General features: G+C 73.1%; 53 protein-coding genes and 1 pseudogene (1 of these 54 cut by a window edge). 15 read left to right on the top strand and 39 right to left on the bottom strand.

Going from position 1 to position 56398, the window contains the following annotated elements; translation table 11 throughout:
- Positions 1–218: 218 nt before the first annotated feature.
- The 3 genes from ACXN5W_RS11395 to ACXN5W_RS11405 are packed head-to-tail and all read right to left on the bottom strand — an operon-like array spanning position 219 to position 1893.
- Positions 219–566 carry a DUF6510 family protein gene (locus ACXN5W_RS11395; RefSeq protein WP_473158181.1) on the bottom strand — a complete coding sequence of 116 codons (348 nt, stop codon included), beginning with the start codon at positions 564–566 and terminating at the stop codon, positions 219–221.
- 2 nt (positions 567–568) lie between these two features.
- A complete protein-coding gene (locus ACXN5W_RS11400) occupies positions 569–1333 on the bottom strand; it encodes a ferredoxin reductase (RefSeq protein WP_473158182.1) in 765 nt (254 codons plus the stop codon).
- Entirely contained in the window at positions 1303–1893 is a 591-nt protein-coding gene (locus ACXN5W_RS11405; protein ID WP_473158268.1) for a sulfite oxidase-like oxidoreductase, read from the bottom strand. The genes ACXN5W_RS11400 and ACXN5W_RS11405 overlap by 31 nt, the downstream gene beginning before the upstream one ends.
- A 111-nt stretch (positions 1894–2004) precedes the next feature.
- On the opposite strand from ACXN5W_RS11405, the gene ACXN5W_RS11410 reads away from it, so the two are divergent.
- Complete coding sequence (locus ACXN5W_RS11410) at positions 2005–2997, top strand: SCO6745 family protein (RefSeq protein WP_473158183.1); 993 nt, start codon at positions 2005–2007, stop codon at positions 2995–2997.
- A gap of 265 nt (positions 2998–3262) precedes the next feature.
- Here the strand turns inward: ACXN5W_RS11410 and ACXN5W_RS11415 are convergent, their stop codons facing one another.
- Positions 3263–4261, bottom strand: coding sequence for a TerC family protein (locus ACXN5W_RS11415; protein ID WP_473158269.1), 999 nt, complete (start codon positions 4259–4261; stop codon positions 3263–3265).
- A 346-nt stretch (positions 4262–4607) separates the two neighbouring features.
- Between ACXN5W_RS11415 and ACXN5W_RS11420 the strand changes: the two genes are divergently transcribed.
- Positions 4608–5777, top strand: coding sequence for a CaiB/BaiF CoA transferase family protein (locus tag ACXN5W_RS11420; RefSeq protein WP_473158184.1), 1170 nt, complete (start codon positions 4608–4610; stop codon positions 5775–5777).
- A 155-nt stretch (positions 5778–5932) separates the two neighbouring features.
- On the opposite strand, the gene ACXN5W_RS11425 is transcribed toward ACXN5W_RS11420, so the two are convergent.
- Positions 5933–6334, bottom strand: coding sequence for a DUF2267 domain-containing protein (locus ACXN5W_RS11425; RefSeq protein ID WP_473158185.1), 402 nt, complete (start codon positions 6332–6334; stop codon positions 5933–5935).
- A gap of 156 nt (positions 6335–6490) precedes the next feature.
- Between ACXN5W_RS11425 and ACXN5W_RS11430 the strand changes: the two genes are divergently transcribed.
- Positions 6491–6760, top strand: coding sequence for a DUF2795 domain-containing protein (locus tag ACXN5W_RS11430; RefSeq protein WP_473158186.1), 270 nt, complete (start codon positions 6491–6493; stop codon positions 6758–6760).
- A gap of 9 nt (positions 6761–6769) precedes the next feature.
- Positions 6770–7462 (top strand): DUF1345 domain-containing protein, encoded by a 693-nt coding sequence (locus tag ACXN5W_RS11435; protein ID WP_473158187.1) that lies wholly within the window; start codon positions 6770–6772, stop codon positions 7460–7462.
- 261 nt (positions 7463–7723) lie between these two features.
- Here the strand turns inward: ACXN5W_RS11435 and lpdA are convergent, their stop codons facing one another.
- From lpdA to ACXN5W_RS11460, 5 genes are all read right to left on the bottom strand, one after another.
- The gene (lpdA, locus tag ACXN5W_RS11440; protein WP_473158188.1) at positions 7724–9124 is read right to left on the bottom strand and encodes a dihydrolipoyl dehydrogenase; all 1401 of its coding nucleotides are present in this window, start codon (positions 9122–9124) and stop codon (positions 7724–7726) included.
- Positions 9125–9242: 118 nt separating this feature from the next.
- Positions 9243–9923 (bottom strand): hypothetical protein, encoded by a 681-nt coding sequence (locus tag ACXN5W_RS11445; RefSeq protein WP_473158189.1) that lies wholly within the window; start codon positions 9921–9923, stop codon positions 9243–9245.
- A 142-nt stretch (positions 9924–10065) separates the two neighbouring features.
- Positions 10066–11040 (bottom strand): pirin family protein, encoded by a 975-nt coding sequence (locus ACXN5W_RS11450; RefSeq protein ID WP_473158190.1) that lies wholly within the window; start codon positions 11038–11040, stop codon positions 10066–10068.
- 140 nt (positions 11041–11180) lie between these two features.
- Entirely contained in the window at positions 11181–12455 is a 1275-nt protein-coding gene (locus ACXN5W_RS11455) for a low temperature requirement protein A (RefSeq protein WP_473158191.1), read from the bottom strand.
- Between the two features lie 147 nt (positions 12456–12602).
- Entirely contained in the window at positions 12603–13295 is a 693-nt protein-coding gene (locus ACXN5W_RS11460; protein WP_473158192.1) for a TetR/AcrR family transcriptional regulator C-terminal domain-containing protein, read from the bottom strand.
- A gap of 54 nt (positions 13296–13349) precedes the next feature.
- On the opposite strand from ACXN5W_RS11460, the gene ACXN5W_RS11465 reads away from it, so the two are divergent.
- On the top strand, positions 13350–14468 hold the full coding sequence (locus ACXN5W_RS11465; protein WP_473158193.1) for an FAD-dependent oxidoreductase: 1119 nt from the start codon (positions 13350–13352) through the stop codon (positions 14466–14468).
- A gap of 78 nt (positions 14469–14546) precedes the next feature.
- Here ACXN5W_RS11465 and ACXN5W_RS11470 read toward each other — a convergent pair whose 3' ends face one another.
- Positions 14547–15206, bottom strand: a complete 660-nt coding sequence (locus ACXN5W_RS11470) for a hypothetical protein (protein ID WP_473158194.1) — start codon at positions 15204–15206, stop codon at positions 14547–14549.
- 491 nt (positions 15207–15697) lie between these two features.
- On the opposite strand from ACXN5W_RS11470, the gene ACXN5W_RS11475 reads away from it, so the two are divergent.
- From ACXN5W_RS11475 to ACXN5W_RS11485, 3 genes are all read left to right on the top strand, one after another.
- Positions 15698–16498 carry a L,D-transpeptidase family protein gene (locus tag ACXN5W_RS11475; RefSeq protein ID WP_473158195.1) on the top strand — a complete coding sequence of 267 codons (801 nt, stop codon included), beginning with the start codon at positions 15698–15700 and terminating at the stop codon, positions 16496–16498.
- A gap of 101 nt (positions 16499–16599) precedes the next feature.
- On the top strand, positions 16600–17109 hold the full coding sequence (locus ACXN5W_RS11480) for a GNAT family N-acetyltransferase (RefSeq protein WP_473158196.1): 510 nt from the start codon (positions 16600–16602) through the stop codon (positions 17107–17109).
- 243 nt (positions 17110–17352) lie between these two features.
- Positions 17353–19146, top strand: coding sequence for a bifunctional metallophosphatase/5'-nucleotidase (locus ACXN5W_RS11485; protein ID WP_473158197.1), 1794 nt, complete (start codon positions 17353–17355; stop codon positions 19144–19146).
- Positions 19147–19279: 133 nt separating this feature from the next.
- Here ACXN5W_RS11485 and ACXN5W_RS11490 read toward each other — a convergent pair whose 3' ends face one another.
- From ACXN5W_RS11490 to ACXN5W_RS11510, 5 genes are all read right to left on the bottom strand, one after another.
- Entirely contained in the window at positions 19280–19627 is a 348-nt protein-coding gene (locus ACXN5W_RS11490) for a hypothetical protein (protein WP_473158198.1), read from the bottom strand.
- Positions 19628–19916: 289 nt separating this feature from the next.
- Entirely contained in the window at positions 19917–20660 is a 744-nt protein-coding gene (locus ACXN5W_RS11495; RefSeq protein WP_473158199.1) for a hypothetical protein, read from the bottom strand.
- Between the two features lie 14 nt (positions 20661–20674).
- Entirely contained in the window at positions 20675–22474 is a 1800-nt protein-coding gene (locus tag ACXN5W_RS11500; RefSeq protein WP_473158200.1) for a DUF4012 domain-containing protein, read from the bottom strand.
- A 129-nt stretch (positions 22475–22603) separates the two neighbouring features.
- Entirely contained in the window at positions 22604–23833 is a 1230-nt protein-coding gene (locus ACXN5W_RS11505; protein ID WP_473158201.1) for a glycosyltransferase family 4 protein, read from the bottom strand.
- The gene (locus ACXN5W_RS11510; protein ID WP_473158202.1) at positions 23830–25374 is read right to left on the bottom strand and encodes a tyrosine-protein kinase domain-containing protein; all 1545 of its coding nucleotides are present in this window, start codon (positions 25372–25374) and stop codon (positions 23830–23832) included. Before ACXN5W_RS11510 ends, ACXN5W_RS11505 begins: the two co-directional genes overlap by 4 nt.
- 492 nt (positions 25375–25866) lie before the next feature.
- Here ACXN5W_RS11510 and nhaA point away from each other — a divergent pair, with 492 nt between their 5' ends.
- On the top strand, positions 25867–27204 hold the full coding sequence (gene nhaA / locus ACXN5W_RS11515) for a Na+/H+ antiporter NhaA (RefSeq protein WP_473158203.1): 1338 nt from the start codon (positions 25867–25869) through the stop codon (positions 27202–27204).
- A 141-nt stretch (positions 27205–27345) separates the two neighbouring features.
- Here nhaA and ACXN5W_RS11520 read toward each other — a convergent pair whose 3' ends face one another.
- From ACXN5W_RS11520 to egtA, 6 genes are all read right to left on the bottom strand, one after another.
- Positions 27346–27543, bottom strand: coding sequence for a hypothetical protein (locus tag ACXN5W_RS11520; RefSeq protein ID WP_473158204.1), 198 nt, complete (start codon positions 27541–27543; stop codon positions 27346–27348).
- Positions 27544–27731: 188 nt separating this feature from the next.
- Entirely contained in the window at positions 27732–28319 is a 588-nt protein-coding gene (locus ACXN5W_RS11525; RefSeq protein ID WP_473158205.1) for a TMEM165/GDT1 family protein, read from the bottom strand.
- Positions 28320–28646: 327 nt separating this feature from the next.
- The gene (gene egtD / locus ACXN5W_RS11530) at positions 28647–29612 is read right to left on the bottom strand and encodes an L-histidine N(alpha)-methyltransferase (RefSeq protein WP_473158206.1); all 966 of its coding nucleotides are present in this window, start codon (positions 29610–29612) and stop codon (positions 28647–28649) included.
- Positions 29609–30361, bottom strand: a complete 753-nt coding sequence (gene egtC / locus ACXN5W_RS11535) for an ergothioneine biosynthesis protein EgtC (protein WP_473158207.1) — start codon at positions 30359–30361, stop codon at positions 29609–29611. Before egtC ends, egtD begins: the two co-directional genes overlap by 4 nt.
- On the bottom strand, positions 30361–31698 hold the full coding sequence (egtB, locus tag ACXN5W_RS11540) for an ergothioneine biosynthesis protein EgtB (protein ID WP_473158208.1): 1338 nt from the start codon (positions 31696–31698) through the stop codon (positions 30361–30363). Before egtB ends, egtC begins: the two co-directional genes overlap by 1 nt.
- Positions 31695–32927, bottom strand: a complete 1233-nt coding sequence (egtA, locus tag ACXN5W_RS11545; RefSeq protein ID WP_473158209.1) for an ergothioneine biosynthesis glutamate--cysteine ligase EgtA — start codon at positions 32925–32927, stop codon at positions 31695–31697. Before egtA ends, egtB begins: the two co-directional genes overlap by 4 nt.
- 230 nt (positions 32928–33157) lie before the next feature.
- On the opposite strand from egtA, the gene ACXN5W_RS11550 reads away from it, so the two are divergent.
- The 3 genes from ACXN5W_RS11550 (at position 33158) to ACXN5W_RS11560 (ending at position 36820) form a co-directional block, all read left to right on the top strand.
- Positions 33158–34558: a serine/threonine-protein kinase gene (locus ACXN5W_RS11550; protein ID WP_473158210.1), complete on the top strand. Its 1401-nt coding sequence runs from the start codon at positions 33158–33160 to the stop codon at positions 34556–34558.
- 134 nt (positions 34559–34692) lie between these two features.
- Positions 34693–35955 (top strand): nucleotide sugar dehydrogenase, encoded by a 1263-nt coding sequence (locus tag ACXN5W_RS11555; protein WP_473158211.1) that lies wholly within the window; start codon positions 34693–34695, stop codon positions 35953–35955.
- 136 nt (positions 35956–36091) lie between these two features.
- Positions 36092–36820 (top strand): zf-HC2 domain-containing protein, encoded by a 729-nt coding sequence (locus tag ACXN5W_RS11560; protein WP_473158212.1) that lies wholly within the window; start codon positions 36092–36094, stop codon positions 36818–36820.
- A 37-nt stretch (positions 36821–36857) separates the two neighbouring features.
- On the opposite strand, the gene ACXN5W_RS11565 is transcribed toward ACXN5W_RS11560, so the two are convergent.
- The 4 genes from ACXN5W_RS11565 to ACXN5W_RS11580 form a co-directional block, all read right to left on the bottom strand.
- Positions 36858–37619: an ABC transporter permease gene (locus ACXN5W_RS11565; protein WP_473158213.1), complete on the bottom strand. Its 762-nt coding sequence runs from the start codon at positions 37617–37619 to the stop codon at positions 36858–36860.
- Between the two features lie 9 nt (positions 37620–37628).
- Complete coding sequence (locus ACXN5W_RS11570; protein WP_473158214.1) at positions 37629–38441, bottom strand: ABC transporter ATP-binding protein; 813 nt, start codon at positions 38439–38441, stop codon at positions 37629–37631.
- A complete protein-coding gene (locus ACXN5W_RS11575; RefSeq protein WP_473158215.1) occupies positions 38438–39301 on the bottom strand; it encodes a DUF4097 family beta strand repeat-containing protein in 864 nt (287 codons plus the stop codon). Before ACXN5W_RS11575 ends, ACXN5W_RS11570 begins: the two co-directional genes overlap by 4 nt.
- A gap of 184 nt (positions 39302–39485) precedes the next feature.
- Complete coding sequence (locus ACXN5W_RS11580; RefSeq protein WP_473158216.1) at positions 39486–39992, bottom strand: toxin-antitoxin system HicB family antitoxin; 507 nt, start codon at positions 39990–39992, stop codon at positions 39486–39488.
- Between the two features lie 224 nt (positions 39993–40216).
- On the opposite strand from ACXN5W_RS11580, the gene ACXN5W_RS11585 reads away from it, so the two are divergent.
- The gene (locus ACXN5W_RS11585; RefSeq protein ID WP_473158217.1) at positions 40217–40423 is read left to right on the top strand and encodes a hypothetical protein; all 207 of its coding nucleotides are present in this window, start codon (positions 40217–40219) and stop codon (positions 40421–40423) included.
- 64 nt (positions 40424–40487) lie between these two features.
- The gene (gene paaI, locus ACXN5W_RS11590) at positions 40488–40928 is read left to right on the top strand and encodes a hydroxyphenylacetyl-CoA thioesterase PaaI (RefSeq protein ID WP_473158218.1); all 441 of its coding nucleotides are present in this window, start codon (positions 40488–40490) and stop codon (positions 40926–40928) included.
- 10 nt (positions 40929–40938) lie between these two features.
- Here paaI and ACXN5W_RS11595 read toward each other — a convergent pair whose 3' ends face one another.
- The 3 genes from ACXN5W_RS11595 to paaK form a co-directional block, all read right to left on the bottom strand.
- The gene (locus ACXN5W_RS11595) at positions 40939–42531 is read right to left on the bottom strand and encodes an asparagine synthetase B family protein (protein WP_473158219.1); all 1593 of its coding nucleotides are present in this window, start codon (positions 42529–42531) and stop codon (positions 40939–40941) included.
- 3 nt (positions 42532–42534) lie between these two features.
- A complete protein-coding gene (locus ACXN5W_RS11600; RefSeq protein ID WP_473158270.1) occupies positions 42535–43494 on the bottom strand; it encodes a DUF5715 family protein in 960 nt (319 codons plus the stop codon).
- Positions 43495–43665: 171 nt separating this feature from the next.
- A complete protein-coding gene (gene paaK / locus ACXN5W_RS11605; RefSeq protein ID WP_473158220.1) occupies positions 43666–44976 on the bottom strand; it encodes a phenylacetate--CoA ligase PaaK in 1311 nt (436 codons plus the stop codon).
- Positions 44977–45179: 203 nt separating this feature from the next.
- Here paaK and ACXN5W_RS11610 point away from each other — a divergent pair, with 203 nt between their 5' ends.
- Entirely contained in the window at positions 45180–46025 is an 846-nt protein-coding gene (locus ACXN5W_RS11610; protein ID WP_473158221.1) for an SDR family NAD(P)-dependent oxidoreductase, read from the top strand.
- 108 nt (positions 46026–46133) lie between these two features.
- Here ACXN5W_RS11610 and hpnH read toward each other — a convergent pair whose 3' ends face one another.
- The 10 genes and pseudogenes from hpnH to ACXN5W_RS11660 form a co-directional block, all read right to left on the bottom strand.
- The gene (hpnH, locus tag ACXN5W_RS11615) at positions 46134–47135 is read right to left on the bottom strand and encodes an adenosyl-hopene transferase HpnH (RefSeq protein ID WP_473158271.1); all 1002 of its coding nucleotides are present in this window, start codon (positions 47133–47135) and stop codon (positions 46134–46136) included.
- Between the two features lie 193 nt (positions 47136–47328).
- On the bottom strand, positions 47329–48282 hold the full coding sequence (gene ispH / locus ACXN5W_RS11620; RefSeq protein WP_473158272.1) for a 4-hydroxy-3-methylbut-2-enyl diphosphate reductase: 954 nt from the start codon (positions 48280–48282) through the stop codon (positions 47329–47331).
- Positions 48283–48423: 141 nt separating this feature from the next.
- Positions 48424–48834: pseudogene (locus tag ACXN5W_RS11625) on the bottom strand (phosphorylase family protein); the annotation flags it as partial.
- Complete coding sequence (gene shc, locus ACXN5W_RS11630) at positions 48827–51028, bottom strand: squalene--hopene cyclase (protein WP_473158222.1); 2202 nt, start codon at positions 51026–51028, stop codon at positions 48827–48829. The pseudogene ACXN5W_RS11625 and the gene shc, both read right to left, overlap by 8 nt.
- A gap of 158 nt (positions 51029–51186) precedes the next feature.
- Positions 51187–52212 carry a polyprenyl synthetase family protein gene (locus tag ACXN5W_RS11635; RefSeq protein WP_473158223.1) on the bottom strand — a complete coding sequence of 342 codons (1026 nt, stop codon included), beginning with the start codon at positions 52210–52212 and terminating at the stop codon, positions 51187–51189.
- The gene (hpnE, locus tag ACXN5W_RS11640) at positions 52209–53558 is read right to left on the bottom strand and encodes a hydroxysqualene dehydroxylase HpnE (protein ID WP_473158224.1); all 1350 of its coding nucleotides are present in this window, start codon (positions 53556–53558) and stop codon (positions 52209–52211) included. The genes ACXN5W_RS11635 and hpnE overlap by 4 nt, the downstream gene beginning before the upstream one ends.
- 31 nt (positions 53559–53589) lie before the next feature.
- Complete coding sequence (gene hpnD, locus ACXN5W_RS11645; RefSeq protein ID WP_473158225.1) at positions 53590–54474, bottom strand: presqualene diphosphate synthase HpnD; 885 nt, start codon at positions 54472–54474, stop codon at positions 53590–53592.
- Positions 54471–55403: a squalene synthase HpnC gene (gene hpnC / locus ACXN5W_RS11650; RefSeq protein ID WP_473158226.1), complete on the bottom strand. Its 933-nt coding sequence runs from the start codon at positions 55401–55403 to the stop codon at positions 54471–54473. The genes hpnD and hpnC overlap by 4 nt, the downstream gene beginning before the upstream one ends.
- A 140-nt stretch (positions 55404–55543) precedes the next feature.
- Positions 55544–56386: a DMT family transporter gene (locus ACXN5W_RS11655; RefSeq protein WP_473158227.1), complete on the bottom strand. Its 843-nt coding sequence runs from the start codon at positions 56384–56386 to the stop codon at positions 55544–55546.
- A gap of 6 nt (positions 56387–56392) precedes the next feature.
- Positions 56393–56398, bottom strand: the final stretch of a protein-coding gene (locus ACXN5W_RS11660) for an MGDG synthase family glycosyltransferase (RefSeq protein WP_473158228.1). The gene runs 1401 nt beyond the window's last position; 6 of the gene's 1407 nt are visible here — the last part of the coding sequence; the start codon falls outside the window, past its right edge; the stop codon is at positions 56393–56395.

Genomic DNA, 56398 nt, shown 5'->3' on the forward strand with positions numbered 1-56398 from the left:
GCGACCCGGCGGGAACTGTGGGTTGGGTGGGGGGGTGGGTGGGTTTTCCGCCCGCGAAACCCCCCCCCAACACCGTGCCTGGTCACTCACCTGACGAACGGAGTAGTTCCCCCAGCCACGGACCCGGGCCGGGACCGGCTGACGAACGGCGTACGTGCCCCAGCCACCGGCCGGGACCGGCTTCGGGCAGCACCGAGCGGCGAGAGCCGGGCGATCAGTCAGCCGTCGATCGGGTCGGAAAGTTCGGTCAGCACCGGTTCGCGGGTGCGCCGATCGGCCTCCACCGGGCCGAGTTCGTCCGCCGGCAGCGGCACCCGCAGGTACGTCGCGCCGCGCAGGTCCAGCCACGCGCTGTCCGGGGCGCGGACCAGCCGCAACACGACGGCGGTGCAACCCGAGCACCGGGCCACCAGGCCGGGCGCGTGCGCGTACACCCGCAGGTCGGCCAGCGGACCGGTGAGGCCGCAGTTCGCGCACCGCCCGGTGGCCGTCGACACCTCGACGGCGAACACCTCCCGGAGCGGACCGGCCAGCATGTTGCCGTCCAGGTACTCGCCGTCGTGCATCTTCAACCTCCCGTGGGTCCGAACCGCTCGGTCCGGACCCGGCGGGGTTCGTGGCCGAGCGAGACGAGGATGTCGGCGACCGTCTCGACGAACCCGGTCGGACCGCAGACGTAACAGGCCGGCTCGAACGACGGCGGCCAGCCGTTGGAGTTGATGTCGGCCACCGAGATCCGGCGGGCCGGTCCCGGCCGGTTCGCCGGAGCCTCCCGGGTGAAGACCTGGAACACGTCCAACCCGGCGTCATCCCGGGCCCGGCGGCGCAGCTCGGCCGCGTAGAGGACGTCCCGCTCGGTGCGTACCGAGTAGATCAACCGGAACGGCACCCGACTGCCGGCCTCGCGCCGGGCCCGGACCATGGCCATCAGCGGCACGATCCCGGATCCACCGCCCACCAGCAGCACGGGCGCCGGATCGTCGGGCCGCCACACGAACCAGCCACCCACCGGGCCCCGGATCTCCACCGGGTCGCCGGGGGCCAGGACGTCCAGCAGGTACGACGAGACCTCGCCGTCCGGCACCCGCTGCACGGTCAGTTCGATCCGGCCCGCCTCGGCGGGCCCGGCCAGCGAGTAGGAGCGCTCGGCGCGGTAACCGTCCGGGGCGGTGAGCCGGACATCGACATGCTGGCCGGGCAGATGACCCGGCCAGTCCGGCACGTCCAGCACCAGCGTGGCGGCGGTCTCGGTCTCGGGCCGCCGTTCCACCAGATGGGTGACCCGCCAGCCCAGCCGGCCGGTCAGTCGCCCTGGTACCGCTGCTCGCGCCACGGATCACCGTACTCGTGGTAGCCGGCGGTCTCCCAGAAGCCGGGCTCGTCAGCCACCGTGAGCCGGATGCCGCGCAGCCACTTGGCGGACTTCCAGAAGTACAGGTGCGGGACCAGCAGCCGGGCCGGCCCGCCGTGCTCCGGGGCGAGGTCCTCGTCCTCGAACCGGTACGCCACCCACGCCTGCCCGCCACGCAGGTCGTCCAGCGGCAGGTTCGTGGTGTAGCCGCCGTACGAGTGCGCGACCATGAAGTCGGCGGCCGTGTCGACGCCGTCGAGCAGGGTGTCCAGCGACACCCCGGTCCACCGGGTGCCGAGCTTGGACCAGCGGGTGACACAGTGGATGTCCAGCGTCGGCGTCTCGGCCGGCAGGGCCAGGAACTCCGACCAGGTCCACGCGTACTCCGTGCCGGTCTCGGTGGTGACCGTGAACTCCCACTCGTCGGGGTGGATCCGCGGGGTCGGTCCAGCGGACAGCACGGGGAAGTCGTCCACCAGGTACTGGCCGGGTGGAAGGTCCGGACGCCCACCCCGGCGCCGACCGGTGAAACCGGGAGACACTATGCCCACCCGCTAGTCGTACCACCTCCAGGGTAAGGAAGGGCCCCTTGTTATCGCTTTCTGATGTAGCGGGGCCCCTTTTTAACCCGTTGGGAGGGTGACGTGACGGCGATGGCGAGGCGGATGTGGCGGTTGTTCGAACCGGTGCACGCGGTGACCTACTTCGCGCCGCGGGCGCGGGCCGAGTACGAGGCGGCGGGCCTGCGCGGGTTCTGGCGCGGCTATTTCGCGGGCCGGGCCGCGCCGCTCGGTCCGGTCGGTCCCGGGCCGGTTGAGGCGATCTTCTTCGGTTTCGCACCCGGCATGGTGGCCCGGGCCGTGCCGGACGTCTGGCAGCGGCTGGCGCCGTCGGGCGTGCTGGCGGCCCGGCTCGACGGCGCCCGGCGCGCGCTGGCGGCACTCATCGACGCCCCGAACCCGACCGAGGCCGTCCCTGGCCCAGCCAAGGCAATACCGGACCCGACCGAGGTCGCCCCGGACCCGACCGAGGTCGCCCCGGACCCGACCGAGGTCGCCCCGGACCCGACCGAGGTCGCCCCGGACCCGACCGAGGTCGCCCCGGACCCGGCCGAGGTCGCCCCGGGCCTGACCGAGGTCGCCGCGCAACTGCGGGCGGTGGCCGAGCGGATCGACCGGCCGGGCCGGCCGTTGGGCGCGGCCAACGCGGATCTGCCCTGGCCGGAGGATCCGCTGGGCACGATCTGGCAGGCCGCCACCGTGCTGCGGGAACATCGGGGGGACGGGCATGTCGCCGCCCTGCTGACCCACGGACTCGACGGGGCCGAGTCACTGGTCTGGCGATCGTCCCTGGACGGTGACCGCCGGGCGCTGCAACCGGTCCGCGGCTGGACCGACGAGGAGTGGGACCTGGCCCGGGACCGGCTGACCGAGCGGGGTTGGCTCGACGCCGAGGGTCGGGCCACCGCCGCCGCGACCGCCGCGCGGGACGAGATCGAAGCGGTCACCGACGCGCTCGCCGAGGGCCCGTGGCGGGTGCTCGGCCCGGACCGCACGGAACGGCTCGCAGAACTGTTGACGCCGCTGTCGGCCGCCGCCGCGACGCTGCTGCCGTACCCGAATCCGATCGGGCTCGCGCCCCGCTGATGCGGACCCGCCGCGCGCACGACGAACCCCGGCGGCCGTGCGCGGCGGGCCCCGACGCCTCCCCCCGAGGCGGGCCCGGGCCGCTGGTCGAACGGCCCTCAGCGCCGCCGGGCCCAGGCGACAGACGCCGGGCCCAGGCCGCACGCACGGGGCCCGCTCAACGCACGGGGCCCGCTCAACGCACGGGGCCCGCTCAGCCCATGGGGACCGCTCAACGCACGGGGCCCGCTCAGCCCATGGGGACTGTTCAACGTACGGGGGCCGTTCAACGCGGGGCGGGCTCCGCGCGGTCGGTACGGGTGGCCCGCAGGCTGGTCACGGTCACCACCGCGAGGATGCCGACGATCACGCCGAGCGAGGCCAGGGTCGGGATCTGCGGTACGCCCGGCCACACCCCGTGCGCCCAGTGCAGCCCGAGCTTCACCCCGATGAAGGCGAGGATGACCGCCAGGCCGTAACTGAGGTGTACGAGCCGGCTGAGCGCGGCGTGCAGCACGAAGTACAGCGCGCGCAGGCCGAGCAGGGCGAAGGCGTTGGTGGCGAAGACCAGGTACGGGTCCTCGGTGATGCCGTACACCGCCGGTATCGAGTCCACCGCGAACACCACGTCGGTGCCGAGCACCGCGACCACCACGAGCGCCAGCGGGGTGAGCGCGCGCCGGCCGGCGATCCGGGTGGTCAGAGCGGGACCGTGGTACTCGTCGGTCACCGGCATGAGCCGGCGCAGCAGCCGGACCGAGCGCATCCTGGCGATGTCCACCTGCTGGTCGTGGCCGCGTACCGCGTCCCGGAGCAGTTTCCCGGCGGTGGCGATGAGGATCGCGGCGAACAGCAGGAACGCCCAGTCGAGGGTCTCCAACGCCGCCGCGCCGACCGCGATGAAGACGCCCCGCAGCACCAGGGCACCGGCGATGCCGTACAACAGGACCCGCTGGGCCAGCACCGCCGGCACGGCGAACGCGGCCAGCAGCAGCATGAAGACGAACAGGTTGTCCACCGAGAGGGACTTCTCGACCAGGTAGCCGGTCAGGTACTCCAGCCCGCGCTCCGAGTCGTACCGCTGCCAGACGTACACCGCGAAGGCCAGCGGCAGGGCTATGTAGAAGGCCGACCAGCCGAGCGCCTCCCGCAGCGACACCTCGTGCGGGCGGCGGGTGACCAGGAAGTCGAGCACCAGCAGCGCCAGCACGCCGGCGATGGTCACGGCCCACAGCGTGGGGGTGCCCACGGAACTCAGGGCGACGGCGGGGAACTGCGCGGTCATCCGGATGGCCTCCTCGAACACGCTGACATGTCCGAGGTCTCCTTCACCCAGCACCGTGGGCAACCACCCGAGGCGGCCGGGACGCCGTACTGACCGGGATGGTTCGTGGGAAGTACTCCCCTCGCTGGGTAAGGTTAGGCGAGCCTTGGTCGACTGGGCAAGGAACCACGGCTGTGAGTTCCCTGGCCGGCCGGGTCGCCGGTCCCGGCACCGCCGGTGCTGACCTGTCTCCCGCCGCCGCCGGTGCTGACCTGTCTCCCGGCGCCGCCGGTGCTGACCTGTCTCCCGGCGCCGCCGGTGTTGACCTGTCTCCCGGCACCGCCGGTGCTGACCTATCGTGATGCCGGTGACCGAGGAGATCCCGCCGGCCGGGCCGCTGTCCGGCGTCCGGGTGGTCGAGCTGGCCGGGATCGGTCCCGGCCCGTTCGCCGCCATGCTGCTCGCCGACATGGGCGCCGACGTGGTCCGGGTGGATCGGACCACGGAGGTACGACCGGAGCTGTTCGGAACCCCGCACCCCGACCTGCTGCTGCGGGGCCGCCGGTCGGTGGGGCTGGACCTGAAGAACGCGGCCGGCCGGGACCTCGTACTGGATCTCGTGGCCCGCTCGGACGTGCTGCTGGAGGGGTTCCGGCCGGGCGTCACCGAGCGGCTGGGCCTCGGGCCGGCGGACTGTCACGGGGTCAACCCCCGACTGGTGTACGGCCGGATGACCGGATGGGGACAGGACGGCCCGTACGCCCAGCACGCCGGACACGACATCGACTACCTGGCGCTGACCGGTGCCCTGCACGGCATCGGTCGGGCCGGTGAGCCGCCCGTACCCCCGATGAACCTGCTGGGCGACTTCGGTGGTGGGGCGATGATGCTGGCCTTCGGGGTGGTCTGTGCCCTGTACGCCGTCCGGTCCGGCGCCCCCGGTCAGGTGGTCGACGCCGCGATCGTCGACGGGGTGAGCCTGCTGTCCACCCAGATCCACGCGCTGCGCGGGATGGGGCTGTGGCGGGACGGGCGCGGGGTGAACCTGCTCGACGGCGGGGCGCCGTTCTACACCACCTACGAGTGTGCCGACGGCCGTTACCTGGCGGTCGGGGCGCTGGAGCCGCGCTTCTACGCCGAGCTGGTCGAACGCGCCGGCTTCGAGCCGCCGTCGGGCGAGGGACGGGACCGCACCGACCCCGCGCAGTGGCCGGCCGGCCGGCGGCACTGGGCCGAGCTGTTCCGCGCGCGTACCCGGGACGAGTGGATGGCGTTGCTGGGCGACGGCGACGCCTGCGTGGCGCCCGTGCTCGACTGGGACGAGGCGCCCCGGCATCCGCACCTGGCCGCCCGGGGCACGTTCATCGCCCCGGGCGGGGTGACCCAACCGGCACCGGCGCCCCGGCTCAGCCACACCCCGGGCGCCGTGCGGCGGCCGCCCGGGCAGCCCGGCGAGCACACCGACGAGGTGCTCGGGGAGCTGGGCCTGTCCCCCGACCGGATCGCCACCCTGCGCGACTCGGGCGCGGTCGCCTGAGCCGACCACACGCCGCCGACCACACACCACCGCCCACACGCCACCGACCACACACCGCCGCCCGCCGACGGCAGCGGTGGCGGCGCGGTGGGTGGTGAGTGGTGGGTTAACAAGGGGCCCCTGCTCTACAAAATGCGATAAGAGGGGGCCCTTCCTTACAGGCGGGGGCGGGTGGTCGGGGCGGGGGCCGGCTCGATCATCGCCTGGTAGTCGTCCGGCAGCCGGGCCACCAGCTCGTCGAACTCGTCGCCGGTGACGGCCTCGTGCAGGGTCTCGAACAGCGCCCGTACGGCGTCCCGGGCCGCCGGTTCGGTCACGCCGGCCCGCTCGGCGACCCGTCGGGCGAACTCGGCCGCGTCGAACAGCTCGGCGTCCTCGTCCGGCGGGCGGAGCAGGCCCTGCAACGGCAGCGGTAACTGGGCGGCCAGGTCCAGTGCCTCCCCCGCGGTCAGCCGGTCGTTGAGGGTTTCCAGGGTGGCCCGGCTCAGTTCGACGGCCCGGTCGCCCGGCACCCTGGCCCGGCGGGCCACGAGATCCACGAAGGTGTCGTAGTTCATGGCGGCGACTACCCGCCGCTCCCGTCGGCTAACAGGCGTGACCGGCCCACCGGCGGGTATGCGGCGGCGCCGGCCCGGCGAGCCGGGTATGCGGCGACGGCCGGACCGGCGACCTCCGGGACCGGCGGCGGACAACGGCGTGAGGAGGGCGGCGGCATGGTGACCGACGAGCAGGTGATGCGGTACCTCTCGGCCTTGGACTACCCGGCCGAGAAGGCGGAGATCCTCCGGGAGGCCGAGCGGGAAGGCGCCCCGTACGAGGTGCTGCGGGCGCTGCGCGCTCTCCCGCCGGTGGACTACGGCAACACCAACGAGGTGGTCCGGTCGGCCCGCACGGACGTGGCGCCCGAGGTGGGCCCGGCCGATCGGGCCGCCAAGGCCCGCGACCGGCACCAGCGGGTGGCCCGGAACCTGCGTTCGATCTGACGGCGGCCGGTGCGACGGCGCGTCGAGGATCATCCGAGGTCGGCCGGCGGGAAGCTGCGTCCACTGCGGGACCGGCCGGCGCACGCGCCCGTCCAACTCGCCGGGATGGCTCTGACCGGGGTGTGTGCCGGCGTGCTGTTCGGCCGGTACAACTCGGTCCCGTTGGCCCCCCTGGTGGGCTGGGACGTGGCGGCGCTGGCCTATCTGGCCTGGGTGTGGACCCGGATCTGGCCGATGGACGCCAGCCGCACCTCCCGGCTGGCCGTACGGGAGGATCCGGGACGCGGTGCGCGTGAGGTGCTGCTGCTGTCCGCGTGCCTGACCAGTCTGCTCGCCGTGACGTTCGTGCTGACCGGGGCCCGGGGCCAGCCCGCCGCCGGGGAGCAGTTGCACGTCGGGCTCGGGGTGGCCAGCGTGCTGGTCTCCTGGGCGATGGTGCACACCATCTTCACCGCCCGCTACGCCCGGTTGTACTACACCGGTCTCGACGGTGGGATCAACTTCAACCAGGCCGCCCCGCCACGCTACTCGGACTTCGCCTATGTGGCGTTCACCATCGGAGTCACGTTCCAGGTGTCCGACACCAACCTGACCAGCGGGGAGATCCGCCGGACCGTGTTGTGGCACGCGCTGCTGTCGTACCTGTTCGGGGCCGTGATCATCGCGGTCACCATCAACCTGCTGGCCGGTCTGGTCCGCTGAACGTGCCCGCCGGCAGAGCGGTGCAGGCCAGCCGAGCGGGCCGTGCCACGCGGCGGGAGGCCGGACGGGGTGCCCGGGCACGGCAGGCGTGTCCGGGACACCGCGTCCGGCCGCACCCCGGCGACCCCGGGCGCCCGAACCGGGCGCACCCGCCGGATGGCGGCCACCGACCCGGCGCGGGCCGGCACTGCTACCGGGACCATCGTACGAAGGCTTTTCATCCGATGGGCCCGGAACGCGAGAAAAATGGCGAAGCGGTGATCACATGTTGATCATGTGGCCGGCCAGGCCGTGCAGCGCCTCCTTCACCGCCTCGCCGAGCGTCGGGTGGGCGTGGACGTTGCGGGCCAACTCGTGCACGGTGAGGTCCCACTGCTGGGCCAGGGTGAGTTCGGGCAGCAGTTCGGTGACGTCGGGACCGATCAGGTGGCCGCCGAGCAGCTCGCCGTACCGGGCGTCGCTGACCAGCTTGACGAAACCACCGGGGTCGGCGAGCCCGTGCGCCTTGCCGTTCGCGCTGAACGGGAACTTCGCCACCCGTACGTCGAAGCCCCGCTCCCGGGCCTGTGCCTCGGTGAGCCCGAAGCTGGCGATCTGCGGCTGGCAGTACGTGGCCCGCGGGATCATCGTGAAGTCGAGTTCCATCGTCTCGGCCCCGGCGATGGTTTCGGCCGCGATGACACCCATCGCCTCGGCCGCGTGCGCGAGCATCAGCTTGGCGGTCACGTCCCCGATCGCGTACAGGTGCGGGACACTGGTCCGGCCCCGGCCGTCGACGTCGATGGCACCCCGCTCGGTCAGCCGGACGCCGGTGTTCTCCAGGCCGTAGCCGGTGACCCGGGGTTGGAAGCCGATCGCCTGCAGGACCTTGTCGGCGGTCAGCACCTGCCGGTTGCCGTCCCGACTCACCGTCACCCGGACCTGGTCGCCCGAGTCGTCGATGTCCTCCACCCGGGTCGAGGTGAGCACCGTGACGCCGAGTTTGCGGTACCGGCGGGCCAGCTCCTTCGACACCTCCTCGTCCTCGGTCGGCACCATCCGGTCGAGGAACTCCACGATGGTGACCTCGACGCCGTAGCTGCGCAGCACGTACGCGAACTCGACCCCGATGGCCCCGGCGCCGGCGATGACGACGCTGGCCGGCAGTTCGTCGGCGAGGATCTGCTCCTCGTACGTGACCACCCGCGGCGACAGCGCGGTGCCGGGCAGCAGCCGGGTGCTGGCACCGGCGGCGATGATGCAGTGGTCGAAGGTGACCGTCGAGGTGCTCCCGTCGGCACCGGCGACCGAGAGGGTGTGCGGGTCGACGAACGTGCCCCGCCCGTCGTACTGGGTGATCCGGTTCTTGCGCATCAGGTAGTGGACGCCCTTGACCCGGCCGTCGGCGACGACCCGGCTACGCCGGTGGGCCGCCCGGTAGTCGAAACTGACCCGCCCGTCCACCTGGATGCCGAAGGTCTCGGCCTCGCTGGTGAACAGGTGGACGAGTTCGGCGTTGCGCAGCAGCGCCTTGGACGGGATGCACCCGACGTTCAGGCACACCCCACCCCAGTAGCGCTCCTCAACCACCGCGACGGACAGGCCGAGTTGGGCGGCGCGGACGGCGGCCGTGTAGCCGCCCGGTCCCGCGCCGAGGACGACGACGTCATGGTGTTGCGTCATACCGACGAGCCTAGGCCGCGCTGGATCATGGAGCGTTTCCGGTCCCCACAGCCGTGGGCCACCCGTGTCCGTCGTGGGCCGGCCACCCGCACCGGCGGCGCAGCGACGCCCTGGCGGATCAGCCGAGAGCGCCGGACCGCAGTGTGCCGTAGGAGTTCTCCGCGTCCGCCCGCGCCAGGGCCCCGACCAGCCAGGCGAACCGTTCCGACTCCCGGCCGCCGATCAGCCCGGCCAGTTCCCGGGCGGAGCGACCCAGGCCCAGCTTGCGGGCGGCGGCCAGGGCGCGGCGGTCGGCCACCGGACCGGTCTCCGGCCACAGCGCCTGCGCCTCCCGCAGGAACAGGTCGACCACCACCTCGTCCACGCCGGGCAGGCCGGTGAGCAGGGCACGTTCCCGGTCCGGCCGGTAGCGGGCGGCGACCCGCAGCCGGCGCAGGTCGCCACGGTAGCGGTCCAGCAGGGCCCTGGCCAGGTCGCCGAGCACGGTGGCCAGCCCGGTCGCGTCACCGCCGCGCCATCCGCACTCGCGCAGCAGCGCGGCCCGGTCCTCGGCCAGTGACCGGGCCAGCCGGGCCGCCGAGTCCCAGCCCCGGTCCCGCAGGGCGCGGGCGGTCACCGTGGCCCGGCCCACGTCGCCGGTCCGGCGTAGCAGCACGGCGAGGTACAGCACCTGGAACAGGCTGCCGGGGTTGTTGGTGACCCGCAGCCCGTACGCCTCCGCGAAGCCTCGCCCGGTGGCCAGGAGCCGCCGGACCATCCGCTTCTTCCGTTCGGTTTCCGAGTCGACGGTACTGGTCATGCGGCCCGCGTACCCGTCCTGCGGGTCGGCACGCTACCCGGCCGGAGGCGTCTGGCCGGTCCGCCGCAGCGCTCTGGTCGGTCCGGCCGCAGCGCTCTGGTCGGTCCGGCCGCAGGTGTCTGGCCGGTCCGGCCGTGGCCGGCTATTCGGTCCGGCCGTGCCGGTCGCGGGCCTTGAGTCGGGTGGTCGGCATCTCCGGGGCGGGCAGTGGCGGGGCGGGGTCGTCGGCCACCACGCCGAACCGGCGGCCGGCGGCCCAGTCGGCGCGGGCCTCGACGATCTCCTCGTGCGAGCGACCCACAAAGTTCCACCACATCACCAGCGGATCGTCGAACGGCTCCCCGCCGAGCACGACCAGCCGGGTCGGCTCCGCGGCGGTCAGCGCCAGGTCGGCCCGACCGGTACCCAGGTACAGCAGCGTTCCCGGGGTCAGCTGCGCGCCGGCCACCTCGACCCGGCCGGACAGCAGCAGCACGCCGTGTTCGTACGACGGGCGCAGCGGGAGTCGGGTGGTGCCACCGGCCGGCAGCGCCACCTGGGCGCCGACCAGTGGGGAGTGGACGGCGGCCGGCGACCGTTCGCCCTCGATCCCGCCCACCAGCACGGTGACCTCGGCAGCGCCGATCCGCAGCACGGGCATCGCCGGGTGGTGGGCGAAGCCCGGTGCGCCGTGCCGGGCCCCCTCCGGCAGCGCGATCCACAGTTGCAGGCCGTGCATGACCGGCGGATGCTCCGGCGGTGACTGTTCCGAGTGCGCGATGCCGCGCCCGGAGGTCATCAGGTTGAGCTCCCCCGGCCGGACCGACCGGGCGTTGCCCAGGCTGTCCCGGTGCAGGATCTCCCCCTCCACCAGCCAGGTCACGGTCTGCAGCCCGGTGTGCGGGTGCGGCGGTACCCGCATGCCGGGGCGCCCGGCCACGTCGTCGGGCCCGAAATGGTCGACGAAGCACCACGCGCCGATCATCCGGCGCTGCCGGTGCGGCAGCAGCCGCCGCACCGTGGTGTACCGGCCCAGCGGCACGTCGTGGCCCGGCAGCAGCACGCTGGCCGGCTCACCGGACGGCAGCGCCGTCCCGGCCGGCTGGATCTCGGCGGGCATCGGCTCGACAACGCTCATCCGACGACTCTACGGCGCCCGCCACCAGTCCGGCCCGGCTACGACCGGTCGTCCCCGGCCGGTCCGATCCGGCTACGACCGGTCGTCCCCGGCCGGTCCGATCCGGCTACGACCGGTCGTCCCCGGCCGGTCCGGTCCGGCTACGACCGGTCGTCCCCGGCCGGTCCGGTCCGGTTCGGGTCCGGCCCAGCGGACGGTTCCGGCCGGTCGGGCCGTCTGATCGCCCGGGGCGGCCGGCCGGTCCGCGTCGGCGGGTGGGGCACGCTGGGATTCCGCCGCCAACCCAGCACGTCACCGACGGCGACGCCGGCGAGGATCACCGTCATCGTCGTGCCGACCGCGATCGGTGGCAGCACCAGCATGGCCGGCGCCGTGACCACCAGCACGCCCAGCCCGGCCAACCGGGAGAACGAGATCCGGCTGAACACCGTGTACTCGAGGCCGGCGCGGCCGATCAGGAACAGCACCGGACCGGCGACGATCGCGGCGGTCCACGACGGCCGAGGGTCGGACAGCGGCGTACCGATCATCAGCCGGGCGGCGACGGCCACCGCGACCGACGCCGCCACCATCAGCAGATGGCTGTACGCGGTCGAGCGTCCCAGGTGGGTCGGGTCCTCGGCCACGGCGAGGGACTCGGTCATCAGCTCGCCGGCGCGGTAGATGTAGATCCGCCAGAGCAGGCCGGTGATGACGAACGAGATCGTCAGGGCCGCCACGCTGTCCAACCCGAAGGGCCGGGCGCCGAAGGTGGAGCCGGCCACCAGGATGTCGCCGCCGAGCGCGATGATGATGATCTGGCGGTACCGCTCCGAGGTGTGCTCGGCGGCCAACCACCACTCGGAGGTGCGGGAGCGACCCAGGCCCGGGGTCGGGTAGTCCAGCCGGGCCGCCGCGTAGTCGATCGTCACGGCCAACGCCCACAGCGCCAGCCGGCACCGGCCGCCGTACGCCGCGCCGAGCAGCCACGGCACGGCCGAGACCAGGAACCAGAACAGCGTACGCAGGCTCCGGCGCCGCAGCGTCGGCTCCGGTACGGCGAGAACCAGGTACGCCGCCCGGCCGACCTGGGCGGTCACGTAGGCGCCCGCGAACATCCAGCCACGGGTGCCGAAGGCTCCCGGCACGGACGCCGCCATTACCAGGCTGACCAGCATGATCGCCAGAACCACGAGCTGGGTCGCCGACCGGTCCGGGTCGAACTGGTCGGTCATCCAGACCGTCATGAGCCAGAGCCACCAGACCGCGGGCAGCAGCACCAGGGTCTGCCACAGGTCCGTCCAGTGCAGTTGATCGACCAGTTGCTGGGAGACGCGCTCCAGCGCGAAGACGAACGCCAGATCGAAGTACAGCTCCAGGAACGCCACGTGCTGCGGACCGGTCGGGTCACGCAGCAGTTTCGGGTCCCGTGGCATCAAGTTCCAGGGTGGTCGGTCGGCGGTCTCGCCAGTCGTATCACGGACCGGCCGGACGCCGGGACAAAACGCCGAACGCCGCCGACGACGGGATCAGACCCGGCCGCCGTGATCCTCCGACCGTGAAGTGGACGCGAGGGCCGCGCGTCACGCCGGCGGCTGGGTGAGTCTGGCGGCCACGGCGTCGAGGACCCAGTCCAGGCCGGTGGCGAAGGATGTCTCGGCGTCCACGTCCGTGCTGTCGTGCACGACCCTGGTCAGTACCGGGAACCGGCCGGTGGCCAGCATTCTCGTCACGTGCGGGCCGGCCGCGCGCCGCCAGTCGCGCTTGGACAGACCCGTGACGCGCTCGGCCCGCAGGCTCGCGATCTCGCGCCGGATCGCACCGATGAGGTAGGCGCTGACAGTCTCCGCGGCCCGCATGACGGTGTCGATGTCGGCGAGGCCGTCGAGGGCGGCCAGCTTGGCCTCGGTCACGGCGAGGCCGTTGGGGCCCAGGGTCGGGCGGCCACCGAGCAGGTCGGCCAGCCAGGGGTGGCGAAGGGTGGCCTGCCTGGTGCGGTGAGCGAGCAGACGCAGTGCCGCCCGCCAGTCATCGGGCTGTTCGGCGGGGAGAATCTCGGCGTGGACCTCGTCCACCATGAGGTCGAACAGCTCCTGCTTGGTGGCGATGTAGCCGTACAGCCGCATCGGGCCGGCGTTCAGCCGCGCGGCCACCTTGCGCAGCGACACCGCCTCCAGGCCGCCCTCGTCGGCCAGCGCGACGGCGGCGGCGACGATCCGCTCGCGGTCGAGCGGCACGGGGGGATTCGGCGGCTCCGGCCGGTCCCACACGGTCATGGTCACTCCCCTGCTGTTGCGGTGCATCGTAAGGGAGAAATACAGTGTATCGACATGAGACATCGTATCGCTGTGGTCGGGGCCGGTCCCGCGGGTCTTACCTTCGCCCGTGTCCTGCACCGCCACGGCTGCCCCGTCACCGTGCTCGAACGCGATCCCGCCCCCGATGCCCGGCCCCCGGGAGGCACGCTCGACCTGCACGAGGGGCTGGGCCAGTTGGCGCTGGCCAAGGCGGGGTTGCTGGCGAGGTTCCAGACGCTGTCCCGTCCCGAAGGGCAGGCCATGCGCATCCTGGACCCGGACGGCACCGTCCTGCGCGACTGGCGACCCGGGCCGGACGAGCGGGCCAATCCCGAGATCGACCGCGGGCAACTGCGTGACCTGCTGCTCGGTCCCCTCGACGTCCGGTGGGGGCGGGCCGTGACGCAGGTGGTGCCAGGTACCCGGGACGGCGTCCTGGTCCAGTTCGCGGACGGGCGGCAGGAGACGTTCGACCTCGTGGTCGGCGCGGACGGCGCCTGGTCCCGGATCCGTCCCGCGGTCTCGCCGGTGACGCCGCACTACACCGGCGTCACCTCGGTGGAGACCTCCCTCGACGACGTGGACACCCGTCACCCCGACCTCGCCCGGTTGATCGGCGACGGTTCGGTGGCCGCGTACGGCGTGAACCGCTCCATCGTCGCCCAGCGCAACAGCGGCGGTCACGTCAAGGTGTACGCCAAGTTCCGCGCGCCGCTGGACTGGCACGCGGGCCTGGACCTGGCCGACGTCGAGGCCGTCCGATCGAGCCTGCTGGCCCTGTTCGACGGCTGGGCCGCTCCCGTCCTCGACCTCCTCCGCCGCGGCACCGCCTTCGTCCACCGCCCGTTCCACGTCCTGCCCGTGGCCCACACCTGGACCCACGTGCCCGGGGTGACGCTCCTGGGTGACGCCGCCCACCTGATGCCGCCACTGGGGGTCGGCGCGAACCTCGCGATGCTGGAAGGCGCCGAACTCGCCGAATCCATCGCCAGCGACCCGGCGGACCTGGACGAGGCCGTTCGCGCCTTCGAGGAACAGCTGTGGACCCGGGCCGGCAGATGGGCGAAGATCACGGCGGCCGGTCTGGACCGCCTCGTGAGCCCGGACCCCGCCGAAGCCATCGCCCAGTTCGACCAGGTCCAGCCGTCCTGACCGCCGAACGCGAGCGCGTACGGATGCCGAAAGGCCCCGGTCACCGCCGTGGCGATGACCGGGGCCCGGTCGGTTGACTCAGCCGTTCCAGTACTGGGCGACCAGATCGGCGGCCTGCGACTCCCACTGCGCGTAGGCGTCCGGGTAGGCCGACACCTGCACCCGCTGGGCGGCGGCCGTGAGCGGCAGGTCCCGCCAGCCAGGGACGTTCTTCAGGCCGTTGAGGAACGCCGTGGTCGAGTACGACGGATCGGTGACCTGATCCGGCGTACCCCAGCCCGACGACGGCCGCTGCTGGAACAGGCCCAGCGAGTCGTGGTCGTTGGCCGCGCCGAGGTGGCCCAGGTTCTCCAGCTTGGACTCCTGCAGCGACGTGGCGACCGCGATCACCGCGGCCCGCTCGTCCAGGTCGGCCTTCCTGGTCGCCTCGACGATCGCCTTGGCGTTGGCCCGCTGCTCGTCGTTCAGGTTGATCCGCGACTGCGCACCCTGGGTGCCGTGCGGGATCAGCCTGGCCTTGTCCGGCGCCTTGGCCTTGTCCGGCGCCTTGTCCGGCGCCTTGGCCTTGTCCGGCGCGGCCGGCTGGTCGGCCTTCATGGTCTGCGTTACCGCTACCGGCCTGCTCACCGGGGCCGACCCGGTGGTGTCGGCCAGGCCCGGCCCGGAGGCCATGGCACCGGCGAACGACAGGCCGATGGCGGCCAGCATGCCCTTGTGCAGGATCGTGTTCGTGTTCATGGAGAGCTCCATTCGGGGGTCGACGCCGCACGCGGGGGATCGCGCGGGCGTGAGCACCAACTCGTGGGGCGCTCGAAGGGGGATGGACCTCCGGTACCGCTGGCGGACCAGGGGGCGGTCCACCGGGCGCCGGACCCGGTGTAACGACCGCCGCCGGCCCGGCATTCCATCGCGGGCGGCTCCACCACCTGGTCAGAGGCGCTGGTACGCGGCCGTACGGTGGATGTAACGACCGGCTCCCCGCCGCCATTCCGCCGGCGGGATGCCGCCGGTCACAGCCGGATCGGACACCGGGCCCCGGACCGGACAGCCGACCCCGGACCGGACGATCACCCGGGCCATCGAGATCTTGGACGCAAACCGTTCACCGGGAACGGTTTGCGTCCAAGATCTTCAGTGGCGCGGACGAGCGGACGGCCGGTCGGCACTTCCCGATGGTCCCCGAACGGGATTACCGTTCAGGTTCGGGGAAACTCGCCCAGGGAGGACGAATGACTTCCATCGGCACAGCAACGGACAATTACCGACCCCGCTCCGGCTGGCGACGTACCACTGTCGTCCTGGCCGCCAGCGGAGCCCTGCTGGCGCCCACCGGCGCCGCCTGGGCCGGCGGCCCGGCCGGTACCGGGATGCCACCGCCCAGCGCGCTCGCCGCCGGCACGGCGGTCCAGGCCGGCGCTGCCACCGGCACGGCGGTGCGGCTCGGCACCGTGTTCGCCGCGGCCCGGCCGACGCTGAAGCAGGGGGCCAGGGGCAGTGTGGTCACCACGCTGCAGAAGCGCCTGACGGCCCTGCACTACGACGTCGGCGGGGTGGACGGCGACTTCGGCTCGTCCACCTTCCACGCTGTGGTCGCGTTCCAGAAGGTGAACGGGCTGGCCCGGGACGGCATCGTCGGGCCGCGCACCTGGGCGGCCCTGGACCACCCGGTCATCCCGAAGCCGAAGTACCGGCACTCCGGGTACGCGGTGGAGGCCAGCCTCAGCCGGCAGGTTGTCTACCTGACCCGCAACGGTGCCGTGGTGCGCGTCGTGGACGCCTCCTCGGGCAAGGCCAGCACGCCCACCCCCACCGGCAACTACCACGTCACCCGACGGATCGACGGTTGGCGGCAGAGTTCCCTCGGCCTGCTGTGGCGGCCGAACTACTTCACCGGCGGGTACGCCGTCCACGGGGCGAACTCGGTGCCCAACTACCCGGCCAGCCACGGCTGCGTCCGGGTGACCGTCCCGGCGATGAACCGACTCTGGTCGATCCTCGGCGTCAACACGCCGGTACACATCTACCGCTGACCGGTCACGGGTCGACCCGGCGGAACGCGGCCAGCGGACCGCCGGGGCCCGCCCACCTGCCACCCGTGACCAGCGCGGCCGGCGCCACTAAGATCACCGTCATGGACGGAGTACGCACCGCGGGGACGGCACGCCGGGCCACGCCGGCCGACGCCCTCGAACTGGTCCGGCTGCGTGCCGTGATGCTGGCCGGCATGGGTGGCGGAGCACCGGCGGACGGGCCGTGGCGGACGGCGGCGGCCGAGACGCTGCGTACCCGGCTGGCCGAGCCGGAACCCACGCTCGTGGCGTTCGTGGTGGACCGGGACGGCACCGGTGGGCTGGCCGCGTGCGCGGTGGGCACCGTGGAGTACCGGTTGGGCGGTCCGGACAACCCGAGCGGCCGGGTCGGCTACGTGTTCAATGTGGCCACCGACCCGGACCAGCGCCGACGCGGACACTCCCGGTGTTGCGTCGGCGCACTGCTCGACTGGTTCCGGGCGGCCGGCATCCAGAAGATCGACCTGCGCGCCTCGGCAGCCGGCGAACCGCTGTACCGGTCGCTCGGCTTCGTCCGTACCGCCGATCCGGCCATGCGGCTGCGGCTGCCGGCGCCCGACCCGGCCGGCTGACCCGCCGGCTGATCCGACCTGACGCGACCCGGCCGACCTGTCGCGACCCGGCCGACCTGTCGCGCCGGGCCGCCCGGTTGACCAGCCAGGCCACGGCCGGCCCGGACCCCGACGTCGATGGCCGGTGGGTGAACATCCCGGGCCACCGCGCCGACCGGGGCGCTCTTCCCCCGGCCACCCTGGGTCGTTATGGTGCCGTGCGGTGCCCACGAGGCGCCTCCGACCTTCGGCGAAAGGCCCCTCATGCCCTCTCCCTCCGGCCCATCGCGCCGCACGGTGCTGGCCACCGCGGCGGCTGCGGCCGCCGCCCCGCTGGTGACCGCCGGTCCCGCGCGGGCGCAGGCGACCTCCGGTTCCAGAACCTGGAACCTCACGATCCTGGGTACGTCCGACACCCACGGCAACGTCTACAACTGGGACTACTACAAGGACGCCGAGTTCGACGACGCGAAGCACAACGACGTCGGCCTGGCCAAGATCGCCACCCTGGTCAACCAGATCCGGGCCGAGCGCCGCGGCAAGGGCGTCCTGGTGCTGGACGCCGGGGACACCATCCAGGGCATCCCGCTGGCCACCTACTACGCCAAGCAGGAGCCGATCACCACGACCGGCGCGAAGCACCCGATGGCCCGCGCCATGAACGTCATCGACTACGACGCGGTCACGCTGGGCAATCACGAGTTCAACTACGGCCTGCCGTTGCTGCAACTGTGGATCCGCCAGCTCGGGTTCCCGGCGCTGGCCGCCAACGCCGTCAACGCCGCGACCGGCAAGCCCGCCTTCCTGCCGTACGTCATCAAGGACGTCGACCTCGGCTTCGGCGTACCCCCGCTGAAGGTCGGCATCCTCGGCCTGACCAACCCCGGCGTGGCGATCTGGGACCGGGGCAACGTCGAGGGCCGGCTCCGGTTCGACGACATGATCGCGACCGCCGCGAAGTACGTGCCGCTCATGCGGGCCCGGGGCGCGGAGGTCGTGGTGCTGTCGGCGCACGGTGGCGACAGCGGCACCTCCAGTTACGGCCCGGAGCTGCCGAACGAGAACCCGACGGCGCTGATCGCCCAGCAGGTACCGGGCATCGACGCGATCCTGTTCGGGCACGCGCACAACGAGATCCCCGAGAAGTTCGTGACCAACACCCAGACCGGCGCGGCGGTGCTGACCTCGGAGCCGTCCAAGTGGGGGCAGCGGCTGACCCGGATGGACTTCACGCTCACCCGCGAACACGGGCGGTGGGTGGTCACGGACAAGCACGCCACGACGCTCAACAGCAACACCGTGGTCGAGGACCCGAAGGTGCTGTCCGCCGTACGCACCCAGCACAACAAGACCGTCGCGTACGTCAACCAGGTGGTCGCCAACTCGGTCACCGAACTGTCGGCCGCCGAATCCCGGTACCGGGACACCCCGATCCTCGACTACATCAACAAGGTGCAGACCGACACCGTGACCGCCGCGCTGGCCGGCGGGCAGTACGCGGACCTGCCGGTGCTGTCGATCGCCGCGCCGTTCAGCCGGGACGCGGTCTTCCCGGCGGGCCAGGTGAAGATCAAGGATGTGGCCGGCCTCTACATCTACGACAACACCCTGGAGGCCGTGGTGCTCAGCGGCGCCGAGGTGCGGGCGTACCTGGAGTACTCGGCCAAGTACTTCGTGACGCTGGCCCCGGGCGCGCCGGTCGACCCGGCCACCATCAGCGACCCGACCGTGCCGGACTACAACTACGACACGCTGTCCGGGGTGGACTACGACATCGACATCAGTCGGCCGGTCGGTCAGCGGATCACCCGGCTCACCCACGCCGGCACCGACACCCCGGTCGGGGCCGACGAGCGGTTCGTGGTGGCGGTGAACAACTACCGGCGCAGCGGCGGTGGCAACTTCCCCGGCATCGTGAAGACCCAGGTCTACAACGAGCAGCGGGAGATCCGCCAACTGCTCATCGACTGGGCGCAGACCAAGGGTGTCATCGACCCGAAGGACTTCTTCGAGGACAACTGGCGGCTGGTCCGGGACGGCGTCCCGGTCTTCGCCTGAGGTGTAAGGAAGGGCCCCCTGTTATCGCTTTTCGTATAGCAGGGGGCCCCTCTTAACACTCGCGGCAGGTGATGACTGACCCTCGCGGCAGGTGGTGGCTGGCCTTCGTGGCGCGCGACGGCTCCGCGGCCGGTCAGGCCGGCACGTCCTCCGTGGCGATACCCCGGTAGCGCCGCAGCCTCCGGTGGGTACGCTCGGCCGCCAGCCCGGCCAGCAGCATGCACACGGTCCCGACCGCCAGCACCGCGGCCAGCGTCCGGTCGTCGGTCCAGGCCGCCGCGGACAGCGCTACCGCCGCCGAAACCAGCAGCAGCCAACGGCGCGCCCGCCAGCGGTGCAGCCAGTCGCGTACCAACCTGTCGACACGTGGATCGCTGGTCCGGCCGTCCCGCAGTGCGCCACGGACCAACTCCCGGGTGACGCCGTCACCGCCGACGATCATCGGCTCGCCGCCGAACCACCGGTACGCCGTGGAATCCATCGATCCTCCCGAAGCTCGCGCGACCCCGTACCCCGGTGATGGTCCGGCTACACCCGACGGGCCGAATTGATCGGCCGACGGCGAACCCGGGCGGACCGACGGCGGCGGCAGCCAGCCGGGCGGGCCGCGAGCCGACGGCGGCGGCAGCGACCCGGTGGGTCGACGGCGGTAGCCGGCGTCGGCCCGGGTCGCTCCACCGGCAGTAACCGGCGGAGCGACCCGGGCCGCTCAGCGCTCCGGTACCTCAACTCGGACAACCCGACGTGGGTACCTCAGCGCGTGGATCACCTCAGCGTGTTGATCCGCCCGGAACGGTCCGGCCACGCCGACGCCGCCAGACGACGGTGAGCAGTACCATCAGCGCACCGAGTGTCACCGTGGCCAGACCGATGGTCAGCTCCGGTCCGATGCTGCTACCGGTGACCGGCAGCGGCCTGCCGTCGTGATCCCGGGGCAGGACGGTCAGCACCAGCGTGGCGGTGAGACCGGTCCGCAGACCCCGACCGGTGACCTCGATGCTGCCGGCCCGGCAGATCCGGACGTGGACCACGAAGTGACCGTCGGAGTCCGCCTGGACCTCGATCGGGCTCGGCAGCCGTCCGCCATTGCAGACAGCGCCGTCGTGACCGTCCCTGCCGTCCCGGTCATGGCCGTCACGTCCGTCCATGCCGTCGGCCAACAGCGCCGGCGGCGCTGGCGGCGCCATGGCGCCCACTCCGCCGGCCTCGTCGGGCACCGCCCGCACCCCGGCCGCCGTCGGCAGCAGGTCGAACGTCAACCGGACGGTCTCACCGGCGCCGTACCCGTCGCCGACGATGGTCGCCGTTTCCCCGACCACGATCGTCGGGTCCGGGCTGGTCAACGTCGGACCGGTCGGCGGGTACGACGGCTGCGGCGTGACAGTCGCCGTGGGCGCCGCGGTCGGGGAGACGCTGGGCTGCGGCGTGAAAGGCTGAGCAGCCCCCGCCGCGGTCGGGATGCCCACGAGGGCGACCCCGGCTGTAATCGCGATCATGATGCGGGATAGCCGCATGGCAGATCCTCTCTTCACTCGTCGCACGATGGCGTGGAACTGATGCGGGTGGTCCATGGGGTGACTCCCGGACCGAGCCAGAGATCGGCCGGGCCGGTGGCGCTGGGCGGGGCGAGCAGGCCGACCTCGAGTACCCGGTGTTGCCCGGGACGCAGGTCGACGACGGCGATCCCGACCTGACGACGTCGCTCCCGGCCGGTGCCGAGACCGATCCGCCGACCGTCGAGCTGGGCCGAGGTCACGCTGCCGCCGGCCGGGCTGTAGATCGTCGCGAGGGTGCGGGTGGTGTAGGGGTCACCGGCCATGCCGAGCCCGAGCACCGCGGGGGTGAGTCCGGAACGGGGGGCGGTCGAGCCGAGGGTGGCCCGCAGCGTCCATTCCCGCCAGCCGCCCGGCCGGCAGGCGCCCGCCGTCAACTCGGCGGAGCGGGTCAGGTAGTAGCCGAGCTTGGCGCCGCTGCCGTCGTTCAGGAACACCCCGACGGTCGGCCGGGTCTCCCGGTCCGGCAGCACGCCGGCGATCCGGGACTGGGCCAGCGCGGCCTGCTCGGCGGGGTGGGCGCTCCAGGCCAGCAGCCGGCGCTCGTCGAGGGCCCGGTCGAGCGCGGTGAGCAGGGTTCCGGTATCGACGGGACGGCTGAGCAGCGCGTCGAAGACCGCGCGGGCGGCGTCGGCGAAGTAGGCGTCCTGGTCGTCCTCGTCGGCCATCCGCAGATACACGTCGGACAGCAGCGCGCGCACCGCCGTACCACTGGTCAGGGTCGGGCCGCCGGGCACCGCGACCGGACCGGTGCTGGCCAGCAGGTACGACAGCGCGACCGGATCCGTGGCCAGCACGCCGTCGACCCAGCGCCCGGTGTGGGCGTGGTACATGGCCCGGTAGAGCCGGGCGGCGGTGGAGAAGTCCGGGGTGAGGTTGACGTCCGCCGGGTACGTGCTGGGTAGCTGCCCGTACAGACCGCGTACCGCCGGATCAAGCGGAAGGATCGGCGTGATGTAACCGTTCGCCTTCCGCGCGTTGTACATCTGTGCGGCCGACCCCTGCCCGGTCAGTTCGATCCGGCCGTCGTGCGCGCGTAGCACCGCGAAGGAACCCAGCATGCCCCCGGTGGCTCGGGACTCCGCGAGGTTCTGGAAGGCGAGCAGGTAGGTGCGGTCGCCTGATCCGCCGAGCAGGGCGGGCAGCAGCGTTGTCGCGCGGTGGGCCGCGGAGGTCAGCCGGGCGACCCGGTCGAGGGTCGCGTCCAGTTCCCGGACGGCCGCGCGGACGGAGTCCACCAGTTCGGGCTCGGGTGGCCGGAATGCCGTCCGGACCCGCTGCACGGCGGCGTCCGCGGCGGACACCCGATCGGCGGTACGGCGCAGCACGGTCAGGTCGATCCGGCCGCGGTGCGGCAGCAGCCCGTCGACGGGTACCTCGACGAGTTCCGGAAAGGCCCGTCTGGCCAGTTCGTCGACCGCCACCGAGACATCACGTACCGCGCGGAGGTTCGCGCCGGCCGCTGGCGCGTGGGCCGCGAGCCGCCACAGTGGGTCCGCGCCCGCGGCGCGGGCCGCCGCGGTCTGCCGTTGGAGCGCGTCGAGGGTGCGGCGCGCCTGGGCGTCGTCCCCGGCGCGCAACTGCTCGCCCAGTTGCCGGGCCAACGCGACGGCGCCGGTGAGGTGTCCGCTGGTCTGCCACACACGCCCGCCCAGCCAGCCCGCGGTGAGCGCCAGCATCGATCCGGTGACCAGCAGGGCGAGCAGGGTGGACCGGACCGGCCGCCGGCGCCACCAACGCCGGGTCAGGAGTCGTCTCGTCCCCGAACCAGTCACGCTCGCCGACCTCCAGATCGACTAATCGGTCTTACATGCCAAATGCTCTATAATCTGTATAGCATGCCGATTAGCCGATGGATCGGTATTACGGTTCTATTCGCCCCGAAAGGTACAGAGGGCGACAGATCAGCGCACGCCGGCAGCCTCTGCCAGCATCCGCTCGACCTGGTCGACACCGGCCCGCAGCGACATCAGCCGCAGGTAACTCTCCCGGCCGCGCTGCGCCATCTGGGTACGCGCACCGGACGGGATCGCACTGGCCAGGGAGAACCGGTCAGCCAACGCGTGCCAGTCCTCGGGTACGCAGGAAAGACCCGCCCGGGCCCCCTCGACCAGATCCACCGTGTCACCACGGGCGGAGGCCACCACCGGTGATCCGCTGGACAGCGCCGCCTGGAGTTTGCCCGGCACGGTGCCGCCCAGCACCGGATCGTCGCGCATCAGCACGAGCTGGTAATCGGCCGCGTGGTACAGGTCGGCCATCTCGTCCGCCGGCCGCTGGCCGAGGAAACGCACGTTCGTGGCGCCCAGGTCCGCGGCCAGCCGGCGGGCCTGCTTCTCGCTGGGTCCGGAACCGACCAGTACGAGGTCGAGCACCGACTGGGCGGCGGCAGCCGCACGGATCGCCGTCTCCACCCGTTGCTGCGGCCCGATCGTGCCCGCGTGCATCACGGTGCATCGGCCCCGGTGACCGATCGCGGCCCGGGCCTCCCGGGTGGGCAGCGCCGGCTGGAAGATCCGCTCGTCCGTCCAGTTGAGCACCATCTGGATCTTCTCGGGGTCGGCGCCCCGGCAGATCAGCAGGTCCCGCATGGACGGTGCGCTGACCGCGATCCCCTTCACCGACTGGTAGACCCGGCGGAGCGTGCCGGACAGCCCGCCGAAGAACATCCGCCCGCTGGCACCGCCCGCGTTCACCACGGCCGCCGTCGCCGTCCGCGGCCAGACGTCCTGCACGTGCAGCACGGTCGGGACCCGACGGATCAGCCGGAGCAGCGCGCCCGCGGCCAGCGCCGTGGCGGGCGCGTCGTACACGTAGAGCGCGTCGATCCCCGCCAGGTAGCGCGGCGCGGCCATCGAGGTGGTCGCGGCGAACGTGAAGTAGCCGGCCATCCGCCGGAACGATGAGCCGTCATGGGCCGGCAGCCGCGGCACCCGCCGTACGGTGAGCCCACCGGTGGTGCGCTCATCCCCCCACCGCTGGCGGTAGCCGGGATAGACGCGACCGGTCGGTGAGACCGGAAACCCGGTCAGCACCCGTACCTCGTGACCGCGATCCGCCAGCTCCTCGGCCAGGCTGCCCGGGATGAACGCCGGCTCGGGCGGGTAGACGTAGCTCAGAATCCCGATCTTCATCGCGGAATCCGGCTGAGTTCGGCCGTGGCGTCGCCCACCGGCCCGGCCTCGGCGGCCGGTCCGGGAGTCGTGGCACCTGTGGTCGCCGTACCGCCGGTCCCAGCGCCGGTGTCCCCAGGTCCGGCGGTCGTGGTCCGGGGCCCCGCCGTGGGCGGCACGCCCTGCCCGCCGTGCCGTGGCCGAGGTCCGGGCAGGCCCGCGCGGTACGAGTAGTACTCGGCGGCGGAGGCCCGGTCGAGCTTCGCCATGTTCAGCGCACAGCCCAGCAGCCGCGCGTCGACCCGTTGCAGGGCCTGCGCCGCCGCCACGAGCTGGGCCGCGTCGGTCCGGCCCTGCCGGGTCACCAGGATCGCGCCGTCCGCCTGGACCGACACGACCACGCCGTCGGTCACCACGAGCAGCGGCGCCGTGTCGATCACCACGATGTCGGCCAGGTCCCGCACCTGGGTGAGCAGATCGGCCATCGCCTTCGAGCCCAGCAGTTCACTCGGGTTGGGTGGGATCGCACCGGCCGGCAGCACCAGCAGGGAGGTGTCCCGCCACGCCTGGACCACGCTGGTCAGTTCGACCTCACCGAGCAGGACGTCGGTCAGCCCGACCGCGCCGTCCAGGCCCAGGTAGTCGGCCACCTGCGGCCGGCGCAGGTCGGCGTCGACCAGCAGCACCCGCCAGCCCGCCTCGGCCAGCGCGATCGCCAGGTTGCACGAGGTGGTCGACTTCCCCTCGGCCTTCACCGCGCTGGTCACGGCGATCACCCGGGCCGGCTCCTGGAGGTCCACGAACCGCAGGTTCGTCCGCAGGTTACGCATCGCCTCGGCCCGGGGGGTGTGCGCCCCGGCGCCGGTGATCAGGCGGGCGCTACGGGTCGTCCGGTCGTACGGGATCTGCGCCAGCAGGGGCGCCCCGGTGAGCCGGACCAGGGTCGCACCGTCCCGTACCGCCGTGTCGGAGAGGCCGCGCAGCACCGCGATGCCGGCGCCGAGCAGCAGGCCGAGCAGCGCACCGAGCCCGAGATTGCGCAGCGGGCGCGGCGAGACCGGATCGGGGCTGACCCGGGGACCGTTCACCACCTCGACCTTGACCAGCGGATCCTTCTCGCCCGGGCGGGTTTCGATGGCCTGCACGAGCTTCGCGAACTGGGTGGACACCGCCTCGGCCAGCCGCAGCGCGCGGGCCTGCTCGGTGTCGCCGATCTCGGCGTCCAACAGCACCGTCTCGGTGCGCGGGAGGGCCTTGATCCGGGATTGGATCTCCTGGGCGGTGAGCCCCGTCCCGCTGGTCGCGGCGACGCTCTGGGCCAGCCGGTCGCTGGTGAGCAGGTCCGCGTACGACTTCACGCGCTGTTCGAGGAAGAGGCTGCCCTGGTAAGCCCCGGACACGCCCTGCTCGTTGGAGGTGATGACGAAGAACGTCATTCTGGCGGCGTACCGCGGTTGGGTGCGCACCGTGACCAGACCGGCGATACCCAGCGCGACGACGACCGACAGCAGCACCATCCACCAGCGCCGCCGTACCAGACGCCACTGACTTTGCAGATTCATAAGGCCCCGGCCTCCCCTCTCAGGCAACTAACCCCCACGGGTCGGAAAAGGTCGCTCGGTTGGCCCAAAAAGTGACACCCGGAGCGCCGGGACAGCGGGGCCGGACGAACCTCATGACCGAATGTATCGGATATATAACGACAGTTACCTCATTTACCGTATGCCGCCCAGACGGCCGCCGCCGGGGAGGCCATGCGGCCGGAAGGCCGGCCGGGCCGGCCGGGGCCGGCCGGCCAGCCGACCGCGGGTCAGACCGGGTGTGCGGCCGAGGGCTGGGGTAATCTGGTCTGCGGTGTGCCGGGAAGCCTGGTCGGCGAAGATGACGCACGCTCTGCCGTGACGGACGCACAGCCGTGACGGACGCACAGCCGTGACGGACGCACAGCCGTGACGGACGCACAGCCGTGACATACACACAGCCGTGACGGACGCACAGCCGTGACGGACGCACAGCCGTGACGCACGACAGCCGACCACGAGGAGCCACCGCCGGTGCCCGACCCGAGCCCACCGAGCCGCCGTGATCTCCGTACCTCCGCCCCGCGCCGCCTGTTCGCCCCGACCACCTGGCCGGAGGCCCGGTTCGTCGCCGCCGTGCTGCGCACCGAGATGGTCGGCGGGGCCCTCCTGCTGCTCGGGACCGCGGTCGCGCTGGTCTGGGCCAACTCCCCGTGGGCCGACGGGTACGACCGGCTCGGCCGGCTGGTGCCGTGGCCCGGGGGCCACGGCGCGCACCTGGACCTGACCCTCGCCGAATGGGCCGCGGACGGACTGCTGGCGATCTTCTTCTTCGTGGTCGGCCTGGAACTGAAGCGCGAGTTCGTCGTTGGTGACCTGCGCAATCCCCGGCAGGCCGTGCTGCCGGTGGTGGCCGCGATCGGCGGGATGGCCCTCCCCGCGCTGATCTACGCGGGCGTCAACCTCGGCGCCCGGGGTGCCCCACGCGGCTGGGCGGTACCGACCGCCACGGACATCGCGTTCGCGCTCGCCGTACTGGCGATCGTGAACTCCCACCTGCCCCAGGGGCTGCGGGCCTTCCTGCTCACCCTCGCCGTGGTGGACGACCTGTTCGCGATCACCATCATCGCGGTCTTCTACACCGAGCATCTCAGCGTGCTGCCGCTGGTCGCCGCGCTGCTCCCGATCGGCGCCTTCGCCCTGTTGCTACGCGCCGGCCGGACGTGGTGGTGGGCACTGCTGCCACTCGGGCTGCTGGCCTGGTCGCTGGTGCACGCCTCGGGGGTGCACGCCACGGTGGCCGGGGTGCTGCTCGGCTTCGCGGTGCCGGTACGGGCCCGGGACGCCCGGCGGACCGGCCCGGCGGAGCGGATGGAGCATCGTTGGCGGCCGGTGTCGGCCGGCGTCGCGGTCCCGATCTTCGCGTTCTTCGCCGCCGGGATCTCGGTCCGCGGACTGGACGTCGGGCGGTTGTTCGTCGACCCGGTCGTGCTGGGTGTGGTCGCCGGGCTGGTGTTCGGCAAGACCGTCGGGGTGTTCGGCTCGACGTATCTGGTGTCCCGCTGGACGCACGCCGAACTCGACGAGGAGATCACCTGGTCGGACCTGTTCGGGGTGGCCCTGCTCGGCGGCATCGGCTTCACGGTCTCGCTGCTGGTCGGCGAGCTGGCGTTCGGCGCGGGCACCGAGCGGGGCGAGCACGTCAAGGCCGCCGTACTGCTCGGTTCGGTGATCTCGGCGGTGTCGGCCGCGGTGGTCCTGCGCCGCCGCAACGCGATCCACCGGCGGATCTCGGCCCGACAGAGCCGCGACGCCGACGGGGATGGCGTACCCGACAGCTATCAGGACCACCACGACGAGCAGGAGCGCTAGGACCGTCGCGACCCGCAAGAACCACCACGACGAGCGGGAGCGCTAGAACCGTCGCGACCCGCAAGAACCACCACGACGAGCGGGAGCGAGCGGGACCGGCGGGACCACCGTGGCGGGCCGGCGGGCCGCCGGCGCTGTCGGTCACCGGGTGTCCGGGTCCTGCTCGTCCTCGTCGAGCCCGTCGGGCAGCGCCTCGCTGAACTCGGCGGTGAGATCGTCGCCGGGCACCGCCAGCTGGTCCGCGGCGTCCCGATCATCCGCCCGGCCGCCCGGTGGCGGCTGCGGCGCCGTGGGTTCGCCGGCGAAACCGAACTCGTTCGGCTCGTCATGCCTGCTCATCGCTCGCTCCTCAGGTTCGCCGGACTCCTCGGGTTCGCCGCCGATCCGGCTCCGCCGGGCCCTGTGGAGCCGGATCGGATCGGCCGGGCCCGGCGGCTCGGATCCGAACGGCCCGGCCGGGACGGTCGCCATCTCGGACTACCCGATCATCGGGAGGTCAATCCGGCACCGGGCCCGCCACGGCACACTCAGGTCAGTTCGCGGACGGCGTCCAGGATCAGCCACAGGCCGCAGATCGCGAACAGGACCGCGGCACCGTACCGGATGATCCGGTCCGGCAGCCGACGCCCGAGGATCCGACCGACCATGATCGCCAGGGCGTCCGCCACCACCATGCCCAGGGTCGAACCCAGCCAGGTGCCGAACCAGCCGTACCGGGTGGCCAGCGTGATGGTCGCGAGCATGGTCTTGTCGCCGAGTTCGGCCAGGAAGAACGCGACCGACACGGCGATGACGGCCGACCGGCTGGTCCGCTCGGCCTTGCGGCGCTCGTCCTCGGTCAGGCTGTCCCCGCGCAGCGTCCAGGCGCCGAAGCCGAGGAACGCCAGACCGGCGACGAGCGCGATCCAGCTGGTCGGCAGCGCGGCGCCCACGCCGACGCCGATCGCCACGGAGCCGAGATGCACCACGGCGGTGGCCACGGTGATCCCGAGCAGCACCGGCAACGGCCGGAACCGGGTGGCGAAGGTCAGGGCCATCAACTGCGACTTGTCGCCCAACTCCGCCACGAAGATGACGCCGAAGCTGACCGCCAGCGCCACAAGAAAACCGTCCATGTCACCCTTCCCGCCTGATACCGGGTCGGGGCAATGGGCGGCCTCGACCCGGCTGTCCACATCCAGCCTGAGTCGAAGGTCTCGCCCGCCACGTCGGAACGTGGCCGCGTGGCCGGGCGCGCGAGCGCCAGTGTGTCGACCACGACATTGGGAGCTACTCCCCCTCGCGAACCCAGCCTAACCCACCCCACGGTCCCACCAGACAACCGGCTGGCCTTCCGAGATCTTGGAATCCTGCCACCCCCCGGGGGGGAACAGGATTCAAAGATCTCGACGGGGGTGGGGTGGGCGGGGTGGGGTGGGCGGGGTGGGGTGGGTGGGGTGGGGTCAGGTGGCTTGGGTGAGGGTTAGGGCGAAGCGGTGTTTGGGGTCGGTCCAGAAGTGTCGGGCGGCGAAACCGGCGGAGGCCAGTTCGGCGCCGATGCCGGCCGGCCGGAACTTCGCGGAGATCTCGGTTCGTAGCTCCTCACCGGCGGCGAAGTCGACGACCAGGTCGAGCACGCCGACCCGCATCTCCCGGCGGGCCCGAAGCCGCATCTCGATCCACTCCCGCTCCGCGTCCCAGACCGCGACGTGGTCGAAGCCGTCCGGGTCGAAGTCCGCCCCCAGCTCCCGGTTGAGCACCCGCAGCACGTTGCGGTTGAACTCGGCGGTCACCCCGGCCGCGTCGTCGTACGCCGGCACCAGCACGGCCGGGTCCTTGACCAGATCGGTGCCGACCAGGAACCAGTCACCCGGTTCGAGGGCGGCCCGCATCGCCTGGAGGAACCCGGTCCGCTCGGTGGGGGGCAGGTTCCCGATCGTGCCGCCCAGGAAGGCCACCAGCCGCCGGCCGCCGGTGGGCAGCCGGTCCAGGTGCCGGGTGAAGTCGCCGACGATGCCGCGTACCCGCAGGCCCGGGTAGTCGGCGGCGATCCGTTCGGTCGACTGGCTCAGCGCGCTCACCGACACGTCCAACGGGACGAAGGTGCCGAGCCCGCCGTGCCGGGTCAGCGCGTCCAGCAGCAGCCGGGTCTTGTCCGACGACCCCGAGCCGAGTTCGATGAGGGTCTTCGCCCCGGTCACCTCGGCGATCTCGGCCGCCCGCTCGACCAGCACCGACCGCTCGGCCCGGGTCGGGTAGTACTCGGGAAGCCGGGTGATCTCCTCGAAGAGTTCGCTGCCCCGCGCGTCGTAGAACCACTTGGGCGGCAGCCAGCGCGGCCGGGCGGTCAGCCCCACCCGTACGTCGTGGCGCAGCCCCTCGGCGAGGTCGCGCTCCTCCAGGTAGATTTCCAACGGCTCCGCCGTCATGTGTCCGCTCCCATCGGTTCGATCCGCAGATCCTCGGTCGTGGCGATCAGCAGGTGGTGCTCGGGAACCGGCTGCCAGGCCGGGTCGTCGTCCAGCGGCTCCGACGCCACCAGCACCGTCCCGTCCTCGGTGCGCACCGTCAGCGAGTGACCGACCGTGCAGGCCACCACGGTCCGGCCGTCGGTGAGCAGCAGGTTGAGCCGGGCCCCCGGGGCGGCGCGGGCCACCGCCAGCACGGTCTCGGTCACCGCGCGGGCCGGCGGGATCCCGGCCCGCAACCGGTGCCGGACCAGGGCCCACAGCAGCGCCGAGTCCGTCGGGGCGTCGAGGGTCAGCAGGTCCCGCGTCGGCAGCGCGGCGGCCAGCGGCGCCACCGAGTCCGGCCAGCCGGGCACGACGCCGTTGTGGCTGAACAGCCACCGGTCCGTGCCGAACGGCGCGGCCGCGGTGTCGGTCACCGGCATTCCCACCGTGGCGGACCGGACCGCGGCCAGCACCGCACCGGAGCTGGTCGTCCGGGCCAGCTCCGGCAGGGTGGTGTCGCTCCACATCGGGGTGCCCCGGCGGTAGCGCAGCGGCGGGCCGGTCGGGTCGACGTACCAGCCCAGCCCGAACCCGTCGGCGTTGATCGTGCCGCCGCCGCGCATGTCCGCCGGTGCCCAGGACTGCCGGTTCAACGAGTACGGCGGGTCGTACAGCAGGGTGGCGAGCGGCACCGGCGGCCCGAGGTAACACAGGTGCCGGCACATCAGCCGAGCTCGTCCGGGTGGGCGTCCCGGGCGCAGCGGAAGCCGCTGAAGATCTGCCGCCGGATGGGCAGGTCCCAGTTGCGGAACGTACCCCGGCAGGCCGCCCGGTCGGTGCCGAACGATCCACCCCGCAGCACCCGGTAGTCGTCGCCGAAGAACACCTCCGAGTATTCCCGGTACGGGAAGGCCGCGAACCCGGGATAGCCACGGAACGGGCTCGACGTCCACTCCCAGACGTCGCCGATGAGCTGGTGGACCCCGAGTGGTGAGGCGCCGCGCGGGTACGCGCCGACCGGCGCCGGCCACAGGTGCCGCTGGCCCAGGTTGGCGTGGTCGGGGCCGGGTTCCTCGTCGCCCCACGGGTACCGCCGGGAGCGTCCGCTGGCCGGGTCCCACCGGGCGGCCTTCTCCCACTCCACCTCGGTGGGCAGCCGCCGGCCGGCCCAGGCCGCGAACGCCTCGGCCTCGTGGTAGCAGACGTGGACCACCGGCTCGTCCGGTCGCAGCGGAACCTGTCGGCCGAAGCTGCGCCGGGTCCAGCCGGCGCCGTCGCGTTCCCAGTGCATCGGCGCCCGCAGCTCGGCGGCGGTGCGGTGCCGCCAGCCCGCCTCGCTCCACCAGCGCGGATCGGCGTACCCGCCGTCGGCGACGAACTCCAGGTAGCGCCCGTTGGTCACCGGCGCGGCGTCGATCGCGAAGGCCGGCACGTCGACCTCGTGCGCGGGGCGCTCGTTGTCCAGCGCCCAGGGGTCGGTGGAGGTGCCGAGCACGAACCGCCCCCCGGGGATCACCACCTCACCCCGGACCGGGACCACCGGCGCCGGGGGCGGCGGCGCGGCCAGCACCGGGGGGCCCTGCCGGAGCTGGTGGGTGGCCAGCATCGTCTCGTCGTGCTGCTGCTCGTGCTGGACGATCATGCCGAAGGCGAAACCGTCGGCCACCAGCCGCCGCTCGTCGAACCGGACCCGGTCGAGCAGGTCCAGCACCTTGTCCCGCACCGTGCCGACATAGCCACGCGCCTCGGTCGGGTTGAGCAGCGGCAACCGGGGGCGGTCCTTGCGCGGCTGTTTGAAGGCGTCGTACAGGTCGTCGATGTCCCGGCGTACCGGCTCACGGCCGCCGACGTCGCGGACCAGCCACAGTTCCTCCTGGTTGCCGATGTGGGCGAGGTCCCAGACCAACGGCGACATGATGGTCGAGTGCTGCCGCATCAGGTCGTCGTCGTCCACGGCGTCGGTGAGCAGGGCGCTGCGCTCGCGGGTCCGGGTCAGTTCGGCGGCGATGCGCTGTCGAAGGCCCTCGTCGTGGCCACGGTCCGGTCCGGTCACGGTGCTCATGACGTACTCCTTCCGGCGGCGTCGAGCCGCCGCCGCACGATGACTTCGATCTGGTCGCGGACCGCCGCCGGCAGGTCCGTACCGGCCAGGGCGGGGATCCCGAGCGCGACCACGGCCCGGGCCGCGCGGGCCAGCGCCGGGTCGGTCAGCCCCCGGCGGGCCGCGGTGGACCACCGGTCGGCGACCGGGGCACAGACCGCGAGGACCTCGTCCACGGTCCGGGCGTCGTCTAGCAGGGCGGTGAGCAGTCCCACCGGCGCGACCCACTCACCGGCCGGTTGGGCGTCGAGGTAGCGGACCTCCAGGTAGCCACGGGGCCGTACCGGTGGAAACAGGGTGCTGACGTGGTATTCCAGGTCGTCCACCGTCGGCGGTTCGGGCAGCGCGCCCTCGATCCAGTCGGCCAGGGTGAGCCCGGCCGGCACCGTCCAGTCGCCGTCGGACCGCCGCACGCACAGCAGGGGCGCGGTGAGCACGTACGCCGTCCAGTCCCGGACGGGGTCGCCCGGCCGGTCCGGGCGCCAGGCCGGGCGGGTCCGCGCCGGGTCGATCCGCTGCCAGGCCATCATCCGGGCGGAGGCCCAGCCGGTGTCCCGCCCGCCGTGCCGGCCGGCGGTCGCGAACAGCGCGAGCAGCACCGGACCGAGCGCGTGCAGCGCCGCCCAGCGGGCCGCCAGCCGGGCCGGCTCACCGGCGTCCAGGCAGACCTGGAGGCCTGCGGTGCTGTACATCATCGTGCGGCCCGCGCTGCCGTCCCGGTCGAAGGCCCGGCGCATCGCGCGGTAACGGGGGGTGTCCACCACGGGGCGGGCGGGGCGGTACGGGTCGATCCCGCTGTCGCCGAGCACCAGGCCGGCGCGGGCCAGCAGGTCCGCCAGCTGCGCGGCGTCCGCCGCGGTGGCTTCGATCAGGGTCCGGAGCGAGGGATACGGGGCGCTGGAGATCTCCAACTGCCCACCCGGCTCCGTGGTCACGGTGCCGCCCCGGTCGAGCGGGAGGTGCGGGCCCGCCGGATCGAGGGTGGGCGGCGCGTGCCGCCCGAGGGCGGTACGCAGCCGGTGCCGGTCGATCGGCCGGGCCGGGTCGTTCGCGTCGTGCACGGTCCATTCCAACTCGGTGCCGGTGAGCGCCGGTGGGCCGGTCTTGAAACAGATCCGGTTGAGGTGACCCTCCGCGGCCGAGAGGTCGGTCAGGACCCTCGGCTGGTCGAGGTCCGGCGGCGTCGCCATGTGCACCTCCCTTCGGGTGGGCCCGGGAGCACGGGCCCGGCGGACGGCCCGATGGGGCGGCCGGTCCGACTGGTCCGGCGGCCGCCGAGGGCCGATGGGACAACGAATCCCTGTCTACCATCCGGCTCCGACATCCGCCTCCGGTCACCGAGCAGGAACATTGCTGTCCAGCAAGGAATTCAGGGGTACGGCGCGCGTGGTTCAGACGGGCGATGGGTACCGTTACGGACGTGTTGGGCTCAGGATCGATCCTCAGCGGCCGCTACCGGCTGGACGACCGCGTCGCCACGGGCGGCATGGGTGACGTCTGGCGCGCCACCGACCTGGTGCTCGGTCGCCAGGTCGCGGTCAAGGTGCTGCTGCCCGGCCTGCTGAGCGATCCCAGCTTCATCACCCGGTTCCGGGCCGAGGCCCGGATGATGGCGGCGCTGCGCCATCCCGGCATCGTGCAGGTCTTCGACAGTGGCGAGGACAATTCGGCCGACGGCCGCCGGGTCGACTACCTGGTCATGGAGTACGTCGACGGTGAGCCGTTGTCGCGCCGCATCGACGAGGCCGGTCAGCTGCCGGTGGCGGAGACACTAGCGGTCATCGAGCAGGCGGCCCGGGCGCTGCACGGCGCGCACGCCGCCGGCATCGTCCACCGGGACGTCAAGCCCAGCAACCTGCTCGTCCAGTCGGACGGGACCGTCGTGCTCGTCGACTTCGGGGTCGCCCGGTCCACCTTGGTGACGAGCGTCACCAGCACCAACGCCGTGCCCGGAACGGCCCTCTACATGGCGCCCGAACAGGCGTCCGGCAAACCCGTCTCGGCCGTGACCGACGTCTACGCGCTGGGCGCCGTGGCGTACTGCTGTCTCACCGGACAGCCCCCGTTCACCGGCGACAACCCGCTCGAGGTGGCGATCAAGCACCTCACCGACGAGCCACCGCCGCTGCCGGCGGACGTACCGGCCCCGGTCGCCGCGCTGGTGTCCAGGGCCCTCGCCAAGGCGCCGGAGGACCGCTACCCGGACGCCGCCGCGATGGCCGGCGCGGCCCGGGCCGCCGCCCGGGGCAAGTTTCCCCCGGCCGGTACCGCGGCCGCCGCGCCGACCCCGGCCGGCACGACCGCCGCGAGCCCACGGGCCGCGGGCACGGCCACGACCGCGCTGGCCGGCGCCGGGGTACGGCCCCAGTCGCCGCCGGCGGCCGCGCCGTTGTCCCGGCCCCGCCGCCGGGCCCTGCTGGGCGCCGCCGGTGTGATCCTGGTGGGGGTCGTCGGCCTGCTCGTCGCCCTGCAGTTCAGACCCGAGGACCCGGGTTCGGGGTACGGCGGTCGCACCGGTCCGGAGGACACCGTGGCCACCACCTCGACGAACCAGCCCGGGCAGCTGATCAGCGGACCCAACGGGTCCACCGGGCCGACCAACCGGGGCGGGGCCGAACACTCGGCGAGCGCCAGCCCGACGGCCACCGCGACCGTGGGACCCAGCGCCACCTCCAGCGGGCAGCCGAGCGACGCCGCCCCGAGCACCGAGCCGCCGCCCGGCAAGCCGACCAGCGATCCGCCCAGCTCACCGGACAGCAACGGCAATGGCAGCCCGTCAGCGTCCGACCCGCCGCCGGCCTCGCCGGAGGCCACCCCCTGACATCCGGACCGGCCCGGTCCGTCGCCGCCGGACCGGCCTGCCCGCGGTATGCCAGATCTGGAGAAATCGCCACCTGCGGACACAGCCGTGCATAACGTGCCGCGCAGTGTCTTTTCTCCGAATGGGAGCCCCGCATGCAGGTGGCCAAGCTCGTCGTCGTGGGTCAGGGATATGTGGGGCTGCCGCTGGCGGTCCGCGCGGTGGAGGCGGGAATGGAGGTCGTCGGGCTCGACCACGACCCCACCCGGGTGAAGCGACTCAGCGTCGCCGACTCGTACGTCGAGGACGTCACCAGCAGCCGCCTGGCCACCGCGCTCGGTACCGGCCGGTACCTGCCGACCACCGACTACGCGGCCGCCAGCGGCTTCGACACCTGCGTGATCTCGGTGCCGACGCCGCTGCGCGACGGCGCCCCGGACCTCGGTTACGTGCGCCAGGCCGGCGAGTCGATCGCGCCGTACCTGCGACCGGGTTGCACGGTCATCCTCGAGTCGACCACCTATCCGGGCACCACCGAGGACGTGCTGCGCCCGCTGCTGGAACAGGGCTCCGGGCTGCGCAGCCCCGGAGACTTCCACCTCGGCTACAGCCCGGAGCGGATCGACCCGGGAAACCAGCGGTGGCGGTTGGAGAACACCCCCAAGGTCGTCTCCGGGACGGACGCCGCCGCGCTCGCGCGGATCGAGACCTTCTACCGCCGGATCGTCGAGCGGACCGTTCCGGTCGGCTCCACCCGGGTGGCCGAGCTGACCAAGCTGCTGGAGAACACCTTCCGGCAGGTCAACATCGCGCTGGTCAACGAGCTGGCGATGGTCGCCCGCGAGTTGGGCGTGGACATCTGGGAGGCGATCGACGCCGCCGCCACCAAGCCGTTCGGCTTCATGCCGTTCCGGCCCGGCCCGGGGGTCGGCGGCCACTGCCTGCCGATCGACCCCTGCTACCTGTCCTGGCAGGTCCGCCGGACGCTCGGCCGGCAGTTCCGGTTCGTGGAGCTGGCCACCGACGTCAACCACGGGATGCCCGAGCACGTCGTCCACCGGATCGGGCTCGGGCTCAACGAACGAGGTCGGGCGATCCGGGGGTCCCGCCTGGTGCAGATCGGTCTGGCGTACAAGAAGAACGTCGGTGACCTGCGCGACTCGCCCGCCGTGGAGATCGCGGACCGGCTGGCCGAGCTGGGCGCCGAGGTCCGGATCGTGGAGCCGCACGCCGGCCTCTGTCCGCTGCCCCGGGGGGCCAGCCTGGTCGAGCTGACCGAGCGGGAGGTCCGGGACGCGGACGCCGTCGTCGTGGTCACCGACCACGACGAGCTGGACTACGGCCTCGTCGAGCGGGCCGCCGGCTACGTCTTCGACGCCCGCAACCGATGCTCCGGGCCCAACGTCGAACGCCTCTGAGCCGCCGGGAAAGTCCGCCGGCACCGCTCGCGCGGCCCGGCGCAGCCGAACGCCGCCGAGCGGGGGTCGCCCGGTCCGGGGTGACCCGGGACGGTCCGGCCGGAACTTCCCGGCCCGGCCGGGCGACTAACCCTGCGTGCGGTGCGACGAGTGCAGGGAAGCGGTGTCGGCCCGACTGGACGGCGAGGACGACCCCCGCGAGCGGGCGGCGGTCGACGGTCACCTCGCCGGCTGCCCCGGGTGCCGGCGCTGGCAGGACGAGGCGGTGACGGTGACCCGGCTGGCGCGTACCAGTCTGGTCGGCGTGCCGGCCGGGGTGAGCGACGCGGTGTTCGCCGCGGCCCCCGCGCCCCGACGGTGGCGTCTGGACCGGGCGCTCCGGTTGGCGCTCGGCGCCGTGGGCGCGATCCAACTGCTGCTCGGGTTGGCCCAGGTCACCGGCTTCACCCTGACCCACGTGCACGGCGGGGCGGACCCGTACCACCTGTGGCACGAGTCCGCCGCCTGGAACGTCGCGGTGGGGGCCGGGTACGGCTGGATAGCCCTGCGCCGTTCCCGGCCCACCGGCCTGATGCCCATGCTCACCGCCTTCGTTGCCGTGCTGGCGCTGCTGTCCCTCAACGACGTGCTGACCGGCATGGTGGGGGCGGCCCGGCTGCTCAGCCACGGCCTGCTGGTGCTCGGTTACGTCATCCTGGCCGTGCTGCACCACCGCCGGGCCGGGGAACCCGGTCAACCGCCGGCCAACCGGATCGACGGACCGCGCTGGCGGGCACGGTTCACCGAGGAGACCCCGCCACCCCCGGCCCTGCGCCTGGTGCGGCAGCCCCTGGACGGCCAGGCCCGCACGGACCGCGCAACGTAGCGGCATGTTCCGTGCCCCCGTCGACCCGCGCCGGGAACTAGGAGATCCTGCGGCGGAAGGTGACCATCGCGAAGGCGTACGCCACGACGAGGATGCCGACACACCAGGCGAGCGCGACCCAGATGCCGGAGCCGACCGGCTGCCGGGTGAGCAGGTCGCGGATCGCGTTGACGATCAGCGTCACCGGCTGGTTCTCGGCGAAGGCGCGCACCGGTCCGGGCATGGTCGCGGTGGGTACGAAGGCCGAGCTGATGAACGGCAGGAAGATGAGCGGGTACGAGAACGCGCTCGCGCCGTCCGCGGACTTCGCGGAGAGGCCGGGGATGACGGCGATCCAGGTCAGGGCGAGCGTGAACAGGACCAGGATGCCGGCGACCGCGAGCCAGGCCGGCAGTCCCGCCGATGATCGGAAGCCCATGAGGAGGGCGACGAGCACGACGACCACGACCGAGATGAGGTTGGCTACCAGCGAGGTCAGCACGTGGGCCCACAGCACGGACGAGCGGGCGATGGGCATGGACTGGAACCGTTCGAAGATGCCGCTCTTCATGTCCAGGAAGAGCCGGAACGCGGTGTACGAGATGCCCGAGGCGATCGTGATGAGCAGGATGCCGGGCAGCAGATAGTTCACGTAGCGTCCGGTGCCCGAGTTGATCGCGCCGCCGAACACGTAGACGAACAGCAGCATGAACGCGATCGGCATGATCGTGGTGGTGATGATGGTGTCCATGCTGCGCGCGATGTGCCGCAGGGAGCGTCGGGTGAGCACGACGGTGTCACCGAAGAAGTGGCTGGTCATCGGGTTTCCTCAGCTCTCCGTGCCGGCGTCGGCGCTCGCGGGGTTGGTGTTCGTGGGGTTGGCGCCGACGATGGCGAGGAAGACGTCCTCGAGGGTCGGCTGCTTCTCGACGTACTCGACCCTGGCCGGCGGGAGGAGCCGCTTGAGCTCGGCGAGGGTGCCGTTCACGATGATGCGGCCCTCGTGGAGGATCGCGATCTGGTCGGCGAGCTGCTCGGCCTCGTCGAGGTACTGCGTGGTGAGCAGCACGGTCGTGCCCCGACCGGCGAGTTCCCTGACCGACTGCCACACCTCGATCCGGCCCTGCGGGTCGAGCCCGGTCGTCGGCTCGTCGAGGAAGATGACCGGCGGATTCCCGACCAGGCTCATCGCGATGTCCAGGCGACGTCGCATGCCGCCGGAGTAGGTCGACACCCGTCGCGCGGCCGCCTCGGTCAGGGAGAACCGGGCGAGCAGCTCGTCGGCGATCCTGCCCGGGTCCTTGAGGTGCCGCAGTTGGGCGACCAGGACGAGGTTCTCCCGCCCGGTGAGGATCTCGTCGACGGCGGCGAACTGCCCGGTGAGGCTGATGGCCTCCCGCACGTTCCCGGGTTGCCCGCCGACCTCGAACCCGTGGACACGGGCGGTACCCGCGTCGGCCTTCAGCAGGGTGGACAGGATCTTCACGACCGTGGTCTTCCCGGCCCCGTTGGAGCCGAGCAGGGCGAAGATGCTGCCTCGGGCCACCTCGAAGTCCACGCCCCGCAGCACGTGCACCTGGTTGTACGACTTCTGGAGATCAGTCACCTGGATCGCGGGTCCGTGGAGCTGGCCGGGGATCATTTCGATGTTTCCCTTCGGGGGGTGCTGACGCGGCGGACGATGACGTTGCCGTAGTTGGCGTGCAGGTGAAGTTCGACCGCGCGGTCGCTGGCGGCGGCGGCCGGGTCGGGGGTGAGCTCGTTGCGGACCCGGCCGTGGGCCGAGCTGGCGTCGATCCAGGCCGCGACGCCGGTCGGCACGCCGACGTCGACGTCGGCGTGGCCGTTGTCGAGCCGGATCGTGCCGCCGTTGACCTCCCGGATCCGGATGGGCCCGTGGGCGCTGCGGGCGGTCACGTCGCCGAGGGCCCGGTCGATGGTCAACGTGCCGGAGGTGGCCGCCTCCACGTCACCGGCCGCGGTACCCAGCTCGATGGTTCCGTGTGAGGCGCGCAGCCGGGCGTCGCCGTGGACCTCGGCGATCCGCAGCGCGCCGTACCCGGCGGTGACGTCGAGCCGGCCGGTCACCTCGGCGATGTCGCTGCTGCCGTACGGCGTTTCGAGGACGAGATCGCCGACCGTGTCGGCGGTGACACCGCCGTACTTCGCCACGAAGCGGCAGTTCCCGAGCACGCCGCGGGCCCGCACCGACCCGTAGGCGGTCTCGACCGTGGCCCGCGACCCGGTCGGCACCTCGCACCGGATGTCGACCGAGTCGCTCTTGCTGAACAGGTTGAGCCGGCGCGGGACCTTGATCCGCAGGACGCCGCCGTCGAACGAGACAGTGGTCTCGCGGGCGAGTGACTCGTCGGCGCTCCGGCCGGGCCTGCTCGGCAGCACCTCGGCGACGGCGTCGGCGCGGTCCGAGGCGATCACCTCGACGAAGCCGATCCCGGCCGTGACGTCCAGGTCGATCGGACCGGGAACCTGGAAACTGGGCATGACTGACCTCCACATGGGCGTGCCGGCCCCGTCCCGCGTAGCGACGGGACCAGGTGGCTCCGTTGTCCGGACCGGCTTGGGTGTCCGGGGTTGGCTGAGTGGTTGGGGTTGGCTGGGGCTGGGATTGGCTGGAGGGCTGGGACTGGCTGAGGGCTGGGACTGGCTGGGTGCCGGGACGGCCGGGTCAGCGGGCCCAGCCGGTGAAGCTGTCTCCCCGCTTGATGTCACGGCGCGGGGCGCGGTGGATGTCGGGTTCCAGGGCGGCGGCGATCGCGCGGACGAACCACGAGTTCACCGACACCCCCTCCTCGGCCGCGGCCTGCTCGACCCGGGCCTTGAGCCGGTCCGGCAGCCGCAGCGTGGTCCGCGAGGTCACCGTGTCGTCGACCGGATCGGCCGGTGCCGCCACCCGGGGCGCCGACGGAGCGGCCGGGTCCGGGTCCGGCGTTTCGGGCCGGGTCACGACCAGGTGCGGATCGCGGCCCCGCAGCACGACCTCGACCGAGCCGGGGGCGATCTCCCGGGTGATCTCGCCGGCCACGTCGCTCAGCACCCCCAGCAGGGTCAGCCGCATCGCGGCGTCCATGGCGACGTTGAGCTGCTCGGCGACGTCCCGGGCGGCCTCGTCGCGGGTCACGACCGCCGCGGCCAGCTGGGTCTGAAGCTCGGAGACGTACCGGTCGAGGTCCATGGCACCAACCTAGCACCACCGTGGTGTCATAACAAGCATGAATGACACCACGCGACACCACCGGCGTCATCGGGTGGTGTCAGACGGCCGCGTACGGCGGGGCTGTCGACCCGGACGTTTCGGGACGACGGCGGTCTGGGTACCACAGCGCCGTCGGCCTCCGGTGGCCACGGCCGGCCCACCAGCGGCCGGATCGAGCGCCGGATCTCTTCCAAGGGGTACCCATGCGCATCGGATCATTCGGCGCCGTCATCGTTCTGATCTGGCTGATCATCGGGGCCGTCGCGGCCGGTCAGCGCGGCTACTTCAGCGACTCCAACGACAACTGTGCGGAGGCCGGAACGACCATCGTGACGGTGATCGCCGGCCCGCTGAACTACCTCGGGCTCAACCCGAAGATCAAGTGTGACGTGCCCGAACCCTCGAAGTAGGACCCGCTCGTCCAGCCGGCGCGGCATATGCTCGCCCGGTTCGGCGAGAAGGGGTGGTGCGACGATGACCGGCGGGAGTCACTCGACGGCCGGCGGGGCCACGGCGGGACGCGGCGCGGCGTACGACATGTTCGACGCCGACGGCGCGTCCCGGTCGCTGGGGATCGAGCTGGTCTCCGCCGCCGACGGCCGGGCGGTGGCCCGGATGCGGATCACCGCCGCGATGGTCAACGGACACGGCATCGCGCACGGTGGGTACGTCTTCCTGCTCGCCGACACCGCCTTCGCCTGCGCCTGCAACAGCCACGGCCCGGTCACCGTGGCGGCGGGCGCGGAGGTGACATTCGTCCGGCCCGCCCGGGAGGGCGATCTGCTGGAGGCGCGGGCGGCCGAACGCACCAGATACGGCCGCAGCGGCATCTACGACGTCACCGTCACCCGGGCCGACGAGGTGATCGCCGAGTTCCGGGGCCGCAGCCGTACGGTCGGAACCGCCCGGCCCTGACCCCACGCCCTCAGCGGCGGACCAGCTCGCGGTCCCGGGCGCTCCGGCGGTGGGCACCCGGCAGGTTGTGCCGGACCGCCCCGGCGGCGTCCCGGACCCGCTCCCGCAGCGTGTAGTCCTGCCGGGCCACCCCGTCGGCGATGGCCTGGTCGAGGTCGTTTCCGCAACCGGTCAACACCGTGTCGAAGTCCCGGCGGACCGCCTCGGCCAGGTCGTAACCGTAGGAGCGGTGCAGCCGGGGAAACCACGGTTTGTAGAGCCGGGCCCGATCGTGCAACCCGGACGAGTGGGACAGCCCGTTCTTGGGCCGGTGCCGGACGTGGTCGGGGAGCAGGTCCGCGAACGCCTCCCGCAGGATCCACTTCTCCACGCCGTCCCGAAGCTTGAACTCCAGCGGCAGCCGGATCGCCAACTCGACCAGGGCCAGGTCCAGGAACGGCAGCCGGGCCTCCACGCCGTACCCCGTGCTCACCCGGTCCACCCGCTGCAACTCGGTACGGCCGAGGTTGCGCAACCGGTGCAGGAACAGCGCCCGGGCCCGATCCGGGGAGACCTCGCGGTACATCGGGTGGCCGCCGAACAGCTCGTCCGAGCCGTCGCCGGTGAGCACGACCCGGATGCCGCACTCGCGTACCCGGCGGAACAGTGGCGCCGAGACCACCGCGTTGATGATGTCGCCGTACTCGGTCAGCTCCCCCAGCCGGACCGCCTCGCGCACGTCGGCCAGCCGGATGTCCCGCGGCCGCAGCTCGACCACCTCGTGCGGAACGTCGAAATCGGCGGTGAGCTGGCGGGCGTGCGCCAGGTCCGGGCTGTCGGGCGCGCCGACGGTGAACGCGACACAGTCCGGGTGGGTCTGCCGGGCGTGCAGCAGGACCAGTGCGCTGTCCAGGCCGCCGGAGAGCAGCACCCCGACCGGCAGGTCGGTGGCGACCCGCACCCGGACGCTGTCCGCGAGCGCCGTGCGGACCAGCCGGACCGCCTCGTCCGGATCCGTCGGCACCGGCTGGTCCAGACCGAGGTGGTCCAGGTCGAGATGGGACGTGAGGTGCGGCCAGCCGCCGTCGTCGGCCCAGCCGTGGTGCCCCGGCGGCACCTCGGTGATCGGTTCGCCCACCGGCACCAGCGCCTTGATCTCGGAGGCCAGGTGCAGCCGTCCGGCCCGGCGGGCCCAGTAGAGCGGCTTCACCCCGAGCGGGTCGCGGGCCAGGTAGACCCGCATGGTGCTGCGGTCGACGACCGCGAAGGCGTATTCGCCCCGCAACCGCTCGACGGCCTCCGTACCCCATTCCAGGAACGCCGCCAGCACCACCTCGGTGTCGCCCGTGGTGCGCAACCGGTGGCCCCGGGCACGCAGCTCCGCGCGCAGTTGGGGATGGTTGTAGACCTCGCCGTTGTAGCAGAGCAGCCAGCGGCCGTCCGCGGAGACCCACGGTTGCTCGGTGTGCGCCCGATCGACGATCCGCAGCCGCCACACCCCGGCCATCAGCTGGTTCGTGGCCCGGATCTCCTCCACCTCACCGCGCGGCGCGAGGGTCGCCAGCATCGTCCGGAACAACCCGGGTTCGGCGCCGGCCCCGGCGATCAGGACGAATCCGCACACCGGTCAGCCCACCGCGGCGGGGCTCAGGCAGACGTGCCAGGCCTGCCCCTCGTCGATCACGTTGATCTCGCCGGCCCGCTGCCGGTCGAGCAGCAGCATGGCCAGCGCGGTGTCCGTACCGTTGCGGCGGTGCCAGGCCAACTCGACGTCCGCGGCGTGGCCGGTGCAGTGCGCGCTGGGCGCCAGCGCGGTGTAGCCCAGGTCGCGCAGATGGTTCTGGTGGGCCCGGCTGCGGACCAGGCTGGTCACCCAGAGCGGGCCGGCGCCGCCCGGCGAGACCCGGGCGAAGTCGACGGCCAGCCGGTCGAGCAGCGTCACGACCTCGGGCCGGGTACGCGGAAAACGCAGCCCGGCGGTCCGGGGTTGCAGGTCGGGCACCAGCCGGCGGCGGGCCGCCCGGGCGGCGCGGGCGGGCAGGCTTTCGACCTGCCGCAGGTAGCGGAAGCGCAGCCGGCCGGCCCGGCGCAGCGGTTCGAGATCCACCAGTTCGGTCGACTGGCGTACGTCCCGATCGGTGCAGAACTCCGGCACCCCGCCCCACCACATGGCGTCCACCCGGGACAGCAGGAAGATCCGGACCATGGCCGGCAGGTCGACGGCCGAGCTGCGCGGGCTGGGACGGTACCCGCCGATCTCGTCGAGCAGTCGGCCGAGGGTGCCGGCCACCCCGTCCGGGGTGGCCCGCCACACCGCGTGCAGCTCGGGCCCGCCGGCCCGCGCGGCCACCAGTTCGGCCGCCGCCCGACGTCGGCCGGTGCCGGCGGCGGCGACCACCTCGGCGAGCAGGTCGGCGACGGCTTCCCGGTACCGGGCCAGGTCCGCGGCACCCACCCTGCGGTGCGGCAGGTCGGTGTCGGCCGGGCGGTGCCGGGGCAGCTCGGCGTCGGGGGCCAGGGCGGTCGCGCCGGCCGCCGGTGACCCGGCCGTCCGGCTGCGACCGGTTCCATGATCGGGGGTACGCATCGCATCGGAGGTACGCATCGCATCGGAGGTACGCATCGCATCGGGGGTACGCATCGCGGAGGCTTCCTTCCCGGGCGGGGCGACCATTCGCCGTCGTCATCGGGACGTTATCCGCGATCGGTGAGGAACTTTCTGTTTCGCCCGGATATCCCCCTTCTGGGGAGCCATCGGTCAGTCCGGCAGCTGGCGCCGGTCCACGACGCGGCGCATCTTGCCCAACGACCGCTCCACCCCGTCCGGCTCGATCACCTCGACCGACACCGTCACCCCGATGGTGTTCTTGACGGCCGCCACCAGCGCCGCGCCGGCCCGCTCCCCCACCGCCGGCTCGACACCCGGTCGCCGTTCGACCCGGACGGTCAACGCGTCCAGCCGCCCGCCGCGGGTCAGCACGCACTGGAAGTGCGGCGACAACTCGGGGATACGCAGGATCAGCTCCTCGATCTGGGTCGGGAAGAGGTTCACGCCACGCAGGATGATCATGTCATCGGTACGGCCGGTGATCTTCTCGATCCGGCGCATCGGCCGGGCCGTACCGGGCAGCAGTCGGGTCAGGTCACCGGTCCGGTACCGCACCACCGGCATCGCCTGCTTGGTCAGCGAGGTGAAGACCAACTCGCCCCGCTCGCCGTCCGGCAGCACCGCGCCGGTCTCCGGGTCGACGATCTCCGGAAAGAAGTGGTCCTCCCAGACATGCAGCCCGTCCTTGGTCTCCACGCACTCCACGGCCACACCCGGCCCCATCACCTCGGACAGCCCGTAGATGTCCACCGCGTGCATGTCCACCCGCCGCTCGATCTCCCGCCGCATGTCCTCGGTCCACGGCTCGGCACCGAAGATGCCCACCCGCAGCGAGGTGCCGCGCGGGTCGACGCCCTGCCGCACCAGCTCGTCGACGATCGCGAGAAAGTAGGTGGGCGTCACCATGATCACGTCGGGCTCGAAGTCCCGGATCAGCATGACCTGCCGCTCGGTCATCCCGCCGGAGACCGGGATGACCGTGCAGCCCAGCTCCTCGGCGCCGTAGTGCGCGCCCAGGCCGCCGGTGAACAGGCCGTACCCGTACGCCACATGCACCCGGTCGCCGCGCCGGCCGCCGGCGGCGCGGATCGACCTGGCCATCAACCGGGCCCAGGTACGGACATCCTGCGCGGTGTAGCCCACCACCGTCGGCCGGCCGGTGGTCCCGGACGAGGCGTGCAGCCGGGCCACCTGCTCGCGGGGCACGGCGAACATCCCGAACGGGTAGCTGTCCCGCAGGTCGGACTTGCGGGTGAACGGGAACCGGGCCAGGTCGGCCGGCTCGCGGTAGTCGTCGGGATGCACCCCGGCGGCGGTGAACGCGGACCGGTAGTGCGGCACGTTGTCGTACGCGTGCCGCAGTGACCAACGCAGCCGCTCGTCCTGTACCGCGCGCAGCTCGTCGGTCGACGCCCGCTCGATCGGGTCCAGCTCCTCCGGGCGAGGCTCGATCCCCAGCACCGCTCCTCCTCCTGGTCAACTGGCCAGAAGCCTCCTGGTCAACTGGCCAGAAGCCTGCCATGACCATCCCCCGCCGGCCACCGTCATGGCCAGCCACCCAGCCACCCAGCCGGGCCGCCGACCTGAACGGTCAGAGGGGTTAACCAGGGGCCATTCCTACACAAAAGGCGATAACAGGGGGCCCTTCCTTGCACAATCGGGGGGTGCGACAGCGGCTGGATGGAGCGGTCGCGCTGGTCACCGGCGCCTCGTCCGGGATCGGCGCGGCGGTGGCCCGACGACTCGCCACGGCCGGCGCCCGGCTCTACGTCGCCGGCCGGGACCGCGGACGGTTGGCCGCGGTGGCCGACCTGGTCGGCGGAACACCGTTGCTGGTCGACCTCGCCGACCCGGTCCAGGTGGCCGATCTCGCCTACCGGGTGCAGGGGGAGGTGGGCCGGCTGGATGTGCTGGTACACAGCGCCGGACAGGGCTGGGCCGAACGATTCGAGGCCACCGACCCGGCGACGATCGCCGACCTGATCGCGGTGAACCTCACCGCGCCGATGCTGCTCACCCGCGCGGTGCTGCCCGGCATGCTGGCCCGCGGGAACGGCCGGCTCGGTTTCGTGGGTTCGATCGCCGGCCGGCTGGCGGTCCGGGACGAGGCGGTCTACTCGGCGACCAAGGGCGGGCTGAGCGTGTTCGCCGACTGCCTCCGGCAGGAGTTGCGGGGCAGCCCGGTCACCGTCACCGAGCTGGTCCCCGCAGTGGTGGACACCCCGTTCTTCGTCCGACGCGGCCGGCCGTATCCACGGCGCACCCCACGTGCTGTCCCGGCGGACCGGGCCGCCGCGGTGCTGTTGACGGCGCTGCTGACCGGCCGGGACGAGGCATACCTGCCCCGCTGGCTTCGCCTGCCCGTCGCCATCCGCGCCACCGCCCCCACCACCTACCGCCGCCTAGCCGCCCACTACACCCCCACCCCCACCCCCACCCCCACCCCGGCCCCGGCCCCGGCCCCCACCCCCACCCCGGCCCCGGCCCCGGCCCCCCCGGTTTGTTGCTGAGTTGGTGGGGGTGTTTGGGGGTTAGAAAACCACTAACCTCCTGGTCCACCGGGAGGGGTGGGAAGGAGGGGTGGGGTGGGTGGGGATCGGGTGGGAGGTGGGGTGGGTTTAGTTGGCGGCGCGGATGGCGCGGAGGGACTCGCGTAGGGATGACATGGTGGCCAGTACGGCAGTGGGCTCGTAGCCGCAGTGCGCCATGCAGTTGTTGCAGCGGGCGTCCCGGCCCCGGCCGTACGCCGACCAGTCCGTGGTCTCCACCAACTCCTTGTACGTCTTCGCGTAGCCGTCGCCCAGCAGATAGCAGGGCTTCTGCCAGCCGAACAGCGAGTACGACGGGATGGCCCAGGCGGTGCACGGGAAGTCGACCCGCCCCTCCAGGAAGTCCAGGAACAGCGGCGAGTGGTTCAGCCGCCACCGCTTCCGCCGGCCCTCGGCGAACGCCTTCCGGAACAACGCCCGGGTCTCCGTCACACCGAGGAAGTGATCCTGGTCCGGCGCCTTGCCATAGGCGTACGCCGGAGAGATCTGCATCTGGTCCACCCCGAGGTCGTCATTGAGGTAGTCGAGTACCTCGATCACGGTCTGCGGGGTGTCCGTGGAGAAGAACGTGGTGTTCGTGTTCACCCGGAAGCCACGCCGCTTCGCGTCCTGGACCGCCGCCACCGCCTGGTCGAAGACGCCCTCCTTGCACACCGACGCGTCGTGCCGGTCACGCAGGCCGTCCAGGTGGACCACGAAGGAGAGGTACTGGGACGGCCGGAACCCGTCGATCTTTTTGGGCAGCAGCGCGGCGTTGGTGCAGAGGAAGACGTACCGGCGCCGACGGACCAGTTCGGCGACCATCTCGTGGATCTGCGGATGCATCAGCGGCTCACCGCCGGCGATGGACACCATGGGCGCGCCGCACTCCTCGACCGCGGCCAGGGCCTGCTCCACCGGCATCCGGCGCTTCAACACGTCCGCCGGGTGTTGGATCTTGCCGCAGCCGGCGCAGGCCAGATTGCAGGCGAACAGCGGCTCCAGTTCGATGAGCAGCGGAAAGTGCTCGCGTCGACGCAACTTCTGGCCCACCAGGTAGCGACCCACCCGGATGCTCTGGCGCAACGGCATGCTCACGGCAGCAACTCCTCGTTCGCGACTGCGGGGCTCACTCGCTGCGCTCGCTCACTCCTCGCGCTCACAGCAACCCCACTGCTCACGACTGCGGGGCTCACTCGCTGCGCTCGCTCACTCCTCGCGCTCACGGCAACCCCACTGCTCACGACTGCGGGGCTCACTCGCTGCGCTCGCTCACTCCTCGCGCTCACGGTCGGACCTCCTTTGGAAGGGTGAACTGGACGTCCTCGACGCTGACGGGGTTCTCCCGTACCTCCTCGGCGCCGAGACCGCGCAGCGCGGCCACGGTCTGGTCGACCAGCCACGGGGGCGCGGACGCGCCGGCGGTGACCCCGACCGTGCGGGCGCCGGCCAGCCAGCGCAGGTCCACCGCCCCGATGTCGTCGACCAGGTGGGCCGACGTACCGGCCCGGTGGGCCACCTCCACCAACCGGCGGGAGTTGGACGAGTTGGCCGAGCCGAGCACCAGCACCACGTCCGCGGTGGCGGCGATCGCCCGCAGCGCGGCCTGCCGGTTGGTGCTGGCGTAGCAGATGTCGTCGCTGGGCGGCCCGGTCAGCGCCGGGAACCGGCGGCGCAGCACGGCCAGCACGTCGGTCACGTCGTCCACCGCGAGGGTGGTCTGCACCAGGTACGACACCGCGCTCGGGTCCGGCACCTGGACCCGCTCGGCGTCCCGGGCGTTCTCCACCAGGGTGATCCGGCCCGGCTCCTCCCCCAGCGTGCCCTCCACCTCCTCGTGCCCGGCGTGCCCGATGAGCAGCACCGTGCCGCCGCGACCGACGAACCGGCGCGCCTCGCTGTGCACCTTCGCCACCAGCGGGCAGGTCGCGTCGATCACCGGCAGCCCCCGCCGGGCCGCCTCCTGGCGGACCGCCGGCGCCACCCCGTGCGCGGAGAAGACGGTGAGCGCACCGTCCGGTACCTCGTCGAGTTCGTCCACGAAGACCGCGCCCCGGCGGCTCAGTTCGGCGATCACGTGGGTGTTGTGCACGATCTGCTTGCGGACGTACACCGGTGGGCCGTGCCGGTCGATCGCCCGCTCGACCACCCCGATGGCCCGCTCCACGCCGGCGCAGAACGACCGGGGGGCCGCCAGCACCACCCGCCGGACGCTGGTGGCCGCGGCCCACTCGGCCAGCGCCGGTCCGACCGGGTCGAGCGCGCGCAGCGCGGCCCGCAGCCGACCCGGCGTGGCCGGCGAGAACAGCGGGTACGGCGGGACGTCGGCGACGGTCCGCACGCAGGCGCGCGGGCCGGGTGGCCCGGCGGCGAGCGCCGCCGCCGACTCGGTGTCCACCGCCAGCGCGCCGGTGCCGGCCAGCCGGTCCCGGTGGGCGCCGTACACCAGTCGTCCCGTGGTCAGCACCGGCCCGAGGTGGACGGTCCGGCCGCGGCGGCGCAGCGCCGCGGCCAGCAGCGGGGCGCTCGGGCACGGCACGACGCCGTGCGCGCCGCGTACCTCGGTGGCCACCACCACGTCCCCCGGGCGTAGGCGCGGGGTGAGACCGCCGGCGATCCCGGCCACGGCCACGGCCCGGGCCCCGGGTCCGGCCGCGCTCCGGGCGGCGGCGGCCGGGCCGATGCCGGTACGCCGGACCGGCGCGTCGGGCGGCAGCCCGCGCCGCAGCCGCCGCACCTCGGTACGCATGGCCGCCAGCAGCAGCCAGTCGGCTCCGTCCGGGCTACTCATCGCCGCTCGTCCCGACGCCGACCGGGCGACCAGCACCCGCCGCCGGTGCCTTCGGCGCCGGCCTGCCGGACCGCGCGTCGTCGGCCGCCGCGCCAGCCACCACCGCGCCACCCGATGCCGGAGCAGCCACCACCGCGCCAGCCGGCGCCGCACTACCCGGTGCCGGACCAGTCAGCGCCGGGCCGACCAGCCGGCCCAGTGCGCTGACCGGGAAGACCAGTCGGTAGAGGTGGTAGTTGATGTAGAAGTAGCCGGGAAACCCGGTACCGGTGTACGGCTCCTCGTCCCAGCCGCCGTCGGGGCGCTGGTGCTCCACCAGCCAGCCGATCCCGCGCCACGCCTGGTCGGTGCCGCCGGCCCCGGCCGCGTGCAGGGCGAGCAGCGCCCACGCGGTCTGCGAGGCGGTCGAGGCGCCCCGGCCCCGCCAGCCGGGCTGGTGGTACGAGCGGATGTCCTCGCCCCATCCGCCGTCGGCGTTCTGCACCCGGCCCAGCCAGTCGAGCGCCCGCACGATCGCCGGGTGGTCGACCGGCAACCCGGCCGCCACCAGCGCCGGTACGGCCGCCCCGGTGCCGTACACGTGGTTGACCCCCCACCGGCCGAACCACGACCCGTCCGGCTCCTGCGCCCGCAGCAGCCAGGCCACCCCCCGGCGGACCGCGGGTGACCCGGCGCCGCCCTGCACCGCCAGCGCCTCCACCACGTGCGCCGTGACGTCCGCGCTGGGCGGGTCGATGACCTCGCCGAAGTCGCAGAACGGCAGGTCCCGGGCGATCGCGCGGGTGTTGTCCGCGTCGAACGCGGCCCAGCCGCCGTCCCGGGACTGCATCGCGTGCAGCCACCGGTGCCCGCGGCGGACCGCGGCCACGGTCCGGTCGGTGCGGCCCGTCCGGCCCAGTGCCAGCAGCACCTCGGCGGTGTCGTCGGTGTCCGGGTAGCCGTCGTTGTCGAACTCGAACGCCCAGCCGCCGGGCTCGGCGTCGGGCCGGCGGACCGCCCAGTCGCCGGTCACCCGGATCTCCTCGTCGAGCAGCCAGTCGGCGGCACGGCGCAGCGCCGGGTGCCCGACCGGCAGGCCGGCGTCGGTCAGTGCGATCACCGCGAGCGCGGTGTCCCAGACCGGCGACTGGCACGCCTCCAGCCGGCGGACCGGACCGGCCGGGGTGTCCGCCCGGACGGTGAACCGGTCCAGGCCGGCCAGCCCGGCGCGCAGTACCGGATGGTCCAGCGGATAACCGAGCAGGTGCAGGGCGATCAGCGAATAGACCCAGGGCGGTTGGATGCCACCCCACGAGCCGTCCGACTCCTGCCGCGCGATGATCCACTCGGAGGCCCGCCGCAGCGCCTCCCGACGCAGTGGCCGGACCGGGTGCCGGTCGTAGCGGCGCAGCGCGCCGTCCAGCCGGCGCAGCCAGCCGGCCCGGCGGCGTCGCGAGGGCTCGACCGGGGGACGTTGGCCGGTCCGCAGTTCGGTAAGCGTGAAGCCGAGCGGCCGGACCGGGCACAGCGTTCGGACGATCGACAGCGGCACGATGGTCTGCCGTGCCCAGCAGGCGAAGTCGTAGATGTTCAGCGGCACCCACGGGGGCAGCAGGACCACCTCGGGGGGCACGGCCGGCAGGTCCCGCCAGGGCCACTGGCCGAACAGCGCGAGCCAGATCCGGGTGAACACCCGGGTGTTCTCCAGACCGCCGTTGGCCAGCACGAACCGCCGGGCCCGGCGCAGGTGTTCGGCGTCGGCGGGGTCGCCGGCCAGTCGCAGCGCCGCGTACGCCTCGACCGTGGTGGACAGGTCGTCCGGCCCGCCGGCGAAGGTGGCCCAACCGCCGCCGGGCTGCTGCCGGGACCGGATCCACCGGGCCGTCTCGGCGAGCTGTTCCGCCGTGAGTACGCCGAGGAAGTGCCGCAGCAGCAGGTCCTCGGCCTCCATGGTGACGTTGGTGGCCAGCTCGCCCTGCCACCAGCCGGCCGGGTCCTGCAGTCCGAGCAGGTGTTCGCGGCCCCGGTCCAGCGCGACCCGCGCCCGGTCCCGGAGCCCGTCGTCGGGTCCGTCCGGTAGCGGCGCGACCCGGATCACCGGTTCGAACTGGATCACTGGTTCGGACTGGACCAGCGGCTCGGCCCCGGGCGGCGGCATCGGCACGGTGCCGGTGAGCGCCGCCGGTGCCACGCCGACCCGGGATTCCGCTGCCACCCCGACCGGCGCCTCAGAACCCGCCGAGCCGACCGGCGCTGCCGAGCCGGCCGGCGCCACCGAACCGGCCGGACCCGCCGGCGGACTGGCCGGCGCCGCCGAATCCGGCGGACCGAGCGGGGCCGGCGCCGGACTGCCCGGCCTGTTCCGGCGGGCCATCAGTGGTCCCGGCCGGTGATGAAGTGAGCGATCGCCACGAACTCGTCGTGCGCGTCGGCGACGCCGGCCGGACCCGCCAGCGCGTCCAGTTCGGCGAGCGCCTCGGTGAGCAGCCCGTCGGCCCGCTTGGCGGTCCAGTCCCGGGCGCCGGTCTCCTCGATCAGCGTCGCCGCGAGCGCGAGGTCGGCGTCGGACAGCTCGCCGGGCTGTGCGTACAGCTCGGCCAACCGAACGCTCGCCGGGCCGCCGGCGGTGAGCGCCCGGACCACCGGCACCGACTTCTTCCGGGCCCGCAGGTCGGCCAGCACCGGCTTACCGGTGACCGCGGGCTCACCCCAGATCCCGAGCAGGTCGTCGGCGAGCTGGAAGGCGAGGCCCAGCCGGTCGCCGTACCTGCCGAGTCCGGCCCGCAGTACCGCCGGCGCGCCACACAGTTCGGCACCGATGGTGGCGGCGCAGCTCAGCAGCGCCGCGGTCTTGCCCCGGGCCATCGCCAGGCACTCGTCGAGAGTGACGTCCGCGCGCTGCTCGAAGGCCACGTCGTCGGCCTGGCCGCCGATCAGCCGCCGGACGGCGTCGGCCAGGCAGCGGGCCGCGGCCGGGCCACCCGGCGGGGGCGACTCGGTCAGCAGTTCGCCCGCGAGGGCCAGCAGCGCGTCGCCGGCCAGGATCGCCGGGCCGAGCCCGAACGCGGCCCAGGCGGTGGGCCGGTGCCGGCGCTCGGTGTCACCGTCGATGATGTCGTCGTGCAGTAGCGAGAAGTTGTGTACCAGTTCGACCGCGACGGCCGCGGGCACCCCGTCCCGGGCCGGTCGACCGGCGGCGCGGGCCGAGAGCAGCGCCAGGGCGGGACGCAGTCCCTTGCCACCACCACGGGTGGTCGGTACGCCCTCGGCGTCCCAGAAGCCGAGCTGGTAGCCGGCGGTCCGGCGGGTCCGCTCGTCGATCCGGTCCAGGGCCAGCCGAAGTGCCGGCCGAACCAGTTCGTCGACCTCGCTGAGGATGCCGGGCAGCGTCATGGTCATGTCAGCGCCTCCGTCGTCGTTGTACGCGCCCCGAGGTGGGCGAGGACGACGTCGGCGGCCCGCTGGCCGCTGCGTACCGCGCCCTCCATGGTGTCCGGCCACCCCGTGTCGGTCCAGGCACCGGCCAGGGCCAGTCCGGGCAGCCTGGTCCGCGCCGCCGGGCGTACCGACCGGGTGCCGGGTGCCGGCCGGAACGTGGCCCGGGGTTCCCGGGTCACGAAGGCGTCCCGGACCGATGTGCGGGACGCCGCCGGGAACAGCTCGCCGAGGGCGAGCAGTTGGATCCGGATCAGGTCGGCGGCGGGGCGGCGCAGCACCGCGTCGGCGGCCGAGAGCGAGACCACCAGATACTGACCGGACGAGCCGGGCGGGGTGCGGTCGAAGATCCACTGTGCCGGGCTGTCCAGCGCCGCGGCGAACGGCAGGTCGGTGACCGGGCGGTCGTACCGGATGTGCACGTTGACGATCGGCGCGGCGCCGAGCCGGGCCCACCGGTCGCGGTCCGGCGCGGCCTCCGGCGGCACGATCCGGGCGGCGGCCTGGTGTGGCACCGCGAGCACCAGCGCGGCGGCGGCCAGCCGGGTGCCGTCGAGGTGAACCTCGAAACCTGCGCCCGTCGGGTCGATCCGGCGCACCGGGTCGCCGGTCAGCACCGTGCCGCCGGCCCGGTCCAGCTCGGCGTGGGCCGGCCGGCCGTGCAGTTCGGACAACGGCGCCGCCGGTAGGCCCAGGTCGCCCGCGTCGGCCGTGTCCAGCAGGCCGGTCCGGAAGACCCGGGCGGCGAGGGCGAGGGACGCCTGGGCCGCCGGGGCGTTCAGCGCGGCCACACAGACCAGGTCCCACAGCAGCCGTACGGTCGCCTCGTCCTGGCCGTGCGCGGTGAGCCAGGCGCCGAAGCTGACGTCGTCCGCCCCGGGATCGTCGGGGTCGACGTGCCGCAACGCCGCCGCGGCCCGGATGGCGGCCAGGCGTCGCGCCGGTCGCAGCGGCCGGTAACCGGCCAGCGCCGGCAGCAGGTGGGCCGGCGCGGGCAGCCGGCGGCTACGGGCCAGCCGGTGTGGCCGGGCGCCGGGCCGCAGCACCGGTACGGCGAAGGCGTCCTGCTGGGTCACCAGGCCGGCGCTGCCCAGCCGGGCCAGCAGGGCGCGGTACGCGGTGTAGCAGCGCAGGAACACGTGCTGGCCGGTGTCGACGGTCAGGCCGTCGCGGTCGAACGAGTAGGTGGCGCCGCCGAGCCGGGGACGGGACTCGACAAGCGTGACCGGATGCCCGGCGTCGGCCAGCCGCAGCGCCGCCGTGATCCCGGTCAGCCCACCGCCGACCACGCACACCCGGTCGCCGGTCACCGCGCCGCCCCCGGTCGGTCCGCACCGGCTGTCATCCGCCGCTCCCGGCCATCGCGCGGGCCGCCACGTAGGCCTTCTCCCAGCCGGGCAGCGAGACCCGGCGCCGGGTCACCGCCAGCGGATCGGCACTGATCCGGTGCAGCAGCCGGTGGTAGATGCCGGCCATCGCGGCCACGCAGGCGGCGCTGCGGCGGTCGAGCAGGGGCAGCAGCGACAACCCGGCCCGGTAGTACGTCTCGGCCCGACGGGCCTGGAACCGCACCAGGTCGGCGAGCTGGCGGGGCGGGTCCACGAACCGGCCGTCCGCTCCCAACCGCAGGGTGCAGTCGAACCGGCGCAGGTCCTCGGCCGGCAGGTAGATCCGGCCGTTGGCCCGGTCCTCCGCGATGTCCCGCAGGATGTTGGTCAGCTGCAACGCGATCCCGAGCGAGTCCGCCAACCGGGTCGCGGTGTCCCGGTCCGCACCCCGGCGCAGGTCGAAGACCCCGAGGGAGAGCCGGCCGATCGACCCGGCGACGCACCGGCAGTACCCGACCAGCGACTCGAACCCGTCGTACCGGGTGCCCCGCACGTCGGCCACGCAGCCGTCGAGCAGTTCGTCCAGCGCGGCCAGTGGGATCGGCAGCCGACCGGCGGCGTCGGCGAGCGCCGTGAAGACCGGGTCGCCGCCGGTCTCGGGCAGCCGGCGCAGCGCGGCCCGGACCTGGTCGAGCCGGGCCAGCCGGGTCGCGGCCGGCAGGTCGCCGTCGCCGATGTCGTCGATCCGGCGGGCCATCGCGTAGACGGCGCTGAGCGCGGCGCGCCGGTCCGGCCGCAGCAGCCGGATCCCGTAGGAGAAGTTGCGGGCCTCGGTCCGGGTGATCCGCTCGCACTCGCGGTACGCGGCGACCACGGCCGGCGCGGCTGATCCGCTCATCTGGGCCGCACCACCATGGCACGTACCCACCGGCCGGCGATGCCCGCCCGGCGGGGGCGCGGCGGACCGGGCATCGGGTCGTAGCCGGCGCGGCGCAGAGCCGCCAGCGCGGACCGGCCGCCGGCGAGATACCCGGCCACCGCCACCCGGGCCCAGCCGGTCAGCCCGGCCAGCAGCGGGGCGCCGGCGTCCAGCAGGGCCCGGGACCGGTCGGCCTGGAGCCGGATCACGGACCGCAGCGGATCGCTCGCGTACCGGGCGGCCAGCTCGTTCTCGCAGACCCCGAACCGGACGAGATCCTCAGCCGGCAGGTAGATCCGGCCCCGGTGGTAGTCCTCGGCCACGTCCTGTAGATGTTCGACGATCTGCAGGGCGGTGCAGACGCAGTCGGACAGCTCGATCCGGTCCGGGGTGGCGGCGCCGAAGACGTGCAGCACCAGCTCACCCACCGGGTCGGCGGAGAGGTGGCAGTAGTCGAGCAGCCGGTTCCAGGTCGGGTAACGGGTCACCGTCTGGTCCCGGCGGTTGGCCTCGATCAGCCGCAGCAGCGGTTCGGCCGGCAGGTGGCAGCGGACGACCGTCGGGGCCAGACCGGCGAGGACCGGGTGGAGACCGGCGTACCGGGACGCGGCGGGGTCGCCGCCGGCCGCCGTGGCGAGCAGTTCCTGGACCTGCTCGGCGAACCCGTCCAGGGCGGCGATCCGGACGTCCGGCCGGGCCGACCGGCCGGCGGCGTCGGGCTCGTCGCCCAGATCGTCGACGTACCGGGCGTACCGGTAGAGCGCGAGCAGGTGTCCGCGCAGGTCGGCCGGCAGCACCCGGAGCGCCACCGGGAAGTTCTCGCCCGGCAGCGCGCTGTCCGGCGCGCGGCGCATGGCGACGGCCGGTGCCGGGGGCTGGCTGAGGCCGTTGTTCGTCAGATCGAGCACCGGTGTGCTGCCTTTCGCCCGAGGTCCGCGCCGGCCGTAGCGATCCGGACACGCCTGTGCGTAGTTGAATGCTTGCTCTCAGTGATCGGACCGAGCGTACATAACTTTGCCCGGCCGCACGTCATACGTCCGGAATTCCGTCACCGCGACCGGGTCGTGCTGGCCAACCAGATGCAGCCGCTCATCGCCAGCACACCGGCCGCCTGCACCGCCATCCGGGTCGGGTCGGTGGCCAGCCGCTCCCGGAACGCCGTCACGCCGACCGCCACCCCGATCAGCGGGTCGAACAGGGCGATGGCGGTCAGCGGGGCGGCGATCGGACCGCCCTGGAAGGCGTTCTGGTTGAGCGTCAGCGCGGCCAGTCCGGTCACCACCAGGGCGTACAGCTCCCAGTGCGCGAACACCGCGGTCGGGTGGTCGGCGAAGATCGAGGTGAGTGACTTCAGCAGCGCGGCGGCCACCCCGTACAGGGCGCCGGTCGCGACCCCCAGCAGCACCCCCCGGGCGGCGTCCCGGGCCCGCCACGCCGCCACCAGGCAGCCGGCGAACAGGACACCCACCACCACGGCCACCCGCAGCCAGGCGGCACCGGACGGCTCGGCGATGCCGGGCTGCGGATCGGCTGCCAGCAGGAACATGCTCAACCCGACCACCCCGAACGCCACCACCACCGCGTCGCGGCGGTGTGGCCGGCGGCGTTCCAGGGCCGCCTCCATCGGCAGGGCCATGAACACGCCGCTCAGCAGCAGCGGTTCCACCAGGGCCAGCGCGCCCAGATTCAGCGCGACGGCCTGCAGGACCGTGCCGCCGGCGTCCGGCACCCAACCGAACAGCCAGAGCGGACGCCGCATCAGCCGCAGGATCAGCCGCGGGTCCAGCGTCCGGGTCTCCCGCTCCCGTTTCGCCGCGTGCTGCTCCAGCGACGCGCCGAGGGCGAAACAGGCCGCCGAGGCGAGGCCGAGGGCGACAACAAGCCAGTTCACCGAGGGTCAGCG

The sequence above is a fragment of the Plantactinospora sp. A48 genome (assembly GCF_055793945.1).

Coding starts and splice junctions, on each gene's coding strand:
- ACXN5W_RS11395 (WP_473158181.1), bottom strand. CDS start 566: ATGCACGACGGCGAGTACCTGGACGGCAACATGCTGGCCGGTCCGCTC.
- ACXN5W_RS11410 (WP_473158183.1), top strand. CDS start 2,005: ATGGCGAGGCGGATGTGGCGGTTGTTCGAACCGGTGCACGCGGTGACC.
- ACXN5W_RS11415 (WP_473158269.1), bottom strand. CDS start 4,261: ATGACCGCGCAGTTCCCCGCCGTCGCCCTGAGTTCCGTGGGCACCCCC.
- ACXN5W_RS11425 (WP_473158185.1), bottom strand. CDS start 6,334: ATGAACTACGACACCTTCGTGGATCTCGTGGCCCGCCGGGCCAGGGTG.
- ACXN5W_RS11430 (WP_473158186.1), top strand. CDS start 6,491: ATGGTGACCGACGAGCAGGTGATGCGGTACCTCTCGGCCTTGGACTAC.
- lpdA (WP_473158188.1), bottom strand. CDS start 9,124: ATGACGCAACACCATGACGTCGTCGTCCTCGGCGCGGGACCGGGCGGC.
- ACXN5W_RS11445 (WP_473158189.1), bottom strand. CDS start 9,923: ATGACCAGTACCGTCGACTCGGAAACCGAACGGAAGAAGCGGATGGTC.
- ACXN5W_RS11450 (WP_473158190.1), bottom strand. CDS start 11,040: ATGAGCGTTGTCGAGCCGATGCCCGCCGAGATCCAGCCGGCCGGGACG.
- ACXN5W_RS11455 (WP_473158191.1), bottom strand. CDS start 12,455: ATGCCACGGGACCCGAAACTGCTGCGTGACCCGACCGGTCCGCAGCAC.
- ACXN5W_RS11460 (WP_473158192.1), bottom strand. CDS start 13,295: ATGACCGTGTGGGACCGGCCGGAGCCGCCGAATCCCCCCGTGCCGCTC.
- ACXN5W_RS11465 (WP_473158193.1), top strand. CDS start 13,350: ATGAGACATCGTATCGCTGTGGTCGGGGCCGGTCCCGCGGGTCTTACC.
- ACXN5W_RS11470 (WP_473158194.1), bottom strand. CDS start 15,206: ATGAACACGAACACGATCCTGCACAAGGGCATGCTGGCCGCCATCGGC.
- ACXN5W_RS11475 (WP_473158195.1), top strand. CDS start 15,698: ATGACTTCCATCGGCACAGCAACGGACAATTACCGACCCCGCTCCGGC.
- ACXN5W_RS11480 (WP_473158196.1), top strand. CDS start 16,600: ATGGACGGAGTACGCACCGCGGGGACGGCACGCCGGGCCACGCCGGCC.
- ACXN5W_RS11485 (WP_473158197.1), top strand. CDS start 17,353: ATGCCCTCTCCCTCCGGCCCATCGCGCCGCACGGTGCTGGCCACCGCG.
- ACXN5W_RS11490 (WP_473158198.1), bottom strand. CDS start 19,627: ATGGATTCCACGGCGTACCGGTGGTTCGGCGGCGAGCCGATGATCGTC.
- ACXN5W_RS11495 (WP_473158199.1), bottom strand. CDS start 20,660: ATGCGGCTATCCCGCATCATGATCGCGATTACAGCCGGGGTCGCCCTC.
- ACXN5W_RS11505 (WP_473158201.1), bottom strand. CDS start 23,833: ATGAAGATCGGGATTCTGAGCTACGTCTACCCGCCCGAGCCGGCGTTC.
- ACXN5W_RS11510 (WP_473158202.1), bottom strand. CDS start 25,374: ATGAATCTGCAAAGTCAGTGGCGTCTGGTACGGCGGCGCTGGTGGATG.
- ACXN5W_RS11520 (WP_473158204.1), bottom strand. CDS start 27,543: ATGAGCAGGCATGACGAGCCGAACGAGTTCGGTTTCGCCGGCGAACCC.
- ACXN5W_RS11525 (WP_473158205.1), bottom strand. CDS start 28,319: ATGGACGGTTTTCTTGTGGCGCTGGCGGTCAGCTTCGGCGTCATCTTC.
- egtD (WP_473158206.1), bottom strand. CDS start 29,612: ATGACGGCGGAGCCGTTGGAAATCTACCTGGAGGAGCGCGACCTCGCC.
- egtC (WP_473158207.1), bottom strand. CDS start 30,361: ATGTGCCGGCACCTGTGTTACCTCGGGCCGCCGGTGCCGCTCGCCACC.
- egtB (WP_473158208.1), bottom strand. CDS start 31,698: ATGAGCACCGTGACCGGACCGGACCGTGGCCACGACGAGGGCCTTCGA.
- egtA (WP_473158209.1), bottom strand. CDS start 32,927: ATGGCGACGCCGCCGGACCTCGACCAGCCGAGGGTCCTGACCGACCTC.
- ACXN5W_RS11555 (WP_473158211.1), top strand. CDS start 34,693: ATGCAGGTGGCCAAGCTCGTCGTCGTGGGTCAGGGATATGTGGGGCTG.
- ACXN5W_RS11565 (WP_473158213.1), bottom strand. CDS start 37,619: ATGACCAGCCACTTCTTCGGTGACACCGTCGTGCTCACCCGACGCTCC.
- ACXN5W_RS11570 (WP_473158214.1), bottom strand. CDS start 38,441: ATGATCCCCGGCCAGCTCCACGGACCCGCGATCCAGGTGACTGATCTC.
- ACXN5W_RS11575 (WP_473158215.1), bottom strand. CDS start 39,301: ATGCCCAGTTTCCAGGTTCCCGGTCCGATCGACCTGGACGTCACGGCC.
- ACXN5W_RS11580 (WP_473158216.1), bottom strand. CDS start 39,992: ATGGACCTCGACCGGTACGTCTCCGAGCTTCAGACCCAGCTGGCCGCG.
- ACXN5W_RS11585 (WP_473158217.1), top strand. CDS start 40,217: ATGCGCATCGGATCATTCGGCGCCGTCATCGTTCTGATCTGGCTGATC.
- paaI (WP_473158218.1), top strand. CDS start 40,488: ATGACCGGCGGGAGTCACTCGACGGCCGGCGGGGCCACGGCGGGACGC.
- ACXN5W_RS11600 (WP_473158270.1), bottom strand. CDS start 43,494: ATGCGTACCCCCGATCATGGAACCGGTCGCAGCCGGACGGCCGGGTCA.
- hpnH (WP_473158271.1), bottom strand. CDS start 47,135: ATGCCGTTGCGCCAGAGCATCCGGGTGGGTCGCTACCTGGTGGGCCAG.
- ACXN5W_RS11635 (WP_473158223.1), bottom strand. CDS start 52,212: ATGACCATGACGCTGCCCGGCATCCTCAGCGAGGTCGACGAACTGGTT.
- hpnD (WP_473158225.1), bottom strand. CDS start 54,474: ATGAGCGGATCAGCCGCGCCGGCCGTGGTCGCCGCGTACCGCGAGTGC.